Raw genomic sequence first — 57,671 nt, forward strand, 5'->3', positions numbered from 1 at the left:
AGCCACGCAGGCCACCGGCTGAGACCCTACGAAGGCCCCATGCCTCGGCCGGAATCGGAAAAGCTCCAAAACATCCTCAACACCTCCTGTAATCGGTAAATTACGTCGCCGCCAAGCCAGTTGCCACACAGACTCTAAAGCGCCACGGCGTTAAGTGCCAGCTCGTTCGCATCTCGGGTGGCGGACATATGTTCGACAATGCTGGAATGGGCGATCCGCATGTAAGCGCGGCCTTCGACCGCGTCATGGCGTTCCTGAAGGAAAACCTAAGTAAGTAACACCACTGAGAGCTTGGTAAGTGATCGGCATCGTGAGGTGACCGGATTTTGGTACCTTCGATAAGGACGAGGGCTGATGAGGAAAGATTTATCCCGACGCGATTTTCTTACTACTGCAAGTAGCCTTGCAACTGTAGCGTGTACAAGTTCTAGTTCGTTTGCCAAGGGCCCAGCGCCGGGCCCCCGCACCCTGCGGCTCGGGGGTCCTATTTTTCTGAAATCGGATGACCCTGCTGAGCTTGCCGAGGAGCATCGGCGGCTGGGGTATCGTGCCGCCTACGCTCCCGAGGTTGGAATAAATGACGCGAACAGGATTAAAGCGATTCTCAAAGAATTTGCTGCCCGCGATGTGGCACTTGCAGAGGTTGGGGCATGGGTTAACATGCTCGATCCCGATCCAGGGAAGCGGCGCCACAACCTTTCGTACGTGCAAGAGCGGCTGGCGCTGGCGGAAATGCTGGGCGCCCGATGTTGCGTTGACATTGCGGGTTCTTTCAATCCCAGTCAGTGGGACGGTCCCGATCCAGGAAACATCACTGACGAGTTCATCGATGCCACGGTGGAGAATTGCCGGCATGTCATCGACTCCGTTAAACCCACTCGCACCAGATTTTCAATCGAAATGATGCCTTTCACTTTCCCCACCGGACCGGATGACTACTTAAGGCTGATCCGGCAAGTGGACCGGAAAGGCTTCGCGGTCCATCTGGACGTATGCAACGTTATCAATAGCCCGGACCGAATGTACCGCAACAACGCGGTCATCGAGGAGTGCTTCCGCAAGCTTGGCCCCTGGATTGTTTCCTGCCACGCCAAAGACCTGGACTGGAAACGCTATTCCCAGGTGTGCTTGCTCGAAGTTGTTCCGGGCCGCGGGAAGATTGATTACCATGCCTATCTGCGGGGCATTTCGAGGCTTGCCGTCGACGCCCCGCTCATGCTTGAGCACTTGAAGGCGCCCGAAGAATACGACGAGGGTCGGCGATATATTCAGAGAGTTGCCCGAGATATGGGTCTTTCCTTCGGCCCTGAAGGTACCTGAATCGGCCATTTCGGAGCAGGACGGATCCGAGTTCAGCAGGCGAGTGGTCACTCATCCGGGGACAGGCTTCATCCCGTGAAATTATGGAGGCACTTGGTAAGGATAAACCGCGGCTCTGCTGACGGCATGAATTCGCGTGTGAGTTCGTTCAGCTCACAGTACAGTTTCTCGCTCAACTTGAACAGTGTTCCGCCGAGGACAATTCCTCTGAAAATCTTGAATCGATCCAAACCGATCTTTAAATGGATTGTTTGTGCCGTGAGGTCATTACGGATCGGCTTTGCATTTACACGACTCTATGAGTCCCCAAGGGAGGTTCAATAGCACCGATTGTGCTTTTGAAGTTCGCAATCAAATTGCCTCGGCGAACAACTCCCTGACAGTCTTCTAAGCCAATAGCTTTAGAATAAACGCATTGGAAGGATAACTCGCGCCCGGTGCTCGGACAGCCGGTGATCTTAGATTGGATCAGTATCGATGTCCGTGAGGTGAACTTGAGATAATATTCTTTTATTGTCAATATCATTTATTTTTATTTGACAGCATGAGGCGAACGGATTACTCTTTTCTCATTTGAAACGATTCACCGCGCCACATCTTGTGCTTTGTCGAGGTTTTTCGGACAGCCGCCAGACGGTGCGCCAGCGGTATGGCGCCTGAGCTCAGTGGCTGCAGGGGCGAGTGAGTTGATCGTCCGATGTGCCAGTGCAGGAACCGCTTTCAATTGACTCGTGAACTAATTGCGGCCGATTGAGGAGGCAAGTTATGAGCTTGCGACTATGCAGGTTGGCAGGGTTGTGGCTGATTTCACTGCTGGTCATATCGACTTGGAGTTGGAGTCAGAGTCTCAATTCGTCGATTGGCGGCGTTATTAAAGATCCCTCTGGTGCGACGATTCCCAATGCTGAATGCACACTCACCTCCGTGCAAACCAACTCAGTCGCGAAGTTTAAGTCAGGCTCAAGCGGGCTCTACCAGTTCGCTAACATTGGTGTAGGCGTGTACGTTCTGCAGGTGTCGGCTAGCGGGTTTCGGACTTACATCCAAAGAGGAATCATTGTAAATGTCAATGAAAAATTGACTCTTGACGTAACGCTGCAAGTTGGGGAGGCAAGACAACAAATAGAGGTCACGGGCGCAGCAGCCCCCATAAACACCGTAAACGGCACACATTCAGGCACTATCACGCCGCAGGTTTTGTCGAACCTTCCGCTCGTAGTCTCCGGGAATTCTCGCTCTGCGGCGTCGTTCATCGTACTAATGCCCGGCGTAAATACGGGCGGGGGTGGCAATCCCTTTGAGGCGCGGATCAACGGTGGCCTGAAGATGGGCAGCGAAGCCACACTGGATGGCGCCTCGGTGCAGGAAGGCTTAATGAGCCAGAGCGGGATGGTCGCCATCGACAACGATTACCCCATATCCCCGGAGGCTATCAGCGAAGTTAACGTCGTCACCTCGAATTACTCACCGCAATACGGGTCAACTACCGATGGAGTAATTAACCTGGTTACTAAAGCAGGGACAGATCACTTCCACGGGGACCTGCGTGAATTTATGGACAATACATCGCTGAACGCGCGTCAATGGGGCGCCCCCGAACGGCCAAAAGATATCGAGAACCAGTACGGCGGCAGCCTTGGCGGTCCGGCAAAGCTTCCTATATTGTGGTCGGGAAGGAACAAGACATACTTTTTCTTCAATTATGAACGCTGGACTGTCCGAGGGGGGAGCCGTTTTCCTGTACTGAGTATCCCCTCGATGAAAGAACGGCAGGGCGACTTCACTGATTGGCGCGATGCCAACGGAAATCTGATTCCGGTTTACGACCCGGACACGACTCGCGCCAACCCTAACTACGATCCCAACTCGGCAGTTGGGCCAAACAATTTGCCTTACCTCCGTGATCAGTTTATGGGGTGTGATGGAAACACTCCGAATGTGATCTGCCCGACCGATCCCCGCGTGCAAAGCTCGCTGGCCAGCGCATGGTTCAAATATCTTCCCACTCCCACCTTTTCGGGCCCGCTGAATAACTACGTTTCCCCGGTTCCGATCGCCGACATCAGCGGCGCGGGAGTTGACCATCGAACCATGATCGATGCTCGTATAGACGACTACCTGGGGAGCAAAGATCACTTTAACGTTGCCCTCCATTACCACAACACCGTTTTTGCAAATGTAACCAATTTGCCGGCTCAGATCAGTTCCGACGCCTATCTTCTTCCCGATGGCGGCGAAATCGGCCCCTGGTCCAATCGCTTCGGGTGGGACCATACCTTTACACCGAATCTGTTGAATTCCTTTCATTATGGTTACATGGACATGAGGGGCAGTGAAATCGCCGTTGATGCCTCTTACGCTGACCAATTGCCGCAAATTCCCGGCGTCGCTTCCCACGCCCAGCCGCCGTCCATTTCCTTCGGAAGCGGCTTTGAGACTATGGGTCTCTACGATCACCATCACGAAGACCGCCCAACCAACGTCTTCAACGACACGATGACCTGGATTCACGGCCGCCACACTTTCGTTTTCGGCGGAGAGTATCGGTCATTGACGAACAATCAATTGAATGATTTTGACGCCTCAGGGAATTTCTCCTTCGCAAGCATCACAACAGGGCTGCTTGGCGTGAACAGCGGCAACCCGATTGCGAGTTTCCTGTTGGGTGAAGTGGACAATGGCAGCGCAGCTTTTAATGTTGTGCAATCGACTTATGCCCGTGGAAAGTACTACTCACTTTTCGCCGGAGATACCTGGAAGTTAACTGACAAGCTCAGTTTGGACTACGGCGTGCGCTGGGACGTAGGAACGCCGGCCAGTGAAAAGCATAACCACTTGTCTTTCTTAGACCCGCTGGGGGCAAATCCTGGCGCTGGCAACCGTCCCGGTCGCCTGGCCTTTGCAGGGACTGGCGACGGCACAATAAATTATGGCAGCGCAGGCTACGGAAAGCCGTTTCCTGAAGACACATGGTACGGAGGATTTGGGCCGCGGTTGGGTTTTGCCTATGCATTGAGGCAAGGTACAGTCGTGCGAGGTGGATATGGCATCTTCTTGAACCAGGCGTATTATCCCGGCTGGGGCGGGGGTATCGCGCTCGATGGGTTCAATTCTACGCCGGGATTTTCCAGCACGAATGGAGGTTTGACTCCCGCATTCCTTCTTCAGCAAGGCCTGCCCCAGAACTTTCAGCCGCCGCCTTTCATCGACAGTTCATTTCTTAACGGCCAGGACGGTCCACTCTATCGCCCAGTTTCGGCAAACCATCGCGCGTATGCCCAACAGTGGAACTTTACAATCGAACACCAGTTTACCAACAATTCTTATGTGAGCCTGGCCTATGTGGCCAACAAGGGGACGCACCTGCCGTCGAGCGAGACGCCGCTTAACGCTCTAAATCCGAGCCTGCTCTCGATGGGGCAGTCGCTGTTTGATGAATTTCAGCCGGGACAGACTAGTCTGGATGGCGTGTCCGTTCCGTATAGTGGCTGGGCTGATCAGATGCAAAGCTGCGCGCCCTCCGTCGCCCAGGCGCTCACACCGTATCCTCAATATTGCGGCGGTCTCCAGGGTCTTAACGAGAACGCCGGCACGTCAATTTACCACTCCTTCCAGGTGAAGGCGGAACACCGTTTGTCGAGCGGGCTCTGGTTCCTGACCTCATATACCCTCTCGAAGTTGCTAACGACTTCCGATACCGTTCAGACCACCTCTCTTCAAGGGGGCATCCAGGGAGTCATCTCGCCTTACCAGCGGGATCGGAACAAGGTGCTTTCAGAGAACGACACTCCAAATATTCTTGCCGTTTCCCTCATATACGACCTTCCTTTTGGTCAGGGGAAGCGCTTTTTGAACGCGAGCGGGGCAGCAAATAAGGTCATAGGTGGCTGGCAATTTGTGACTCTCTTCCGAATCTCTTCGGGTCAGCCGTACTATTTCCGCTCTAGTCAATGCAACGTTCCCAGCCAGTTTCAGGCCGCGTGTATTCCGGCGGTGCTTCCGGGCGCTAACCCCTTCCTGCAGGATCCGGCCCATTTCAACCCGGACAAGGGGCCATTGTTCGACCAGGCTGCTTTCGAGAACCCGGCAAATTTCAATTTTTACCTTGGCCAGGGGCCACGCATCTCAAACCTGCGAGGTCCGGGTTACCATAATCAGGACATCAGTCTGGTGAAGAATACAAAAATAACAGAGCAGGTTGGATTACAGTTCCGAGCTTCTTTCTTTAACGCTTGGAATTGGCACATTTTCAACTGCACTACCCGATGTTTCGGAGACACTGCCTTTGACACGGACGTTGCGAGCCCGGCTTTCGGGCAGTGGGATGGTAGTGTGAGCGATCCCCGTCGCATCCAATTCGCAATGCAACTATTGTTCTGAGTGTCGGGGCTGATCAAGGAGGATCCTCCTCTCAGCGAGGGGGATCCTCCGTACCAGAAAAGCTCCAAGGCAGTACGCTTCCTCGCCTGCAGCACAGAGATGCACTGATCGGCAAAGCTTTAGATATTCAATATGGCAGGTCATTATCCTATTTGGATTACTCTGATCGGAGCGCGGACGAGCAGGCATGGATTGAGGGGGATAATCTCGAGGATGATGAAGCGCGTGCAAGCCGTAGCCAACTTAAGACTGCCAGGTAGCCATTTCTGCGTGAATATAACATTATGTCTTCTGCTGTTGCTGTCTGTTCACATGGAGCTAGGGGCGGCAGACTGGCCAACTTTTGGCCATGATCCGCAGCGGACTGGCTCGGCTTCCGGCGAGGATTCTATAACGTCTCAAAACGTGACCAAGCTTCAACTAAAGTGGTCTGCTCAGGTTGATAACCCTCCGCTTGCTCTGAACGCCCTGACGGCCCCGGTTGTAGCCAGCCATATCGTTACTCCCCAGGGGATAAAGGATCTGGTTTACGTGGCGGGAAGTTCAGACCACTTCTTCGCGCTGGATGCCGATTCGGGGAAAGTGGTCTGGCAACGGACGTTTGAGTCTGCTGTCACTTCAAAGGATGAGCCGTTCTATCTGTGTCCTGATGCCGTCAATGCAACACCCACAATTGATGTTGAACGAAACATCATTTACACCATCGCCCAGGACGGAAAATTATACGGTCTCGACTTAGGCAGTGGGGAAATCAGGTTCGGCCCCTATCAATTTGTTCCGGCCTTTGCCAAGCCTTGGAGCCTGAATTTTGAAGACGGGTTTGTTTATACCGCGACATCCCAGGGATGCGGCGGCGACCGGTCCGGAGTTTACTCCATGGACGTGCGCAATACGATGAGCCACGTCACTCATGAATTGCTTGTGGAAGCCGGGTATGGGGCGGGAATGTGGGGCAGAGGTGGTCCACTGATTGGCAAAAATGGCCGGATAATTCTCAGTACCGGCGACGGGAAGGTTGATCCTTCCGCTGGCGACTATGGCAGCAGTTTCATCGCAGCCTCCACGCGAAACCTGCACTTGCTTGACTACTATACTCCGTTGGACTGGAAGCTGATCAATCAGGATGACCTGGATATGGATTCCGGCGGGTACGCCTGGTTCGCTTATAAAGACTACAATCTTGTGGTGGGAGGGGGCAAACAAGCGGTTGTTTACCTTCTGAACGCCGATTCCCTGGGCAGCAAGGATCATCAAACGCCGTTATTCATCACTCCACCTCTTGGAAATGATGCCAGGGCTTTGGAGCAAAAAGGATTCTGGGGCGCGCCTGCAGTATGGAAAGATGAAACAGGCCAGCCATGGGTTTACGTCACACTCTGGGGAGAAATCTCAAAGGAAGCTCCCAAATTCCCGCTTACAAACGGACCAGTTCCTCACGGCTGCATTATGGCCTTCAAGGTGACGGTCAGCAAGACTTCAGGGAAGCCCGACCTGGAGCCTGCCTGGGTTTCTCCAGACTTTAATCTGCCGGACCCGCCGGTTGTTGCTAATGGGGTTCTCTTTGGTCTGGCCACGGGAGAAAATCCGAGACAGACCCACACCATGGGGATGATCCATTTTAAGAGCGTTGAAGAATGGAAGCACAACCTCTTGACAACTGCGCAGCGTTCGCAAGGGACGCATGCAGCCGTCTTGTATGCCCTCGATGCAAGAACGGGCAAGATGCTTTACCAGAGTGGGGGTTCCATGAAAAGCTGGGTTCATTTTAGCGGACTGGCAGTTGCTGACGGCAAAGTTTACGCAGTCGACCATGACTCAAATGTCTATTGCTTTGGACTACAGAAAGAAGAGAAGTGATCTCTCTCATTCCAACGTCAGACCCCTTGGCGAATTAGCGGCGTGTTCCCTCTCGTCTGCTTCCGGGTGTAGCATGCTTTGTCCAATGCTGCATTGGCTTTTCAGGGTGTTCACCGATATGACCACGAAATTCCATCGCTTTGTCATTGAAACAAGGGTATGGACGGCGATCGTTTCGGTTTTGGGCTTGTCGGCCATTGTCCTGTTCTGTCACGTCGCCCAGGGAGCTCCACCCGGCGCTGATGTGCGTGTTCTGATTGTGACCGGCGGGCACGACTTTAACGAAGCAGGCTTCTTTGGAATGTTCCGCGAAATGAAAGGAGTGGCCTTCGCCCATATTGCCTATGGGCAGGGTGCTGAGGAGAAGTTGAATCCGAAAGGTGCGAAAGATTACGACGCGATCGTGTTCTATGACATGCATCAGAAACGAGACCCACAATGGAAAGGCATTGAGCAGCTACTCGGCGAAGGAAAAGGTATGGTGTTCCTCCACCATTCGCTTTGGTCCTATGATGGCACCTGGCGCGAATACCGGCGTATTTTAGGGGGCCGGGCGTCATCGAAGGAGAAAGTAGTGCCGGGACCTGCTGCCACGTCGACCTATAAAGACAATCAGCATACCCATGTTCACGTGGCTGACCCGTCTAGCCCCGTCACCCGAGGTCTTCGCGATTTCGACATCGTCGACGAAGCCTACAATCATTATTGGGTTGATCCCAAAGTGCACGTCCTGTTGACCACAGACAACCCTGCAAGTGAGAAGGTGATAGCCTGGAGTCATCGTTACAAGAAATCTCGGATTGTCTATGTAGAACTTGGTCACGGTCCATCCGCGTATGAGAACAGCAATTACAGCACTTTTGTCAGGCAGGCGATCTTCTGGGTTGCAAGGAAGGCATTTTAACCGCAAGTTCCGCAAGCCGGAAAATAGACGGGTCGAATCCAACTTGCGCGAGTGAAAGTCCGCGCGTGCCAGGTTGGCCGAAAAGAGTTGCTGGACCAAATCAACTTTAGGGCAAGCACATGCGCGCTGGAGGAAGCTTGTTGTGTCTTCCAAACGCAGTCCCCGGAGTGCAGCAGCGACTAGATCTGGCAATCTCACTGTCGTGGGGCGAGCGGAGATAACATCAAGGGGATATTGATCGGAAATGCTTCAATTCCACGGCTTCAAAATGGCAGGTGAAAGGAACCAGATGCTCCCCAATCACACTTTACGCTCCCTTTGGCCTCGGGCACGGCGGATGGTTTACTCGCTCGGAATTGTCGTGGCGGGGGCCGTGTTGGTTATTGTGCCAGCTTCGCAAATGCTCAGGTCCAGCCAAGAAGGTTCCGTGCAGGATTGGAGATGGGTTGGGGGTGATGCGGGAGGGATGAAATACTCGCCGCTGACGAAGATTAACAAGAAGAATGTAGGAGAACTGAAGGTCGCCTGGATTTACGACACAAAAGACTTCAGTGACGGCACCGTCTATCCCACGCGATCGGGCTTTGAAGCGACTCCATTGGTTGTCAACGGCGCCATGTACATTACAACGCCATTCTGCCGTCTGATTGCTCTCGACCCAGAGACTGGAAGAAAACTGTGGGATTTCGATTCGCAGATCGACAAGACAATGCGAGTCAATCTCTTTGTGAACCGAGGCGCGGCTTATTGGAGCGACGGGAACAGGAAGAGGATCTTTCTTGCCGACTTGCAGGGGCGACTTTTCGCACTGGACGCGCTCAGCGGGAAGCTGGCGGCGGAATTTGGTGACAAAGGAGTATTAAACCTGAGGCAAGGAATGGCAGACAAATTTCCCAGGAGGGCATACGGTCTGACCTCGCCGGTCGCGGTTTGCAGAAACGTAGCGATTGCCGGAAGCTGGGTTAGTGATAGCGAGCCGCGAGGTCCAAATGGCGACGTGCGGGGGTTCGATGCTCGCACCGGGAGGCTTCTATGGCGCTTTCACACCGTGCCACAACCCGGCGAACAAGGCAACGATACCTGGGGAGGTGAATCCTGGAGGGGCAGAGGTGGCACAAACGTCTGGTCAACCATGAGCGTCGACGAAAACGAGGGGCTGGTGTTTCTCCCTTTGACGTCTCCTTCGGGCGACTTATATGGCGGTGATCGGAAAGGTAAAAACCTGTTTGGTGACAGCTTGGCCGCCTTGGATTGCCAGACGGGAAAGATGCGGTGGCAGTTCCAGACCATTCATCACGATCTCTGGGATTACGATTTGCCGGCGCAGCCCACCCTGGTGACAGTTCGACGAAATGGCCGTGAGGTCCCGGCGGTTGCACAGGTGACCAAAACAGGGTTCGTGTTCCTGTTCAATCGGTTAACGGGTGAGCCGTTGTTCAAAGTGGAGGAGCGGCCGGTACCGAAGAGTCAAATTCCCGGCGAAGCCAGTTGGCCAACCCAGCCGTTCCCAGTTGCCCCGCCGCCCTATGCCCGGCAGTCGATGACTCGTGATGAGATTACGAGCGTGACGCCGGAATCGCGGAGGGAATGTCTGGCAATGCTAAAGGGCGCGATTGTGGATGGGCCCATGTTCCGTCCTATCGGCGAGAAGCCAACGGTCTTGTTTCCTGGGTTGAATGGAGGAACCGATTGGGGCGGCGCCTCGGTTGATCCCGCAACCGATGTGCTATACGTCAACTCCATGGATGTTGGCGGCCTTTTCCAGATTGTCAAACGGCCACCGGGATCCACGGTTCCATACCGAGCCCGTTCGGTCAAATACGAGTTCTTCTGGGATGCCAATGCCTATCCATGCCAGAAACCGCCCTGGGGATCGCTAACGGCGATTGACCTGAACACGGGTAAATTTCGCTGGCGCGTGACCTTGGGAGAATTTGACGGACTGAAGGCTCGCGGGATTCCCCAAACGGGGACACCCAACATTGGCGGTTCCATCGTGACCGCGGGCGGTATCGTTTTTATTGGCGCGACCAACGATCGCCGTTTCCGGGCATTCGATAAAGACACAGGGAAGCTCTTGTGGGAGGCGAAACTGCCCGCCAGCGGAATGGCCACGCCGATGACGTTCATCGGCGAAAAAACCGGAAAACAATTTGTTGTGATCGCTGCAGGAGGAGGCAACAAATACGATAAAAAGTTCACGGGCAAGCTGGTGGCCTTTTCGTTGCCTTAAGTTAGTCGGCGTTGGAACCAACTCCAAATTGGATGAGGAAGGCTGACTTGACAAAGGCTGGATTGGGAATTGTTGTACTGGCTCTCGGCTTATCCGCTCCAGCAGGCAGGCCGAACAGCGATATGAAGGCGCAGCCGGAGAAGCCCGCCGTCGCTGTCCAACCACAACCCATATCTTTCAGCCATAAAAAACACGCATTCATTTTATGTTCCAATTGTCACAGTGGGGCAACCCAAAGGGAACAGGCTGGTTTTCCAGACACTGCCCTTTGCATGATGTGCCATGCGACGATCAAGACTGAGTCGAAACAGATCCAGGCCTTAAGCGAATATTACCCGGGCGGGAGAAAAGTGAAATGGGTCCGGATCTACACACTTCCGGATTTCGTGTTTTTCAGTCACGCGACTCACCACCAGGCAGGGATAACGTGCGTAGATTGCCATGGGCCTGTGAGCACACGTGATGTGCTGGCTAAGGAGAAATCAGTGGACATGGTCACCTGTATGAAGTGCCATGTGGCGAAGAAGGCCTCAACCGACTGCGCCTTGTGCCACGTGCTTGGACACTAGAAGTCATTTCAAAACCCCATGGAACCTATTGAAATGCTTGACCAGACGCGAGCAATTCCAAACTAGGGAGTAGACGTTCGGATTAAGTCTTTTATTTTCAGTACAGGCATGCCTCGTGGCTCCTCCAAATTGGGAATGGTCATGCCAACTAACCTCAGTTCAATGGACTTCAGGGGGTTTTGAAATGACTTCTAGGAAACCAGGTAGTGTTGAGTTTGGATCCAAACTGCAGCTCACAAAGGCAGGCTCAGTACGGCTCTCTGTTCGAAGCAGTTGATTTCAGTTTCTGGAAACTCCGGAGCGACGCCTCGGCTTTGTCTTTTTCACCGAGCCGCTGATAAACCTGGCCTAGAACATAATAGGGGTCCGCGTAAGACGGATTGGATTGAACAGCTTCTTGCAGTTCTTTGAGGGACTCCTCGTACTTGCCCTGCCTCTCTAAAATTAGGCCAAGCTGGAAGTGGGCGTTGGGAAACTTTGGATCAATCCGAAGGGCCTTCACGATGGATTTCCGGGCGTCGTCCAGACGATCCAGCCTGACCAGCAACGCTCCCAAATTCAAAGGTGGCCAAGGCGAGGGTGATGGGCTCTTCTCATCGAGCCTTATTGCGCTTTGGTAGGCGCCGATGGCTTTGTCGTATTGTCCCAGACCTTCATAGCACAAACCCAGGTTTCCATAGGCCTTGGTGAAAGACGAGTCAAGCTGAATTGCCCGGAGCGCCTCATCCACCGCCTGGTTGAAGCGCATGGCGTCGTAATCCAGGCGCGAGAGCCAATAAGGGTAGAGTGCATTATGAGGGTCCGATCGAGCCATCGCTTCCAACTCTGGGCGCGCCCAGTCAGGATGGCCCAGTATGATGTACGCCATCGAAAGGGTGTATCGGCTCGGTGGATCAAGCGGCGTGATTGCCTCTGCTTTCTTGTATGCAATGGCGCTGTTTAGGTACTTGCCGTCCAGAAAAAAGACACCGCCGAGTATTCTGAGCGTCTCAGAAGAATGAGGGGAACGGTCGATTTCAGCAAGCAGCAGTTCTTCCGCATGGGAATACTTGTGCGCTCGAATGGCCTTAATAATTTCCTCCTGTTGCTGCGAAGCGAGGGTTGTTTTGGAGAGTTCCGCGGTCAGCCCTTCAGGGGAATGGCGGCTTTCTCTCTGGGCATGAAGAATACCGCAATTAGCCAGGATTACTATCAATAAGAGCATTCCAATACGGCTGCCGCGCACGACCGTGGTGGCGACGCCGCTTTCAAGATAAGAACTGCATCTGGTTCTTTCTGTTTTTGCCATATCTCTTCACATCTGAACTTTATAACCCCGGTTCCATCCGTCGCGCAGCGTTCCATTAAAGCTTGTGCATTGGGTAGATCCTCAGCACAGCACGCATGTGATTTACCGTACAACTTCGACAGTGCGCAAGAACATCTTGGCCGTGATATCTCGTTTGTTCTTGATGGTTGCAAATTTCTGCTCTTGCTCTTGCGCTCTCGGGTCGTGTCTTCTTTGGTAAAGGATCATAAGATTTAAATTGGCCAGATAATTGTCAGGGTCCCGCGCCAAAGCCGCGTGAAATGCATTCTCTGCCTGAAGATATTGCTTTTGATTCATACGAACCAGTCCCAGCTGCGTATAGGCCTCTGGATATTCTGGTTGTTCCTTTAGCGCCAACTCGAGCTCTTTTGATGCGGTGTCGAAGTCTCCCTGCAAATTCGCGATTCGCCCGAGAAAATAGCGTGCTCCGGCACGCGTTTGAGGAAACTCTTCGATAGATTTGAATTCTCTGGATGCCGAAACTAGGTCATGGCTTAAGAAGTAGGCGGCGCCCAGACCGAACCTCCCGCGCGGGTCATTGGGCCGCAGTTTGCAGAACTTCTCGAAATACGGGATTGCCTCGCGGGTGTCCTGGCGGTCCAGTATCACCGCGCCGAGCGCATAGTTGTAATACGGATCATCCGGTTTGAGCGACACGGCCCGTTTTAATGAGGTATAGGCCTCCTGACTCAGGTTTTCCTGAACACAAACCATGCCAAATAAGTAATGGACGGAACTATTTCCAGGTTCGAGATCACGGGCTCGTGCCAGAAATCCCAGCGCTGAAATATAGTCCTTCTGCTGGTCGGCGATTCTGCCCAGCTCGAGAAGCACATAGGTCGGGCGCGCCTCGCGCACAGCGACCTCTTCGAGAGTCCTGCGCGCCTCCGGTAAGCGTCCCTGCCTGGCGTACAGCTTGCCGAGTCTCTGGAGTGCAGCGGAAGATGCCAGTCCTCTAGCGGCAAGCCCACTGAGGAGCTGTGCTTCCAGGACTTCCTGGTGACGAGCCTCGAGGACCGCGAGAACAGGAGCAATGTCCGCTTCGGTGAGGTCGGAAGCCGTCATCAGTTCTGTAGAAGTGGCTTCTGCCTGTTTATCATTGCCAATTCCGGCGTAGTCGGCCACGGACAGCGCGAGCGCACGCTTTTGTTTTCGAATGGCACCCGGCAATCGGTCAATATGTCGCAGCGAATCCTGAAACCGGCCGTGACCCTCAAGCAACAGGGCCAATTGAAAGTTAGCTTCGGCGTTGCTCGGCTCAATTTTTAGCAAACTCTCGTAGGTGGCTACAGATTTCTCCCAGACCTCAGGATCCGTTGATAATTGCTCCTGGTAAAGATGTCCCAAATTAAGGTACCCACTTAAAAACTTCGGATCGAGTTCAATGGATTTCCTGAAATCCAATTCCGCAGCTGAGAAATGTTTCTGCTGCGCTTCGATGATCCCAAGAAGAGTCCGGAAACCCGCTACTGTAGGATACGTCTTAATGCATTCATCCAACTGAGCGCGCGCTTCTGCCAGATTTCCTTGTTGAACGAGCATCCAAATCTTCTGGAGTAGCGGGCCCGGTTGCTGATCTGCTCCACCCGGCGAAGCGTTAAGGAAACAGCTCGCTAACAGCATTGAAAGAATCAGCAAGCCGTGGAGGAGTTCCTTCCATGGCATTTTGTGATCCCGGGTCATGCCGTCTTCCATGGCCGCCATATCTGATGGGATATCATCTGTACAAATCATTTCGTTCATTCAGTCTGATCTCAGAAAGCCAATTGCGACTCCCAATCGGAATTCTCTCTCAGGCCGTGCTGGACTTCTTTTCAAAAACATAATGGGCAAGCCCCCGGCCTAAACCGGAGATGCGGGCACGCGAGCGGCGAGGGAGGGAATGATGATCTACTTCCGTTCAGGAGCCAGACTGTGCAATCGGCAAAAGTAACATGCGCTTATTCTCGAGTGAGGCTCCCTAGCGGTCGAACGTATTTTGTGTGACTTCCATAGTCTTCGACCGCAGAAATCCCATGGTCGACTCTCGCACCTTGAGCTGGGTCGGTAGCCGAATGGCGACAGGCGATTCAGAGGCCCCTTTAGTCTCGATCCTTTGTATCAAAAGTTCTGCCCCAGCATAGCCAATGGAGAAAGCTGGTTGGGCGACGGCTGTGAGATGTGGGTGAAAAACCTCAGTCAAAGGCAGATCATCAAAGGTCGCGATGGCAATGTCCTTCGGGCATTGGAGTTCTAATTCTTCAATGGCTCTCAATGTGCCAATTGCCATCAGGCTGTTTGAAGTGAACAATGCCGACGGGCGATCAGTCTGGAGAAGCAGTTTCCTGCCCAGCTGATAACCTGTTTGCTCTCGGAAGTTGCCTTCGCAGATTAGCTCTTGTTCGATTTTGATCCCCGCATCTTCAAGAGCATTCTTGTACCCTTGAAGGCGCTGACGGGCTGTTTCTAGAAACAAGGAGCCGGTAATGATTCCAATTCTGCGATGTCCTCGGGCGATAAGGTGCCTGATGCATTCCTGTGTTCCCGCAACGTTGTCCACCGTGACTGAGTCCACCTTCATCCCGGGCGGCAAGCGATCCAGGCACACTACGGGTAATCCTGAACCAATAGTATCTGCGATATGCTCGGGACGTTCGTCACTTGGAGCAACAACAAGAAGAACTCCGTCCACGCGTCGTGACCGGAGAACCGAGAGGACTTTTTTCTCTCGTTCGAAATGATCGTCAGTGTTGAAGGTCAAAAGAAGATAGTTCCGCTTTAGAGCAGCATCTTCCGCCCCCCGCACCATCTGTGAAAAGAAGGGATTGGTGATGTCTGAGACGATCATTCCGAGCATTTTTGTAGCCTTGAGTTTCAGGCTTCGGGCTACGTGATTCGGGTGGTACTCCAATTCCCTTATGGCTGTTGTAACACGCACTCGAACCGATTCACTGACTCGGGCGGTTCGATTCAGCACGTTGGAAACCGTGCCCACGGATACATTGGCTCTTCTAGCGACTTCTTTGAGTGTAGCCATTGTTCATGCGCTTGCGCTCTATGAGTCTCTTTAATTGGTGGATTTCATCCAGTAGATCTGAAACGATTCACTGCCCTTTCCCGCGGCAGCAGTTGGCTCCTGTTAACATACCCGAAAACACCAAGCCGTGCAATGATTCGGTTCATTCGACCGGATTCCCTTCGAGGTCTGTAACAAACCAGCTTACTACAACAGGCGTTGAATGGTTGATGATTTCTCTCCGCCGGCCGGCGGCACTTGGCCAGCAAAACAGACTTCTATACCCAAAATCATATCGTCAGATTCCGCGGGGTAGCCTGGAGGTCTTTACTGTTCCGATAGCCCAGCCGCCTGACGGGCAAAATCGTTTGAAGTAGGCTAGCTGATAAAAATGGTTTATGAAGGTGAAAAAGAATATTTATTGGACAGTCCGCCTGCTGAGAATTAGCATCGGGCCAGTTTGAAACGATTCATCTTGGGTTGGGCTCCTGGCAGCTATTAGCCTTATCGCTCCGCAGCTGTGGGTCGTTCTTGCGGGAGGACTTCGGCGGGATTACGCCGGGCAAGAACGCGATCATAACCTTTACTTCAGCGCGGACTCGCCGGGCGGACCCATTCGGGCTACCACTCGGGGGAAGAATCTCCGACACCCATTTCCATTATTATGGTTTGGGCGATTCTTTTCACGTCTCGACCACTTCAGATCGCGGAGGGTTTAACGATGAACCGGCGCGCCTTCATGAATTATCTCAGGGCTGGTGGGATTGGATCGCTGAGCACGGTTGCTGGTGCGCCGGATCTCTTCGGCGCACAGTCCACGCACCCCGTGAACACGCCACGCGCGAGGCTTGCGATACCACCCGATGATAGCAAGCCCGAATTCCGCCGCATCTCACTGGCTGATTACAACGATCATGTGTACGGTGCCTGGTTGGGCAAGATCGTGGGAGCTTTTTTCGGCATGCCGTTCGAGGGGAAGCCCGAAAATGTGGACCCAAGTCTCGACCGGTTCCTGAAGGACTATACATATGCTCCGATTGATGATGATTTTTATTATGAGATGGTGGCGATCTATGGATTCGAACGCTATGGAATCCATATGACGATTGAGCAGTTGGGGGAGATGTGGAAGGAGTACAAGGCGGGGGCGTGGGGATCAAGCGAACAGGCTCGGCTTGCCTTAGACAAAGGGATCAAGCCACCAAAGACGGGAGAACCCCGTTACAACAAGTGGTTCCACACAATCGGACCGCAGTTTTCATCCGGGACTTATGGCATGCTGGCTGCCGGCATGGTAAATCTGGCAGGCAAGGTGGCCCGATATTATTCCCACATCAATGGCTACGCTGAAGGATGCGATGGCGCGGTCTTTGTGGCGGCCTGTACAAGTGAGGCATTTTTTGAGACCGATGCGGAAAAGCTCGTACGCCAGGCCGCGCAGATCATCTCTCCCGAATCAAATTACCGCAAGGCCCTCGACCAGGTGCTGGCAGGTTACGCTCGGGGCGAAACCTGGCGCAAAATAGCCGTTGAGATTGAAAACCGCTGGCGCCCGGAATATCCGCAATTTAACAACGCCGTTGCCAATGGGGCACTGTGCGCGCTGGCCCTGCTTTATGGCAGAGGGGACTGGCTGAACTCCATCAATATAATTTCGGCTGCGGATGACTATACCGACGCCGACTGCAATAGCGATGTTGTAAGCTCGATTGTTGGGGCCATGCACGGATCGAAGGCGATTCCTGAGGGCCTCGTGAGAACTCTGAACAACCGGATCTACGGAACCGGGATGGGGCCGCTTAGGTTTGGCAGGGTGATTGATGAACGCATTTCTGACTTCGCCGCCAGAATTGGGGCCCTCGGGCGGACGTTGCTCGTGGCAAATGGAGCTCGAAGAGAAAACGACTACATGCTGGTTCCTCGGCACTCCGTACAGCGGCAACCTCTCGAATGGTTCGACATCAACGATTATGGTCAGCTATGGAACAGCGATTGGCGGCTGGCGCATGCCTCACGCGGAGGAGCCGGTGCGACCTATCTCGCGTGGGAGACGAACACGTTGGTAACCTTCCCGCGAGACACGCGGCCCTGCCGGTTGGAACGTGAAGTCCGCATACCAGCCGGATCTGCAAAACTGGATTTGAAAGTAGGATCAGTGTCGGGTCAGCCTTGGCGCTTGCAGGTCCTCGTCAACAACGATTCCGTAATGGCACAGGATATCGAGTCGGATTCCGCGAGCAAGGAGCCCCAATACCGCACCCTGGAAATCGACCTCCATAAATACGCCGGGCAAAGGGTCACGATTCGACTCTATCACTGGCTTCTCGATGACCGGCCAGCAGGGTCCGCCTATTGGAACAGCGCAGAAGTTCGCCCCAGTTAGGACAAGCTTGACTCTTCTGCGCCTGCACCAGCTTTTCCAACTTTCCGTCTTGTCCGTACGCCTCGACGGCTTCGAAGGTCTGGCCTTTCAGTCGGCTTGCTGGCGGAGAGGGTGGGATTCGAACCCACGTGCCCGCTTTTGGCAGGCAAGACGCTTTCGAGGCGCCCCCGTTATGACCACTTCGGTACCTCTCCGCAAAGCCTGATCCTGGCGATGGCGTCTAAAATTATTATTCTGGCATGATTCCGGCTGTTTTCAAATTCCCCGCCGGCCCGTTTTGCGGCGTTCGCGGAAGAACTGCTGAAGAATGGCCGAGCAATCTGTCTGGAGGATTCCGCTTTCCAACACGACCGCATGGTTCAGTTTCTCGCTGTTCAGCACTGGCAGGACCGAGCCGCAAGCGCCGGCTTTGGGGTCTATGGCTCCCACAACCAGCCTTTGAATACGGGCCTGGACGATGGCTCCAACACACATGACGCAAGGCTCGATTGTAACATACAGGGTGCATCCGGACAGGCGATAGTTCCCCAGCCTGCGGCCCGCGCGGCGCAGCGCCAGCACCTCCGCGTGCGCTGAGGGATCGCTCAGATGTATAGGACGATTATGAGCCCTCGCAATGATTTCTCCGATGCGGACAATCACGGCTCCAATCGGAACTTCGCCCTCGCGATAGCCGCGACGGGCCTGCCGCAGTGCCTCGCGCATGAACCGTTCGTCCAGATCTTGCAGATGCTCACCTTTCCGGGCGCGCATCCCTGTATCGTAGCACCTTTACACGTGGTATGATCTGCGCTGCAAGCGGGGAAGTCCAGAGATTACAAAGGCCTGCGAACGAGACCGGGCTCGCACTCTGTTCGTCTCCGGCTGCTTGTTCAGTGGCTGTATTTGCCGGGTTTTAAGTCGATCTACATCCGAAGGAGGAACTGTTCTCAATGGGCTCATTTAATCGACGCGATTTTCTCCGGACAGGCCTTGGAGCTTCTGCTGTTCTCATGGCAGCAGGCGTGGGCCTGGACTTATACGCCGACCCGTATGGAATTCCGGTTGGTTTGCAGCTTTACACGGTGCGGAAGCAGCTTGACGACGATTTTGCAGGGACCCTGCGCAAGGTGGCTTCCGTTGGTTACACGCAGGTGCAGTTTTCCGGCTTTCACAACCAGCCGGTCCCAAAGATCAAACAGCTTATCGACGAGATTGGGCTGAAGACCGCAGCCGGTCATTTTGACTATAAGCTGCTCCAGTCGAATCTGTCCCAAGTTACCGACGACGCGCATACGCTTGATATGAGTTATGTTGTGCTCTCGTCCGTCCCGGAAACTTACCGCCACTCGCTCGACAATTACAAACGCGCGGCCGAATTTTTCAACAAGACAGGCGAGGGGTGCAGGAAAGCAGGTCTTCATTTCGGATACCACAACCACAATCGCGACTTCGAGAAATTTGGCGATACCATCGCGTTTGATCTGATGCTGCAAAACACGGACCCGGCCTCCGTTTGTTTTGAGATGGATTGCTTCTGGGTCACGCGCGCCGGTTACGATCCTGTCGCTTACATGAACAAGTACCCGGGCCGCTTCCCGGTTCTGCACATCAAGGATGAAAGGAAGCACTATCCGCCAACCGTTTCTGGCCGCACGCCTTCCGAGGCCTTTGCGCCCGTTGGCAAGGGCATCATTGACTGGAAGCGGATTTTCAAGGCGGCGCCCAAGGGCGGCCTGAAGTATTACTTTGTCGAGCAGGACGAGACCGAACTCCCGGTCTTCGAAGCGATCAAAATCAGTTACGATTATCTTCACGCCCTCAAAGTTTAGGGCGTGGAAGGTGGTGGCATCCAATGCCGGTGAATATCCAGCGGGCCTATGACAAGCCGGGCGCCCGTGACGGCGTTCGCATCTTGGTGGACGGCCTGTGGCCCCGCGGAGTGAGCAAAGCTGATCTCAAAATCAGCGCCTGAGAAAAATCCATTTCGCCGTCCAGGGAACTGCGAAACAGGTATGGGCACGACCCTGAAAAGTGGCCGGAATTCCGCAAGCGCTATCGCAAGGGGCTCAAGGAACCGCCGCGCAAGGAAGTGCTCGACCGGCTCATTTCCATGGCGGGAAAGGGAACCCTCACGCTGGTCTTTGGCGCCCGCGACGCCGAACATTGCAATGCCGCGGTCATCGCCGAGGAGATCCGGGCAAAGCTGAAAGTTTGCTAAGCGAGCCCAGCAAGAAACGCGCATGCAGTGTATATTTCTGATCGTAACGCGGCCAGGCCGGGCTTCGTTGGACGCACATCCATGAAGCGAAACAAGGGCCTCTCGCTTCTTGAGATTGTAGACGCTACAAAGCAAGTGCCGGAGCCACCCGCCCTTGGACCAGCCGAGGAAGAGTTATCCCATCCCTATCTAAGTGGGCTTCATTTCACATTCGTCCAAGTCAGTCTCAGGCGGGCGCGAATCGATTAGTTCTTCACTGGGGCTGAACGGGCGGTTGCATGATTCTGAGCACTGGACGGCCCTGGACGCTCTCAAGTGGGAAGTAGACCAAATGAGTTTTTGGATCGACAGACACCGTGTGGGCGTGCGGCATGTTGAATTGGCCAAGCAGTTTCAGGTCGCGCTTGGACTCCTGAAACACACTGACAGTCCCCGATTCAGCAGATACATACAGGAGCCTCAAGGCTGGATCGAAGGCCAGAACGTCGGGGTCATCACCTACCTGGTGAATCGATAGCAGCTTCATCCTGCTCAAATCGAAGACGGCCAGCGAGTGGTTCTCCTCTCCCGCAATGAAGGCGAGACGATTTGCGACGTCCAGCGAAACACCGTGAGGGTTCTGGATGCCGGGTAGAGGATAACGGCCAACGATCTTCAACGTTGCCGTATCGATTGCCACGAGTTCGTTGATTCCGTGGACGGCCACGAAGATCCTGCCGGAGCCTGGGTCGTAGATGGTATTGCCGGCGCCGCCTCCAAGCGGAATCTTCGCGATCAGTTTGTTGGTATTGGCGTCAATTACCGCATCCACTCCGCCATGCTCGTCAGAGACAAAGACTCTTTTGGTGGTTGGCGAATACGCGAGGCCATCAGGATAGTTGATCGGCCCCACGGTTGCGATTGTCTTCAAAGTGGCCTCATCGACCACGGCCACCTGGTGGTTACCAGTCACAGAAGCGTAGACCCGTCCAATTTCGGGAACTGCAATGACGCCGTGTACTCGACTGAACCCGTCGAGGTTGGAGACGACCTGACGCTTTCTTATATCGAAGACCACGAGTTGATTGGCGTTCATGTGCGATATGTAAAGCCGGCCACGTTCCACATCGAGGCTTTGATAGTCGAAGCGGACTGCGGGTCCAGGCATGGGAATATCCGCGACTGTCGCGAGCACTTGATTACCCGCCGCTGCTTGTGACCGAACTGCGCTCGCGCTAAGGAGCAGCAGTGCGGCCGAAACCCTGTACATCCATTTCAGGTTAGGAATCTGACCGTTCATCGAGATCTCCTCATCGTATTGGAACCATTCGGGCCAGTCGTCAGAACTGCATCCTGGGTACCGATGCATTCCTCGCTGCGGAGATCGTTCAAAAGCTCAGGGAAGCGCCGACGTTGATGAGACGATTGGCTACAGGGTTCCCGACCTGGGCCGAGAATGGACCACTCGCAAGTGAGACAGACTGACCGAACAGTGGTGAGCCAAGAACATTGACCGGCGAGCCGAGGTTGACGTTGTTGAGTGCATTAAGGACAGACAGGCTTAGCGTGAGCGCGTAACGGCGCTCCGTTGCCCCTCCCAGGCTCGCGCCACCGCCATTGCTCAGCCCGCGGCCGCCAAGCCCTCGACTATCTCCTCCACGCCCTTCACGTCCTTCCGGTCCTGGTGCAGAATCTTCACCGCCGTGTTTCTCCCGGCCTTTACCGCCAAAGCCGAATGTGCGGCTGAGGCGGAAATTCAACATGAAGTTTGCTGGAGCTGTTTCGGTGTTTGGGGGGATTGGGGCATTCTCGGGCCCAGGGGCGATATTGAAGGCGCCGTACTTCGTTACGACAACATTGGCTGAGGGCGTCGAGGCCGTTGCCAGTGCCGGCCGGGCATCGTGAACGCCGGTGCCGTAGAGATCTTGCGGGAGCTGGATGCTGAACGGCTGCCCGGAGTTCGCCATCAGCATCGGACTCAAACGGATGCCCAACGGCATGGCCAGGCTGCCGGCAATTACCACGCGCTGACGAATGCCGAAGTAGGCGCGCCCGTAGTCCTCGGAAAGGTTCCAGGGGTTCGTCTGGAAGCTGAATTCTCCGGCGGGGCTGGTCTGCACGTTTAATCCCGAGTCGCTGTGGGCATCATCAAAGACATAGTAGCCGAAGAGCGAGATGCTGTGGGCATTCACGCGGATGTTGGCGATCAATTCCGTCTGCCGGTAAATACCAGGCGACCCGTAATCGTAAATATTTCCGGCCGGGTTGCCGAGGGGCCGCAAGCCGCTCGCAGGATTGTTGGGATCGAAGGTTCCCGGGAGAGGCGCGTTGATATTGTTGGTTACGAACTGGTGAACGCCGCGGGAATTCACATATGTGAACGAGACCGTTGTGCGGCGCGACAATTGACGTTCCAGGCTAACCGCCGTGTCCATGTCGTAAGGCAACAGTAAATTTGGGGCGATTCGAAAGATCGTAGGCGTTGGAGTTGCGACTGCGGTGAGGGCAGTAAGGGAAGGCACATCCGGGAAAAAGGCCGGATTGTTGACGATGTAGGTCCGTTGGTTTTGTCCGTTCAGGCGCCCTGCGATCATCATCGGGTCATCATCAAGATCCTCGTAGAAGATACCCCAGCCCGCTCGAAGCACTGTCTTCACATTCGAGCCATGGCCCAGGCCCCATGCAATTCCCACCCGAGGCGCCCAAAAGGGCTGGCCGCTGACATAATTTTCGGAGTCAAACCGCAGGCCATAACTCAGAGTGAAGTGCGGCCGGACATTCCAATCATCGTTGACGAAGAGCCACCCATTAACACGGTCGATGGAAGCCGGCAGGTTGCCCGCCGTGACGTTGAACTGGCTGGGACCGTAACCCCCAGTTTGAATCTGGCTCATCGTCAGGCCATTTTGCAGACCCCGCTGAGTCTTCTGATAGTCAGACAGCGAATTGAAAGTGAAAGTCCCGTTGAAGCCGCCATTGGTGGATTCGCTACGAGGCAGAACGAGCATTGTGCCCCCGAAGCGAACCAGATGGCGGCCCAGGGTCATGGTCGTATAGTTCTGGAAGGTGTAGTGGGTTTCGTAGCGGTTGAACGTGCCAGAGCTGTCACCGCCGCCCGTGAACGCTCCAAGAACGTTGATCGTGGGAGAAAAGTTTTGCGGCGTCTCTACGTTGTTGAAGTGGAGGTATTGGAAGCTCGTTTGATTGACGACTCGGGAACCTAAAACCTGAGTGTCGATGATCTGAAGATTGTGGTGATGGAACGACCGGTCGAAGGCCTGGGAGGGAAGCGACTGGGTGTCCACGCCGTCGTTGTGCTCTCCGATTTGAAAATAGCGGTAACTTATGCTGAGCGTATTGTTCGGACTGAGCTGGAAATCCGCCCGAGGGCTGAGGTTGGTCAGGACGCGAGGGTTGGGAACGGAAGCAACATAAGGCACGATATTCAGGCCGGGATCGAGCACAACCGTGTTCACCAGGCTGGCGCGGTTGATGTTGCGACGCTGGAAATCGAAGAAAAAGGACGCCTTCTTACCCAGCGGGCCGCCGAGATCTGCGTCCCAGAGCCAGGTGTGATACGAAGGAGGCTTTTCTTCAGAGGCAGCGAGAAACGGGCTGAGTGCATTCATACTGGAATCGTTGTATTCGCTCGAAACGTCTCCGTGGTAGGCGGCGCTTCCAGGTTTCGTTGTAATGTCAACGCGGCCATAACCGAACCGATTGTTTTCAGCCGAGAAAGGATTGCCATTGAAGCGAATCTCGCGAATGGCGGATTTGGGAGGCATATCGCCGCCGGTGAAGCCGTTAATGTAAATCTCGGCACCGCCGGGTCCGACCGAAGGGCCCGCCAGAGCGCCAATCTGGCTCTGGAACTCGTCCGGGTCGTTCGACAGCGCATTCAGGTTATTGCCAGAAACAGCCACGGCGCTGGCATTACTTTCGGGGGCAATTTGCAGGTGAGCGGCCTGGCCGCGAACCTCCACCTGCTGTGCCGGCAAGGCGATCGTCAGGTGTATATCGAGCGTGAGCGTTTGGCCCGCCGCCAACGGAAGGCTTTTGCTGGAGGGTGCAAACCCTTGAGCCGTGGCCGTGGCCGTATAGCGGCCTGGCACGAGCCCGCTAATCTTATAGAAGCCCTGCCCGTTCGAGGTTGTCACCCGCACCGGCCCATTCGGCTGGGCCATCACACGCACGGTTGCATGGGGTACGACGGCGCCTGAGGGATCAATCACCCGTACTTGCAGGCTAGCCAGGCCCTGCCCCCACAAAGCGCTCAACGGAGACAGCAGTATCCAGGTCAGCGAGAGAATTTTTGGTGTTTGAAAACGCCGGTACATCGTGGCGCGCCCCACATTCTACGGAGCAACTGCGGACTTCCAGGAAATCCAAAAGACTATTATAAACATCCGGCCAGAAAGTTACAGTGAAGATATCGGCCTGCGCTGCCCGCTGTGGTTCTCTTGCGGGTTGTGAAGGTTGGTGATATACATATAACGTCTGGATATGGATGATACTGATTCCATAAAAGGGGACAAAAACCCTTCCTGGCTGCTGTACATGTTCCAACTGCCGGCGCGAATGGCCAGCAAGCGCGTGAGTGTTTGGCGGAAGCTCCAGAAGTACGGAGCTCTGAGCTGGAAGAATTGCGCCTACATTTTGCCGCTGGATCCAACCAACCTTGAAAGGTTCCAGTGGCTTGCGGCCGAGGTACAGAAGTATCAAGGCGAGGCATCCGTGGTGGAAGTGCCGCTGATTCACGGGTACACACACAGGCAGGTAATGGTATTGTTTAACAACGCACGAGCCACCCAATATCAGAGCTTCATCCGGGATTCACGGCTTGCGTTGCGCGCGTCGGCAAGTCGAAGCCATGCGCAACAGCTCCTGGATTTCAGCAGGCTGAACCGCCGCATGAACGACTTAACCGCTATCGATTTTTTCGGTTGCGGCAAGAGGAGGGATGCTGAGCGATTAATCAAGGAACTTGAAATCCGCGCCAGCGGGAAAAGGCCGAACAGGCCAGGAAACAAAGCAAAGACTAAAGAATACAGGGCGCGCGTGTGGCAGACTCGACCGCGGCCTGAAGTAGACCGGGTCGGCTCCGCGTGGCTGATCCGCCACTTTATCGATCCCCGGGCCAAATTCGTTTTTGCACGCGATCCCGAAGCTTACCCTGGGGCTCTGAGATTCGACATGTTCGGAGGCGAATTCACCCACGCGGGTGACGACTGCACGTTTGAGGTGCTCATGAAGCATTTCAAGCTGCACGACCGGAGCCTGAAGCAAATTGGCCAACTGGTTCATGACGCTGATCTGAGGGACGGGAAGTTTGGGAGACCCGAAGGCATCGCAATCGAAATAATCACAAAGGGCTGGGGAAAGATGGATTTAAGTGATGAAGAGATCCTACACAGAGGTTTTGAACTCTTTGATGCTCTGTACTTAATGGCGGGAGCATAACGCCGGCGGCTGGTCCGAACACTCCGCAACAGGAACTCTAGAAAAGGAGGAACAACATGCTTCCTACGAAACGAATTATCGTCGGTCTTGTCTTATTGGGTCTTCCCACTTTCGCGGTCGCACAGGGGCTCGACACAGCCAAGCTTGACCAGGTATTCGGCCGGTCGGGCCAGAAACTCGGACAAGTTTACAAGTTCAGCTTTCCTCGCACCGATCTCCATGTGACGGTGCATGGTGTGGCAATCAGACCCGGGCTTGCCCTGGGTTCGTGGGCCGCGTTCTCGGGAAAGGACAATAGCGCGACGGTCATGGGCGATCTGGTCCTACTCCAGGACGAAGTGAACCCCGTGATGACAAGGCTTCGCCATGCCGGGATGGAAATCACCGCGGTGCATAACCACTTGCTCGGTGAAACGCCGCGCCTGATGTACCTGCACTACATGGGTCGCGGTAACCCGGTGGAGCTTGCGAAGTCTCTCCGGTCAGCGCTAAGGGAATCAAAGACTCCTTTCGGAAAGCCCGCAACCGCCACGAAGGCGGGAGATCCCCCTGCATTTGTCAATCAAGTTGAAGCTGCGCTTGGGCGCAAAGGAAACTTCGCCGGTGGAGTCCTGGCATTCAGCATTCCGCGAGCGGACGCCGTCACCATCACGGAAGGTGAAACCGTTCTTCCCTCACAGGGGGTCGCAGAGAGTATCAATTTTCAGCAAGCGGGCGAGGGAAAAGTTGCGACAACCGGAGACTTTGTTTTGACCGCCGACGAAGTGAATCCGGCGATCTCGGCGCTCGAGGCGCACCATATTCAGGTGACGGCGCTGCATTCACATATGCTCATTGAGCAGCCGCGGTTGTTCTTCATGCACTTCTGGGGTTACGGGCCGGCAGCTCAGGCGGCGGATGGCACCAAAGCCGCGCTCGAAAAGGTTCACACCAAGTGAGCTCTGGTTGCCGAAACCAGGGCTGGGTCTTCCCAGGCATGTTGGTGCGCATCGAAGGAGGACTTATGCGGACCATTTTGCTCGCTTTATTCATCGCCATTTTCGCAGCCAAATCGGCGTCCGGATTTCTCGCGGAAACCCAATCGATTTAAGGAAGGATTTTCGGCCGTGTTGAGAAAAACGACCAACCGTTTGCTAATCCTGCTGCTTTGTCTTTCCTCGCTGCTGGGTATGGCAGGGAAGCTCAGATCTGCTCCTCCTCAGACTGCTAACCCGAAGACGTTTACCCTGGAGGACGCGGTCAATTACGCCCTTGCGCATTATCCTGCCGTGCAGGCCGGCCGCGAGCAGATCGAGGCGGCGCGCGGCGGCGTGGATTTGGCCCGCACAAACTATCTGCCGCGCCTTGACTCGCTGTGGCAAGCTAATCGCGCAACCTCGAACAACGTGATGGGCATCATGTTCCCACAGTCCGTGGTTCCAAGCGTTCGCGGTCCCGTCCTGCCTTCTTCAACGGATACCGCGTGGGGAAGCATGGGTGGGTTGTTGTTTTCATGGCAGCCCTATGCCTTCGGCTATCGCCATGCGCAAGTTAGTCTCGCACGCGCCGGGGTTGACGTGGCTTCATCCAATTTTGCTGTAACCCGCCTGAGTACGGCTACAAATGCAGCGAACGCATTTTTCAATGTTTTGGCGGCGAAACAGGGCGTCACTGTAGCCGAGGCGAACCTGAAGCGATGGGAAGCGGTGGCCAGATCCATTCACGCGCTGGTGGACAATGAACTGCGCCCTGGCGCGGATGCCTCGCGCGCGGATGCGCAAATGGCGCAGGCCAAAATCCAATTGATCCAGGCGGAGCAACAAGTAGCCATTAGCCGGGCGGCGCTGGCTGACGCTTTGGGTCTTGAAACAAGCGCTGTGGAGGTTTCCGCAGGGCCGCTTTTGGGCACGCCGCCGCAAGCGACGCCTCCTAAGCCCACGTCTGCTTCACATCCGGCTGCCGTGGAACAACAAAACAGTGTGCGCCAAGCGCAGGCTCAGCTTCAGATCCTGCATCACTCCTACTATCCTGACCTTTACGTTCAATCCTTCGTCTCCGGAATGGGCTCGGGTTTTTCGCCGACCGGAGTCCCTCAGGGCGGCGCAAATGGATTGGGCCTCGGAACGGAAAATTACGGAGCGGCGCTAACCGTGACATTCCCGATCTTCAGCATTTTTGGAATCCACGCCCAGGAGAGGACCGCCAAGGCGAACGTGCAAGCCGAGACAAGTTATTACCGCCAGACGCTGCTCGGGATAAATGAGCAGGTCGAGCAGGCCCGGGCTATGCTGGATGGCGCTCGCCGCGTGGCTGAAAACACGCCAATCGAGCTTAATGCTGCCCTTACGGGAGAGGTCCAATCACAGGCACGGTATAAGAGCGGGCTGGCAACGATCGTCGAGCTGGCCGACGCGGAGAGCCTGCTCGCGCAGGCCGAGATCAATGATGCTCTGGCGCGGCTGGCAGTCTGGCGTAACCTGGCAAATCTTGCTGCCGCCGAAGGGAATCTGGACCCGTTCTTTGGGCTGGTCCGGGCAGGAGGTCATTGAGCATGTGGCTGATCCGCACGGCGCTGCGCCGCCCCATCACGATTCTAATAGCCGTCATTGGGGTCGCCCTCTGCTCCATTCTGGCAATTTCGCGGATGCGCATCGATATCTTTCCGAATCTCAACCTGCCGATCATTTACGTGGCACAGCCTTACGGCGGTATGAGTCCGAGACAAATGGAGGGATACCTCGTCTATTACTACGAATACCATTTTCTTTACATCAATGGTATTCAGACCGTCGAGGACAAGTCGATTCAGAGCAATGGCCTCCTTAAGCTTACATTCCACCCTGGCACAGACATGAGCCAGGCTCTGGCGCAAACCATCTCCTACGTGAGCCGCGCACATGCCTTTATGCCATACGGAACGGTTTCACCTTTTGTCATTCGGTTCGACGCCGGGACCGTGCCCGTGGGCGACGTTGTCTTTTCCAGCCCGACCATGACCGTCGGGGAGATCCAGGACCTGGCCCTGAACCGGGTGCGGCCAGTCTTTGCAACCTTGCCCGGCGTTTCCGCGCCGCCTCCGTTCGGTGGAAACCAGCGGACAATCGTTATCACCGTCAACCCTGGACGGTTGCGATCCTACCACCTGACACCCGATCAGGTGGCGAAAGCCGTCAGTTCCGGGAACCAATTGACGCCGGCCGGCAACGTGCGTACCGGCAATCTGCTGCGCATTGTCACCAGCAATTCGATTGTTTCCGATATTACCCGCCAACTCGACGATCTGCCGATTCGCACGGGGTCCGGCCCTTCAGTCTACTTGCGGGACATCGGATCCGTGACTGACAGCACCGATATCCCCACAGGGTACGCCCTGGTGAACGGTAGGCGGGCCGTTTATGAGCCGGTCACCAAGCGCCCGGACTCTTCGACGCTTTCCGTTGTAAACGAAGTGAAGAAGAGCCTGCCGTTTTTCCGGTCTCTCGTTCCTTCGGGCATTCAAATCAGTTACGAATTCGATCAATCCGGCTATGTCAAAAACTCTCTGTTCGCTGTTGTGCGGGAAGGCCTGCTGGGGGCGATCCTGACCGGACTCGTGATTTTCCTGTTTCTGCGCGACGCGAGGAGTTCTTTGATCGTCTTGACGACCATTCCTTTTGCCCTCCTGACGGCACTGGTGGCGCTTTGGATCAGCGGCCAGACGATTAATATCATGACGCTCGGCGGCCTGGCGTTGGCAGTGGGAATCCTGGTGGACGAGGGCGTGGTGGCGATTGAAAACATCGATGCCACACTCGAACGTGAGCCGGATGTTCCGCTCGCCCGCGCCGTGCTTCGCGCCGTACAACAGACGGTCGGGCCGCGGTTCCTCGCCATGCTGGCGGTGGTGGCGGTCTTCGTTCCTTCCTTTTTCATGACCGGCGTGAGCCAGGCCTTGTTTGTTCCGCTTTCGCTCGCGGTCGCATTCTCAATGATTGCTTCTTTCCTGCTCTCAAGCACCTTACTGCCGGTGATGTTTCTGTGGATGCACAAAAGGCTCGGGACGGACCGTTCCGCTCGCCCCGAAAGCCGCGGGAGATTCGACGCTTTTAGAGAGAAGTGGAAGAGAGGCCTTCATCGTGTTGCTGGACTGCGATGGCTGATTGTGGGAGCGTATGCCGCGGTGGTGCTGCTCATCATCCTGGCCTTAGGTCCTCGCCTGGGCCAGGAGCTTTTCCCACAGGCAGCCAACAATCAGTTCCGCCTGCGCATTGAGGCGCCAGTCGGCACGCGAGCCGAAGATACGGCCAGTTTGACAACGGAAGCCCTGCGCCAGATCCAGGACGCGGCGGGGCCAGGCAATGTCGCTACAACGCTGGGGTATGTAGGGACGCAAGCCGCATCTTATCCGATCAATACCGTGTTCCTGTGGACCAGCGGCCCCCATGAGGCCGTCATCAACGTAGCCCTTCGGCCCGAAGCCCACATCGACGTGGCTTCCTTTGAAGAAAAACTGCGTCGCGTATTACCTCCCAAATTTCCTGAGTGTTCCTTTTCCTTCGAGCAGGGGGACATTATCAGCCAGATTATGAACTTTGGCGCTCCGACGCCCGTGGACGTTGCGGTGATGGGGCCCGACTTTGGCCAGCTTCGCGCGTACGTCGCAAAATTGCAGCGCCAAATGGGCGAGATCAAAGGCATGCGCGACCTGCGAATCGAACAGCCTCTTGACTATCCCAGCGTGAACGTGGAAATCCACCGCGAACTGGCTGGCCAGCTCGGCGTCACGGCGGGGCAGGTTGCCACTTCGTTGTCTCACGCTACATCCTCCAGCCGCTTTACGGTTCCAAACTACTGGGCGGACCCGAGGACCGGCGTTGCCTATCAGGTACAGGTGCAATATCCACAGCCGCAGATGACTTCCGTTCAGGATGTGAAAAACGTCCCCGTCATGCCAGGCGATACTGAACATCCGCTGCTGGGGGACCTGGCGACCGTCACCGATGGCACAACGGTAGGCGAATACGACCGGGAGAACGGCCGGTGGAAATTGGACCTCGTAGGCAACGTAGCAGGCCAGGATTTGGGGAGTATTGGCAACAGCATCAACACTGCCATCCAGCGGACAGGCGCTCTTCCAAAGGGAGCAAATGTGAGCGTGCGGGGGCAGATTGCCCCTATGCAGGAGGCTTTTACCAATCTCGCCGTCGGACTGCTTCTGGCTATTTTGGTGATCTTCCTTCTTCTCGCCGCCAACTTCCAGTCGATGCGCCTTTCATTCGTCGTATTCACGACCGCGCCCGCCGCCGTCTGTGGCATGATCCTGATGCTCCTCATTACCCATACCACGCTCAACATCGAGTCCTATATGGGAGGCATTATGGCGATCGGCGTGGGCACGGCCAATGCTATCTTGCTGGTAACCTTTGCCGAAGAATATCGAAAACGAGGCGCCTCCTCTCTCGACGCAGGCGTCGAGGGAGCGAGGGAGCGAATGCGTCCGATCATCATGACTAGCGTCGCCATGATTGCCGGAATGGTCCCCATGGCGGTGGCGCTTGGGGCGGGCGCCGAGGAAACGGCTCCGCTGGGAAGGGCCGTTATTGGAGGATTGCTGGCGGCTACTTTCGTTAATCTGGCCGTGCTGCCGTTTGTCTTCTCTCTGGTGCAGCAACGGGCGGGCGCCGCTTCGCCTTCGCTCGATCCGGATGACCCCGCTAGCCGATTTGCAGGGGCGTAAACGAGTGAAATTTGGGACCGAAAGAGGAGGCACTATGAAATCCAGAGTGGGCTTCAGCGTGATCGCGTTTCTGGCTTTCAGCGCACTGTCCACATCCTGCGCCAGGCAGAGCCATGGGACGACCGAGGCCGCAACGACAACCTCAGGCTCTACCCCCAAAGTGGAGGTTACGCGTGTCATCGCTCGGAAGCTTACTGCTCTGGTGGAGCTTCCCGGCCAACTGGTGCCCTATGAGGTCGTGGACGTCTATGCAAAAGAAACCGGGTTTGTAAAGCGGTTGGGGGTTGACCGCGGCTCCCGGGTCAGGCAGGGCGAACAGATTGCGCTATTGGAAGCTCCGGAGCTGATGGCTCAACGATCGGAAGCGGAATCCAAGTATCAGGGAGCCGAATCACAAATGCTGGCGGCAGAAGCCAGGTTAGCCGCCGACGAAGCGACCTATAAACGGATGGAGGCGGCTTCGAAAGTCCCGGGAGTTGTTGCCGGTAATGATCTTGATGTCGCTCAAAAAACGGCCCTCGCTGGCAGGCAAAATGTCGCGGCGCTTCAAAAGAACGTCAAAGCGGCACAGGATGCCCTGCAGGCCGTTTCCCAGCTCGAGTCCTACCTGAAGATCACGGCCCCTTTTGATGGGCAGATCACCACGCGCTACGTGCATCCTGGAGCGCTGGTTGGTCCGCAGGGAGGAGCGGGCGCTTCAACTCCGATCGTCCGCATCGAAACGCTGACTCGTTTGCGGCTTGTCGTACCGGTGCCAGAATACGATGCCGGAGACGTCCCGGAGGGGACGCAGGTGACTTTCACGGTGCCGTCCTTTCCTGGCAAAACCTTCCGGGCTCCCATCGCCAGAATTTCGCATGACGTCGACCTCAACACTCGCACGATGCCGGTTGAACTGGACGTGAGAGATCCCCGCGCGCAATTGATTCCCGGCACCTTTTGCGAGGTTGAATGGCCCGTGCGCCGCTCGTACCCTACCCTCTTCGTGCCGGCTTCCGCCGTCACCAATGACCTCGAGCGAACATTTGTCATTCGCGTACAAAACGATCGTGCCGAATGGGTGGACGTCAAGACAGGATCCACAACCGGCAAGCTCATCGAAGTCTTTGGGGGCTTACGGGAAGGAGATGAAGTGATGACACGGGGGACAGATACGGTCGGCCCCGGCACTCGTGTCATATCGCAGTTGGTTGCCGCAAAATAGCAGTGTTGCTAGTGGATTCAAGTGACACTCCGAAAGCGAGCATCGGCGCTAGCCGCCCGGATAACTTCACGTGCTAGCATCAGGGAAGAAGGTAGATGACGATCGTGGAGGACAAAGCAGTGAGGGCAGTTCACATCAGCGGAGAGGAAAAGTTAAAACAACCCGGGTTGCGGCGCGCCTGGGGGTCTCAGGTTTGGCTGGCACACCGTGCATTAACGGGAAGCTCTTTAAGCTTGACACGCATGATCCTCGCTCCTGGGCTTTCCGGTGAGGCGCATCATCACCCCAATGCGGACGAAGTAATTTACCTGATCAGGGGAAGAGTGGAAGTTCGTGCGGGCGCGAAACATTTCCGCTCAATGCCACGGACGCGCTGGCCATTCCTGGCGGTTTGTCGCACCAGATCCACAATCCTGGCACTGAGGATGCCGAGTTAATCATCGCTTACTCGACCGGTGAGCGAGAATACGCGCCAGTATCAACCGATGAAAAGGTGTAGGCTGACTCGTGCGGCTGGTGCATACATCGCGCAGTTTGCGATGTGTGCGATCTGCGACGATCCACAACGCCTGCGCGGGATCAAAGCTGCATGGTCTCCCGGAGGCGAGACTCTGCCCCCTGCTGCGCCGTCCGCCGGCGTACAAATCCAAACGAGGCGAGGAAACAAGGTATGCAAACGCGTCGCGATTTCCTCAAAATGGCGGCACTGATCTCTGGCGCCGGCCTCACTGGCCTGTTTCCCGAATCGATTGGACGGGCTTATGCAATCGTGCCGGATTCCGGATCCACCTGGCGGGATGCGGAGCACGTCGTCATCCTCATGCAGGAGAACCGCTCGTTCGATCACGCTTTTGGCACTTTGCGCGGCGTGCGAGGCTTCAACGATCCACGGGCGCTGCGACTGCCCAACGGCAATTCGGTCTTCGTGCAGACGGACGCAGCCGGGAACTCTTACGCCCCGTGGCGTCTGGATATTCGCGATACGCGTATTACCTGGATGGGCTCACTGCCGCATTCACGCGACAGCCAGGTCGATGCATGGAACGAAGGACGTTACGACCAGTGGCTCACTGCCAAGCGCTCAGACGAGGAGGAGTACGTCCATATCCCAATGACCATGGGACATTACACGCGCGAAGACCTGCCGTTTTACTATGCTCTGGCTGACGCCTTCACCATTTGCGACCAGAACTACTGCTCGGTGCTGAGCAGCACGTCTCCCAACCGCTGTTATCTTTGGACCGGGACCATCCGCGACCGGCAGGCCGCCGATTCAAAGGTTTTCATCCGCAATGAACAGATCGACTACGGGGGTCTGGTGTGGAAGACCTTCTGCGAACGCCTGCAGGAGGCCGGTATTCACTGGAAGTCTTACCAGAATGAATTGACGCGCTCGCCGCTCACAGGTGATCAGGACGCCTGGCTCTCTAACTTTGGAGACAACAGCCTCGAATGTTTCGGCGCGTACAATGTTGAGGCGTATCCGGGCTTTGCCGCTGCGGCAAGCCGCTGGAAAGACCAGTGGACCGAAGAGGCGCAGAAGCTTGAATCCGCTATCTCAACCGCCGAAAATGCGGCCGAGGCGGCGCAGATGCGCGCGGAGCTCAAGCAGGCGCACGAAAGTATCAGGAAAGCTGAGACCGCGCTCGCCAACTGCGGGGAGAAACGGTGGGGCCAACTCACCAATGAACAGAAGGCCCTGTTTCATGCGGCGTTTGTGACCAACGCGGGCGACCCCGACTATCATGCGCTGGCGCCGCTGCCGTTCACGGATAACGGTCAGCAGATGTCGATGCAAATACCCAAGGGCGACGTCCTCTATCAGTTTCGCAAGGACGTACGCGAAGGCAGGCTGCCGGCGATTTCCTGGTTGACCGCTCCAGAAAACTTCTCCGACCATCCAACCTCGCCGTGGTATGGCGCCTGGTACCTCTCGGAGGTCATAGACATTCTCACGAGCAATCCCGCGGTGTGGAAGAAGACGATCTTTATACTCACCTACGATGAGAACGATGGGTACTTCGACCATGTGCCGCCGTTTGTGGCTGCCGATCCCAGGCGCCCGGAAACCGGCGGAGCCTCGAACGGAGTGGACACCAGTCTGGAATACACTTATCAGGAAGACGAGATGGCGATGGGCGTAACGCCGACGGACGCGCGCACCGGCCCCATCGGCCTCGGCTTTCGCGTGCCGATGATCGTTGCCTCGCCGTGGACGCGCGGGGGATGGGTAAACTCGCAGGTTTTCGACCACACTTCCACGCTGCAGTTTCTGGAGCGCTTTGTGCAGGCCAGGTTTGGCAGGGCCGTGCAGGAGACCAACCTCAGCACCTGGCGCCGGACCGTGACCGGCGACCTCACCTCGGTCTTCCGCCCGTACGATCCCAAAGGACCGGATCTCGACTTCCTGCGGCGTGACCCGTATGTCGTGGGCATTGAGAAGGCGCGCTACAAAGAGGTTCCCTCGAACTATCAAAAACTCACCGAAGAGCAGATTGCGCAGATTAATCGAGCGCCGATGCATTCCGAGTACACTGCGCAGGAAAAAGGCATTCGCCCGGCGTGCGCACTGCCCTACGAGCTTTACGCCGACGGAAACCGGACCAGCGATGGCGAGCACTGGGAGCTTCGCTTGACAGCGGGTGACCAGGCGCACGCGCAGCAAGCGGCGGGTGCGCCGTTCAACGTGTACCTGCGCCATCTGAACAATGGCAGCGAAATGTTGGCAGCCAGTTTCGCCGTCAAAGCAGGAGACACACTGACGCGGCAGTTTCCGCTTGCGATGTTTGCTGATGGCAAATACTTCCTGGAAGTGTACGGGCCTAACGGCTTCTACCGCGCCTTCAGCGGACGCACGGCTTCACCGGAAATGGTGGAGGTGCGCGCCGCCTATGAGCTGAATGCTACCAGGCTGACCGGCAACGTAGAAGTACACCTGCGTAACACCGCCGGGAGTCCTGCCTCCGTCACGATTACCGATCGTGCGTACGGTACGGCGGCAGTGCGGGCCGAACTCTCTTCCGGCCAGGCAACGGCGGTTGTGCTGCCTTCCCAGTCCAGCCATGGATGGTACGACTTCACGGTCAAGGCGGACGGATCAGATGCCGAATCCCGCTATGCAGGCCGCGTAGAGACGGGCCGTCCCAGCGCCAGTGATCCCGTAATGGGCGGGCTGGACGACGCGACATAGAATCGGTCTGCTCCTATTCACAGCCAATGTCCCCGCCGTAAAGCGCCAACCCGATGGTCCGCTCCGGGAGTTGTCCGGGCTGGCGGACCGGCAAAATTCCTGAGCGCCACTTCCCGCCGGACCTCCCACAAGTTGACCACCAGGACGCTGCGTGCTCTTGCTTGTAGAAGGGGATTAGAATTATCCTCTAGGAGGATCCAGGACCTTATTTGTGTCGTTCGGCCGGAGAGGGAGTAGTGTTTCCTTAAATGACTGATCGTGGGAGCACGGTAGCTGCTTACACGCAGGCTTTCGCCCTGCATTCCGCACGAAGCGGTCTGATGAGCGCCCAACTTAATGAGGATTGCATAATAGAGTGACGGACTTCCGCAGCGCCGGGACGGCGGCGCTACAAACGGCCTTGTCACCATATTTTGTAATCCTCAGTAGATCTCCCAGGATCGCCACAGTTCCCCGGCAGGGCACAGTCCGCACAAAATGAGCAAGCTCAATCGCGCATCCAAGCCCAAGCGAAGAGTTCGAAATCCCGTGGCGTCGGCTTCCAGCAGTGCGCCCCCCAGCACCTTCCGCTCCGTCGTGAACAGCAGTTCCAACATCATCTTCGTCAAGGATGCTGAAGGACGTTACCTGTATGTGAATCCCGAATTTCAAAAGCTCTGCCACCTGGCCCCGGCGGAAGTGGCCGGCAAAACGGACTATGAAATTTTTCCAAAAGAACAGGCGGCGGCTTTCCGGAAAAACGATTTGGAAGTCCTTCGGTCGGGCGAGCCGCAGACGTTTGAAGAAACTGCTCTTCACGAAGACGGGCTCCACGCCAGCGTCGTGAACAAGTTCCCTTTGCGGGATTCCAAAGGGAAAATTTATGCGATCTGCGGAATCGTCGCGGACATCACCGAACGCAAGACGGCAGAAGAGCACGCGCGCGAGCTATCTTTGCGGCGAATCCAGGCGCAGGACGAGGAGCGGAGCAGAATATCGCGAGAGCTTCATGACAACATCGGGTCAACACTCGCGGCGCTGCTGCTGAATCTGAGCGTGATGAAGCGGTTGGAATCGAAGTGTGATCCGGCGGTACGCAAGCCGCTCGGCGAAAGCCTGGCGCTGGCCAGGCAATGCACCGAGGACGTCCGAACGCTGGCGTATCTGCTTCACCCGACGATGCTGGATGAGTTGGGTCTCCTGGCCGGCTTGGAATGGTATCTGGGCAAGTACCGGCAGCTCACTGGCGTGGAAGTCCGACGCCGCTTCCCCGCCCGGCTGAGCCGGCTGCCGAGAGAACTGGAGATTTCACTTTTCAATATCGTGCAACAGGCGCTGCTCAATATTCATTTTCATTCCGGGAGCCCCGAGGCGGATGTCAGCATCGAGCTGAACGGCGAGATGCTTACCCTCAAAATTCAGGACCGTGGAAAAGGTATGCCGAAGGGCGCCCGGCCAGGGCTGGGTATTGGCGGAATGCAGGAAAGGGCGAGACAGTTCGGCGGCAAATTGAACATAACCTCGAACTCTGCGGGTACCACCGTGACCGTGACGGTCCCCCTGTCCACTACTGAAGACGGCGGCCTGAACGCTCCAATCCCCGGTAAAAAGAACTTCAAAGGGCGTCTCCCAGCCAGTTGATCCCGGGCGTGTCCACCCGCGGCTGTACCCGGTCTCCTCTCTGTAGAGTCCGGCACCAAAGACGCCCATCGTACCTCCGTTCTACCGATCCAATAATGTAGCATCACGATCAGAAAGCGTGCGGCAATTCCGGGCGTATCGCCGAAGCAGAGTATGAAACAGTCAGTCCTCAAACTGAGGGCATCTTGCCGGCCCTGAAAATTGCCGCCGGGACGGCGGCGCTACAAACGATCTTGTCACCATATTTTGCAGTCCTTATTTGTTCGCACTATTGCGCGTCTTTCATGAACGCCTCAGCAGCAGGGCGTGGTGAACCGGCGTATCGAAACAGCCCGTAATCCACCGGATTTCCCACACCCGGGCCGCACGCCGAAGGCGGCGACGGCGTCACCGGCGTCGAGGGATTGCTATAGTCCTTCAGGTTGTACCAATAGACGCGCTGAACAAAGTTCAGATCGTACAGAATCGTGAACGCCCGGCTCAGGTAATCCGCCTGCTGCGCTTCGGAGACCGCGTTACCCCCTGTACCTGCGTACCAGCCGATCTCCGTGATCCAGACCGGTTTGTTTCCATCCGCATTTTCCGTCATGACCTCGTGGACGCTGTTGACATAGTCGGCCAGATAGGAGTCCGGCGACGCGCCATCGTTATAAGGATGAAATCCGACCGCATCAAAGTAGCTCTTTCCGCCGTCCCGGTAAACAGACTCGAGGAAGGACACAGCGGTCGTAGTATTCACCTGACCGTTCCCAGTGCCGGGAGACAGGCCGCCCAGAACGACGACAGCGTTGGGGTTGGCAGCCTTGATGGCAGCATAGGAAAGCTGGAGCAGTTCGACATAGCGGGCCGGATCAGGCGAAGGCCGCCAGAAATAGGTGGTGTTGGGCTCATTCCAGATTTCCCAATACTGCACCTGGGGATAGCGGGCGGCCACCATGCCCGCGAAGGTGGCGAATTGCCCGATATCGTCCGGCGGGCAAAATGAGAGCGCCCAGGGATCGCCCTGCATGTTCGCTGCGGCGGCCGACACCCGTTTCATGGCGTAAGCCACAATTCCCAGCAGGGGGATCTTGGCGTCTGTGGCGCGCTTCACCAGATCGTCATATGTCGCAAACTGCCAATTGCCGTCGGTGGGTTCGATATCACTCCAGTAGAACGTCACCCGAGCACTCACGCTGCCTGAACTGCCCAGCGAGTCAATGAGGCCGGCGTCCTGGGCATCATACAGAATCGCATTCGTACCCAGAAGTAAGGGGCTGTTCCGCGGCGTCGAGTTGGGCAGGCTGGCTCGACAGGAGAACAACAGGAACGCGCCGAAAGCGATGAAAACGTGAACACTCCGAACAGCGAAATGGCTTTTCGGGAGATCCACTTCGGCGATTGGCAAGAGACGCTTCAAAACGCCACTTCCCGCTATCAATGATCCAGCAAGGGGCGAGCCCGAGGGGAGGGAACTCGCGCCCGGTTGGCGTCCGCAATCTGCGTGCAGACCGCGCCGCGAACGTGTTGAACTCTGATCAAGGACTCAGGCTCGTTGGAACCCACCACTCTGAATCCACAATGAAACGTTAGCACCCATTTCAGGGTGGGCGCAACGCTCCGGTCAATACGGTCCCGGGATCGAGTTGGCCCTATTGCCGCCTGCTACGGTGCAGGTCCTGGAGGGCACGTGGGTCCACCTGACCGGCCCGGATTTCTGGGGTGGCACCCCCATTGATCAGGACGATCAGCGAAGTTGAGTGGGGTTAGAGTGCGCTGAGCGAACCGGTTTTATTACCAGTTCCAGGGTGAGTTTTTCCGGTTCTTAGAAGCCTCTCAGGTCGCGGTTGACCGCGCGCCATCACGCTCCCTTGCGGTACCGATGGACGCGTGACAGTTCGCCGTCCGCATAGACCGCACAAGGGCGCGGGCACCCGCGCGCCTTACTTCTACCCCGCAACTTCATTACAAAGACTTCAGAAAGTTGACCAGGTCTGCCATCTCGTTGGCGGTGAGGTCGGCCTGAAAGCGTTCGTTGTAGAAGTTGACCACCTGCTCGAGCGAGTCCCCGGCGCCATTGTGAAAGTACGGTGCGCGCGCCGCCAGTCCTCGAAGAATGGGACCTTTCACCTTACCGATGTCTGCACAGTGCCCCGTGATCATGGCGCGTCCCGGGTCGATGGTTTGTATAGTAACGTTGGAGGCCGCTCCCAGACTGGTTGAGCAACGAAGCGCGAAGACCGGCACCTGAGGCTCGTTAAGCTGTGCGAGCGCGGCGGCCAATGGATCACGCGAACTTGCCGGGACATCGCTGATCCCAATGTCGAGCGGAACGGACAGAGAATGATCGCCGACATTTGGGGTGTCATGGCAAGTGGTGCAGGTACCGGTAATGGTGGCAAGGCCAAGCGCGTCATTCAGCCCTTTCACGTTCTGGATGGCGAGCGGAGCGGTATTAAAGATGGCCTCGCCGCGCGCAATTGATTCTCGTGCAAGGGTATAGGGATTGCTGCTTGTCAGGTTTTGCCACACGGAGAAGAGTGTGAAGGCGCTGGGATTGAACGGCGCACCGGTGGGATTGCCTCCCAGCGGGTCATTGATTCCCGGATAATAGGGCACGGCGGACAAATATGACGCGCCGCCCGTTGCGCCCTGGGCTGTCAGGGTTCCGGCAGAATTATCTGAGTGCTGGGCAGTAAAGGTGGTCAGCTCTAACGTGACCATTTGCTGGAGTTGGTCGGTCGTAGGGGCTGCCGCGGCCTGGGCATGACCGAGCGTGGCGTCCAGTGCCTGGTGTGCAAGGTCAAAATTCAGGTTTGAGTGGAATGTTGAAGAGTTATTGAGCGGCTTCAGTGACTCCCTACCGTCAAACATCACGGCGCTCAGAAAATCCAGGTTGGTCGCGGGCAGGGGCCGGCGGTACATCGAAAGATATTGTACGCCGGAGGCGTCAGTCGTTAGCGCGCAGCCGTAAGGGTCAGAAACCACCTTAACGGAAAATTGCGCGTTGGCCGGAATGGGCAAAGAGATGCGGATCAAGCCCTTGGTGAGAAGCAAGCTGTAAGCAGACTGCGCCGGAGACGAATTGTTCAAGCCGGGCGAGTTCGGGCAGTTTGAGCCGTCAACCGGCCGGAAGAGCGGGTCGGTTCCCTTGCTAGCAGTGAAACGCGACTGGGCGCTCGACGCCGAGAAACTCCAGGCATTAGCCATCTCGTGACAGGTGGCACAGGATCGTCCGTTCGTGCCGAGGCTTTGGAAAAAAGGATTGGTCGTATCAATCGAACCCGTCGTGGACAGCGTGCCGACGACCCCTGTGGGATCGCTGAATAGAAGCAATCCGGAGCCTTCGGCGAAAATCTTCCATGTTGCCGGAGAAATCGACAGCCCAAGGGCGCAGATGGCCGTGCCAAGCGCAATCGCCAACCCAGCCTTTGTGAAATGCTGTCTCATATGAACCCTCCTGTCTTCTCTTGGACCTTACAACGTACCGGCAGTGGATGTTCGAGTCCAGTTTCCACACAAGATTCGGCGAATTCGGCAGGCGTGTCAATGCTCTGTGGCGGGTCTGAGACCGAACTCTGGATGACTTGAAAAGTCTTTTGCTGGCAAAGGATTGCCAGCGCATATGATTTGCTTTCTCATTGGTTCTCCTGGACTGCGGCCGCCGATCTTAGTCGCTTCTGCACAATAGGATGTTGTCGCAAGTGTCCCGTCCATGGTAACCTCGCTCAAAAGAGGATCTCTCTAATCTACGCACCATGGACTCGAAACCGACCACCCGAACTAGCGTCGTCCGCTTTGGGGTTTTTCGCGTCGAGGTGAAGTCACAAGAACTGTACAAGAATGGCTTCCGGGTCAAGCTGCAAAATCAGGCCTTTCAAGCATTAACCCTGCTGCTTGAGCGGGCCGGGGAAGTTGTTACACGGGAGGAATTGCGCCGACGGCTTTGGCCCGGGGACACCTTCGTGGACTTCGACGAAGGGCTGAATGCGGTGATGAAGAAGCTCCGCTATGCCCTGGGCGATTCTGCTGGTAACCCGCGCTTCATCGAGACCTTGCCGCGTGTGGGCTATCGATTCATAGCCCCGGTCATTCCAGACTCGGCACCGGCGGAACAGCAGGAGGCCCAAGACGCAATCCCACAAGTGGCAAGCGCAAGCAGAAGGAAAGCTGTGCTATTGGCGGGAGTAAGTCTGGCAGCCGCGCTTTCGCTTGCTGCCGGATATTTCGTCTGGCGGCATTTCCACAGCGCCGCTGGCCTGGCGACTGGGACAGTGCGCGTGGCGGTCCTGCCTCTTGAAAACCTTTCTCACGACCCTGAACAGGAATACTTTGCTGACGGCATCACCGATGAGCTGATTACCAAGCTGGCGCGATTCACTTCGCTCGAGGTCAGATCGCGCACGTCAGTGATGGGCTACAAGGGAGTTCGGAAGAGTCTTTCGGAGATTGCCAGCGAATTGCGGGTGGATGCCGTAATGGAAGGCACGGTGGCGCGCTCGGGCAACACAGTGCGGATTACCGCGCAACTGATTGACGCTCGAACCGACCGCCTCATCTGGGCCGACGATTTCGAGGGCCAACTCACTGACATGCTCCGTGTGCAAAACGACCTGGCGCGAAGCATTGCCGATGGTGTGCGGGTCCAGCTTACCAACCCGGAGAGAGACCTGCTGACTCACGCTCCCGCCATCGACGCGGAGGCATACGAATTCTTCCTTCGGGGGCTATACTTCTATAATCGGTACACATCACAAGACCAGCAGCGGGCGATTGAATTTTATCAAAAGGCTCTCAGCCTCAGTCCGAAGTATGCCCCTGCCCATTTGGGGCTTGCGTCAAGCTATTTCCTACAGGCCGGATTCGGCACCATGCCGGCCCGCGACTTCGCCCCCAAGGCTGAGGCGGAAGCGATGGAAGCAGTTCGAGAAGACCGCAGTTTGGGTGACGCGTTGTGCCTGATTGCCATCATTCGTGCAGTCTATGACAATAAATGGGCGGAAGCAGAAAGCGAATTCAAACGCGGCCTGGAACTGAGCCCCAATTCCTCCGGCTGCCATCAGCCCTATAGTTTTTACCTGGCGGGTGTGGGCCGCCGCGAAGAGGCCGTCGCGGAGGCGATCCGCGCCCGCGAACTCGATCCGCTCTCCCCCATCCAGAACACCGACCTGGCTGTGATATACTCGATCACCCGCGAGAATGCCCAGGCGATCGAGCAGTTTCAGCGCACCACGCAAATGTTCCCGAGCTTCAAGTACGCCTATGAAGAATTCGCACGAGCTTATTTTCGGCAGGGCATGCCGGCCGAAGCAATAACAGAAATGCAGGCAGCCGCCGAGAGCGCGGCGGAAGCCCGCGACATCGCACGAGCTTACAAGGCTTCGGGGTACCGAGGCTTTTTGCAGTGGGACCTGAAACGTCTGCTGCGAAAAGGCCGGAGCCAGTACATCAGGCCAACCTCCATCGTGTGGCACTACGCCCTGCTGAACGACCGCGATAACGCTTTCAGGTGGCTTGAGCGGGCCTGCGCAGAGCACGACTTTGGAGTATTCTTCGTTAACTTTTTTCCCGAGTTTGATACGCTCCGTTCGGACCCGCGCTACCAATCTCTGATCCGCCGCACAGGCCTGCCAAATTAGGGCTTGGGGTTTACCCTGTCGCCGGCTTAGCGCCAACGCCGAACCAGCGCCTCTTCAGCGGAGCGGCAGTCAGGCGGTCAAAGGCCAGCTTCTCCTCAGCCCATCGCGCCAATCGAACAAAGGGCAGGCCCAGCAGGAAATAGATTGCGGCCGTCAGGAGCCCGACGCCGATGTAGTCATAGTAGGTTGACGCCAGCTCGCCGTAGACTTTGGTGAGCTCGACCATGGTGATGACGGAGACGATGGAGGAATCCTTGAAGAGCGAGATAAAGTCATTGGTCACCGGCGGGATGGCCAGCCGCATGGCCTGAGGCAGAATGACGTGTCGTAGCGCCTGGGCGCGCGTCATTCCGAGTGAGAGCGCCGCCTCCATCTGGCCGCGCGGGATGGCCTGGATCGCTCCGCGGTAGTTCTCAGCTTCATAGGCCGCATAATTCAGACCCAGCCCAACAATCGCAGCAACGAACGGACTCAGCCGGATGCCCACCGAGGGCAAGCCGTAAAAAATCAGGTAAAGCTGAATCAGCAGAGGAGTTCCTCGCATCACTTCGATAAAAGCGCGCGCCGAACGGGCCGGGAAAAACGAGCCATAGAGATTCGTCAGGGCCAAAAGCAAGCCGACCGACACGGCCACCGCCATTCCAAGCAGGGAAATCGCCAGTGTCATGGGAGCGCCCCGGCCGAGCAACAGGGGCAGGTAGCCGGCATACTGGCGCAACCGCTGGCTCCAGCCAAGCTGCCGGGTGACGCTTTTCGTGTAATCCTCGTAAGCCTGCGGATTCGAGCCAACCTGGGCGAACAGCGTTTGCGTCGCGCCGTTCCACAAGCCCCACTTCTCGTAAATGCGCTGGAGCTCTCCCGACTCGATCAGGCTTGCGAGGGCGGCATTCAACTGCTTGAGCAGTGCCGGGTCCTGCTTGCGAATGCCGATCCCGTACCTGATCTCGCTGATGGGGCCGCCGGCAAATTTCAGTTTTGGGTTGGGCTTGCTGTAATAGACGGCTATGGGCCAGTCCATCAGGACGGCATCCAGCCGTCCGTTGGCCAGGTCCTCGTAAGCGTTGATTTGTCCATCGTAGGTGCGAAGCTTGATGCCTCCTTCGCGCTCCAGCACTCGCTCGGCAAAGGAGAACTTGAGCGTGCCGACGGTTTTTCCTTTGAGATCGGCCAGCGAGCTGATCGAATGGTCATCAGCCCGCACGCTCAGTTGTTCGGAGGTGGCATAGTAGGGGATTGTAAAATTGATTTCGCGCTCGCGGTCGGCGGTAATTTCGAGTCCATTGAGGGCAATATCATAATCGCCGCGCTCGAGACCTGAGATCAGCCCGTCCCACTGGTTCTGCACGAAGACGGCGCGACGATGGAGCTTTTGCCCCAGCGCCTTGGCCAGGTCCACCTCAAATCCGATGGTCTCCCGCGGATTTCTGGGATTGGCGAAGACATAGGGCGCGCCGCCCTCCGCGTCGCCGCCCCATCGAAGCTCAGGTGCGCCGCCCAGGGCGAGGGGCGCCGTTGCCAGGGCCAGTAAGCTGATCGCCAGCACTGCCGGAATACGTCTCATTTTGATGGACCTCATTAAAAGAAATTGCGGAGAAACTGGCGGGTGCGCGCGTCGCGCGGCGACCTGAACAGAGCTTCCGCGGGGCCGGATTCGACGATCTCGCCCTCATCCAGAAACAGGATGTTGTCCGCCGCCTCCCGCGCGAAGCGCATCTCGTGAGTGACAACCACCTGCGTCATTCCCTCGTCGTCAAGCCTGCGCATGATCTGCAGCACTTCGTTCACGAGGCTTGGATCGAGGGCGGAGGTCGGCTCGTCATAGAGCATCACCTTGGGAGACATGGCAAGGGCGCGGGCGATGGCCGCCCGCTGCTGCTGCCCGCCGGAAAGTTGCGATGGATAATAATGGGCGCGGTCCTCGAGGCCGACCTTCGCCAGCAATTCCGCCGCCCTTGCCTCCGCTTCTTTGCGGCCAAGCCCCTTTACCACCATCGGCGACTTGACGGCGTTTTCCAGCACAGTCAGGTGCGGAAACAGATTAAATCCCTGGAAGACGAGGCCGACTTCCTTCCGCAGTTCCCGAAGGGCATTTCGGTTTCCGTCCTGCGCCTGATTTTGCCGTTCGAGAGTGATGTTTCCAATCCGCACGCGCCCGCTGTCAAATGTCTCGAGGCCGTTCAAACAGCGCAGGAGCGTTGACTTTCCGCAACCCGAAGGACCGATGATGACCGTCAACTGCGATTGTGAAACCGTAAAGCTGACGCCCCGCAGCGCCGCAACGGTCCCAAAACTCTTGTGAAGACGGCCTACCTCAATGATTTCATCCATTGCGTCTCGGCGCCTGCGATGCCCCGGCAAGCGCAGGCCGAGCTTATTGTAGCGCATTGCCTCCGGGCATCAAATTTTCTTCATGGCCCTCCTTGGACCGCAACCGTCGCCGCGAGCGATCCCTCCTGCTTTCGATTGACCCCGGTGTGTACACAAGGTGGAAAGACCGGAGGAGAGGAAGACATTTTCTACGGCGCGCGCGGCAGGGGCCTTGACGACCCGGCCCATATTCAACTATGCTATTGAATACTGTTATGGGCGCTTCGATGGGTGTCAAAAAAGCGATCTACGAACAGCTCGCCAGAATCGGCAAGGCCGTGGCAAGCCCGCCCCGCCTTGAACTGCTCGACCTGTTGTGCCAGGGCCCGCGCACGGTGGAAGGCCTGGCGAGGGAGGCTGGCCAGAGCGTTGCCAACGCTTCGCAGCACCTTCAGGTGCTTCGCGGCGCGCGCCTGGTGGAAGCTGACAAGCAGGGATTGTACGTCACCTATCGTCTGGCGGATTCAGCGGTCTGCGATTTTTTTCAGAAGCTGAGATCTCTTGCGGAACTGCGCCTCGCGGAAGTGGAATCCATGATGAGGCAGCTCCGGGAAGACCCGGAGCAGCTTGAACCTGTCGAAAAGAAGGCGCTGCTGCGGCGCGTGCGCAGAGGGGAAGTTGTAGTCCTCGACGTGCGGCCGCCCGAAGAGTACCGGGCTGGACACATCCCCGGCGCCCTTTCGTTGCCCCTCAAAAACCTGAAAGCGCGCCTGTCTGCGCTCCCGAAAAACCAGGAGATCGTGGCGTACTGCCGCGGCCCTTACTGCGTTCTGGCAAGGGAGGCCGTGGAAATTCTGAAGGCGAAAGGCTTCCGCGCTTTCCGGCTGGAAGATGGCATCCCGGAGTGGCGGGCGCAAGGATTTCCCGTGGCGGCTGGGAGCGGCCCGGAATAAAGGGTGTTCGATAGGCTTGACACGCCAGCGCCCGAAACTGGCGAGCGGCGCGAGTCGCTAATGCATTACAAAATTTATAACCCGATTCTGGACTATTACGGCGGGCCGGCGCTGCTGGTGTTGGTTTGCGTGCTGCTGGCCCTGGAGTATCGGCGGCCTCTGCGCAGATGGGTGCAGAAGACCTTGCCCCGCTCGGTCACTAACGTCGGCGTGTCGGTGCCGGCCTTCCTGGTGTTGCGCCTGGGGCTCATCCCCGCGGAACTGGCGGCGGCCTATTGGGCAAGCGAGGCGCACTTCGGCTTGCTGAACGCGGTCACGATGCCCTCGTGGTTGCACGGCGCGCTCACGTTCCTGTTGATGGACTATGTGCTCTATGCCTGGCACGTGCTCAGCCACAAGGCGCCGCTGCTCTGGCGGTTCCACAACGTTCATCACACAGACCTGGACCTCAGCGTTCTGACCGCGGTCCGGTTCCACTTTGGAGAGATGGTCCTGAGTGGCCTGTTCCGCGTGGCCGGAGTGTTGCTGTTCGGGGCGGGCGCGGTAGCCGTGCTCGTCTACGAAGTGGTCTTCGAGGCATCGGTTGCGTTCCAGCACAGCAACTGGAGGCTGCCTTACCGGCTGGAGCGGCTGCTGGTCTGGGTCATCATCACGCCGCGGATGCACGGGATACACCACTCCATTGTCCGTGGCGAGACCGACTCGAATTTCACCAACCTGTTCAGCGTCTGGGACCGGCTTCACGGCACGCTGCGCCTGGACGTTCCGCAGGACCAGATCACCATCGGCGTACCCGCGTTCCGGGACACAAACGAACTGCGGCTGTTCCAACTCCTCCTCCTGCCCTTCCTCCCCCAGAGAGAGCACTGGCGCTTGCCAGACGGTACACGCCCAATGCGTGAGCAGCACTTAGGCCGTGCCCGCCTGGCCGAGTAAGGCCGGTTTGCGTCTGACCCGGGCGGTGGGGAACACAGAGCAGTTCAGACCATAATTCGAGGTCCCTGAATGCGAAAGAGGGCCGCGAAGTCGCAGGCGCCGAAACGGGGACAATCAACGCCGCTCGCCCGCCGGCCGCGTCAGTGTGCCGGCATGCCGCCGCGGGATTTGGGTTTTCGCATCAGCAGAACGGCGGGCATGACGATGATGAACAGCACGGCGAGGAACAAGTAGGTGTGGTTGAACGAGAGCATCGACGCCTGCCGCTGCACCATGCCAAACAGCGCCGCGTAGGCACGGCTGGTCGCAGTGACGGCGTCCGCGCCGGAGCTCATGAAATAGCTGCGAAGGCCTTCGAACATTGACTGGGTTTGCGGGCTGTAGGGATTAACGTTCCGCCCCAGGAAATTTGTGTAGCGCTGGGTGCTCCGCGCAACGATGGTGGTGGAGAGCGCGATTCCCATGCTCCCGCCGATGTTCCGCATCAGGTTAAAGATGCTGGTGGCATTGCCCATTTTCTCATTCGGAATGGGATCCATGGTGACGGTAGTGAGCGGCACAAACAGGAACCCCAGAGACAATCCTTGCAGGAACTGCGCCCAAAAGATTTGCCAGTAACCCACGTTCAGGTTCAGCGTGCCCAACATCACCAGCGATAAAGAACAGGCGATCAGTCCGATCACCAACAGCTTTCGCGGGTCAAAGCGGGACATGATGGCGCCGACGAAAGGCATGGCAATAAAAGACCCTAAGCCTCTCGGAAACATGGCGATCCCCGCCTGCAGCGCCGGGTAGCCCAGAATGACCTGCAGGAAAATGGGCAGAATCACCAGGCTCCCATACAGCACAAAGCCCAGAATAGTCATGAGAAATACGCCCGCGCTGTAGGTGCGTTCTTTGAAGGCCCGAAGGTCTACCACGGGGTGGGAAATCACAAGTTCATAAATCACGAAGACGACAAGGGCGACGACGGCGATGAGGGCCAGCCGCGCGATAAAGTCAGACGAGAACCAGTCTTTTTCCTGGCCCTTGTCCAGAACGACCTGCAATGCGGCGATCCCCACGGCCAGCATTCCCATGCCCCAGTAATCGATTTTGCCCGCGGTCCGCCGGATGTAGGACGGATCGAAAATAAAGAGCTGGGTCATGATAAGCGCCAGAATCCCCACCGGAATATTGATGTAAAACACCCAGCGCCAACTGTAGCTGTCGGTCAGCCAGCCTCCGAGCACCGGGCCCAGCATGGGCGCCACCACAATTCCAAGGCCCCAGAAGCCCATGGCCTTGCCGCGATCTTCGGGAGGAAAGGACTCCAGCAGGACGGCCTGCGAAATGGGCTGCAGCCCGCCGCCGCATGCTCCCTGAACGATCCTGAAGATGACCAGCAGCGGCAGGTTAGGCGCCAGACCGCACAGAAAAGAAGCGATGGTGAATCCGGTGACGGACGTCATCAACATTCGCTTGCGCCCGAAGTGATTGGAGAGCCAGCCCGTCATCGGGAGGATGATGGCGTTGGCCACCAGGTAGGAGGTCAGCGTCCAGGTGGCTTCATCCACTGAGGCTGACATGCTGCCAGCGATGTGCGGCAGGGAGACGTTCACCACGGTGGTGTCGAGCACTTCCATAAAGGTGCTCAGCATCACGGCGGTGGCGATGATCCAGGGGTTGATTTTAGGCGCTTCGAATTCTGTTGCCATGGTCAGGAAGTCCTGGCTGTGAGTCCCGCGGCGCAGAGGATGGTGGCTGTCACGGTTTCAACTTTCTGCAAGGGTGGCGCCGCCGCTGCCGTACTCGCGGCTGATTGTGATAACGTGGACCATTGTGTTCTTCTAGTTTTTTGTAACAACCGTGGGTTCCACAGACATGCCCACGCGCAGCAGGTGGTCGCGGTCCTGCCCGGCATCGAAAACAATCCTGACCGGAATCCGTTGCACGACCTTGACATAGTTTCCTGTGGCGTTTTCCGGAGGGAGCAGGCTGAACGTCTCACCGGTGGCGCCGGCGATGTTCAGCACGTGGCCTTTATAGTCGTGGTCATAGGCGTCCACGTGAATGGTGGCCGGATCGCCCGGCCGCATGTCCTTTAAGTCAGTTTCCTTGAAATTGGCCGTTATGTAGAGCCCTTCCACCGGAACAATGGCCATCAAGGCCTGACCGATTCCAATGTTCTGGCCCACCTCCACCGCCTTTTTGCCCACAATGCCGTCCGCCGGTGCGCGAATCACGCAGTAGTCCACACTCAGTTGGGCTTGGTCCAGCGCGGCTTTGGCGGTCTTGACGGCGGCCTGGGCGGCCTCAGCTTCCGCGCGGCTCACACGCACCCGCTGCGGCCCGGTCTCGGACGCCAGGAGGTCCGATTGAACCTGCGCCAACTGGGCTTGCGCGAGAGCGACATTCTGCTGGACCGCTGCGGCGGCTGACTGCGTAGCGTCAACCGCGGCAGAAGCGGCCTCCGCCGTCTGCAAAGCGTGCTCGTACTCCTGCTGAGATACCTCGTCTTTTTTCACCAGTTGCGCATACCGCGCCAGGTCCGATTTGGCCTTGGCGTAATCAGCCTGCGACTGCTTAACCTTTGCCTCCGCCGCCTGCGATTGTTTTTCCGCGGCGTTGACGGCGGCCTGGGCCGCCTCTACACGGGCCTGGGCGGATGAGATGCCGGTCGAGGAATTGATGGAACTGATCGGCACACTTGCCTGCGATGCCTGGGCGCGAGCCAGGGCCATGGCGTATCCGGCCTGGGCGTGCTCAAGGGCCACCTGGTAATCCGTGGGATCTATCCGCACCAGGACCGTCCCTTTTTTGACGAACTCGTTGTTTCGCACTTCCACCCCCCGCACGTGGCCGTTCACGCGCGAACTGATGGGATACAGGTCGCCATCGATCTGCGCGTCATCTGTGGACACGTGCGTGGAGTAGTACCTCCAGAGGAAAATTCCACCTGCAATCGCGAGCACGCCGATCACGATCAAGACCCACTTGGCCCAGGGATGAAGTTGAAAAAACGAACGGTGAGGCCCGGGCTCGGACCCGTTTGCCGTAAGACTGCTGTTGAGCTCCTCAACTTGCGTAGCTTCTGCCATTACCTGCTCCCTCCCGTCATTTGCTTGAAGGCCTCTTCCGCCAGACCCAGGGCGCGGGCCAGCGACGCCTTGGCAACGTTATAGCGGTAGAGGCTGGAGATGTAGTTCTCTTCAGCCGTGGCAACAGCTTCCTGCGCCTGCACAACTTCAAGGCTGTTCACCACTCCGGCCGTAAACCGGTCGCTTGCCTGTGCCAATTGTTCATGTGCGAGGTCCTGGGCGCTCTTGGCCACCTGCACCTGTTCCTGCGACGATTTCAAGTCCAGGAAGGCCGTTCGCACCTGATATTCAATCTTGCTCTGCAGGTCCGAGAGCTGAGACTGGCGCTGTTTAAGCAGCGCGTCCGCCTGCATGACATCTCCGCGAACTTTCCCTCCCTGAAACAGCGGTATCTTGACACTGGCTGCCACGGTGTAGGTGCCGTGGGAATTTCCCGGAGCGGGTCCGATGTCGCCATAGTCCGCATGAAAATTCAGGCTGGGCAGCGCTTCGCTATGCGCAGCTTTCTTCAGCGATTCGGCCGCGCGCACCTGCGCCTCCAGGCCTTTGTAATCGGCGCGGGCCGCAAGCGCTCGGGTGAGCGCCTGCTCCAGGCTGATCGGCGGCGGCGGGGAATACGGGACCGTGTCCGTAAGACTGAACTGCTGCGCCACGGGCAACCCGATGGCCCGGGCCAGGTTCAGCTTTTCCTTCTGGAACAGGTTCTCCAGATAAATCAGCCGCTGCTGCTGCCCCTCGAGTTCCACCTGGCTGCGCAGGACGTCAATACCGGGAACCATGCCGGCTTTTTTCATGTCCGCCGCGCGGTCGTAAACCGCCTGCGCCGTTTTAACCTCCGCGCGCGCGGAGTCCACCCGACTGGATCCCGCCACTGCTTCGAGGTACAGATTGGCGGAAACCAGCACCACGAGGTCGCGCGCATTCTGATAGGTGTACTGCGCCGCTTTGACGTTCTGTGATTCAGCCTTCTCCTTATGGAGGTTTTCAAGGTCCAGGACGGGCTGGTCCAGATATCCGCGGACGTCGAACACGCTAAACGGCCCGATAATGTCAGGCACTCCGGGAAAATTCGGAAAGCCGAGGGCCTTGAGGTTTATCTGTTCGCTGGTTTCGGACGCCCCCGCCGAAACTTGAGGCAGCAGTTTGCTGAGGGCGTGGATCTTTGCACCGCGCGCCTGCTGCGTGGCCTGGTCGCTCATCAGGATGCCCAGGTTGTACTTCAGGCCGCGATTGATGGCGTCACTCAGGGAAAGCGGCATCACACCCGGCTGGGCAGCCCCAGGCGGGGCGCTCCCCAGGAATGGGTCCTCTCCCGGCGCCTGTTGCAGCGTAACGGTGGAGGCACTCGAGTCCGACTCTGTTGCGCCGGCGGAGTAAGTGTTCATGGCTGGACCGGTTTGTGCCGCTGCGCACGTCCAGGCGAAGATGAGTGCGGCTAGCAGAAGGCTGGCGGTCCGTGCGTTGGTTGTCACGCTGCTACTCCTCTCCATACAAGATCGAAAACAAACTCGATGTCGGATTCGACGTCCTTGGTTGACCAGCCCAGCAGCCGCTGGACGATGATGCCCCGGATCAGATCACTAATGGCCACTGCTGCCGTGTCCGCGCGGATTTCACGTATGATCTTGGACTGGATGCCCTGCTGAAGAACGGCTTCAAGGATGTGCGCTTGTTGCAGATACATTTGCTCAATTTGTGGGGGCATTTGGGCCGGATGGGAGAGACCGCTGCCGAGCTCGGAAAAATAAATTCGGAAGAAGTCCCTGTTCATTTCGAAGTAGCGGATTTTGATGCTGATGAAGGCACGAACCTTGTCTTCCGGCGTCTCTTCAGCTTCTAGCCGGGTTTGGATCTCGTTCTGTAGCTCTGTGATGCCGCGCTCGAGCGCCGCCCAGTACACATCTTGCTTGGACTTGTAATAGAGATAGACCGTGCCTTTCGCAACTCCGGCGGCGACGGCGATATTCTCGACCGTTGTGACGTGGAAACCCTTTTCTGCAAACAACTTGCGGGCAGCTTCCAGCAACTCAGCGGTGCGGAACTCTTTGATTACATCCTTGCGTGTTTTACCGAAGACGGGCATAATGACTTGCAAGACCAGTAAAATGACTTACCAGTCATTTTACTTAACTTCCTGTTGTTTGTCCAGTAGAATTTCTGCCCGTTGCGGAAAGTGCAAAAGAGCCACTGATTCAAAAAGCGGGGAAGCACCGCCGCTGTTCCGGCGCTGCCCGCCTCTTTGCCCCTCCCACAATCTGATGCCTGGATCTTAATTTCGGTTCGACTGGGATTTTGTGGTAGGCGGACTTTGCTGGGATGCCGGGGGAATGGCACTTGCCGATTTGGCCATCTGCAGGTATGGTTGATGGCTCAAGGAGAAAAGAATGGATTTGAAGAGGGCCTGGCTCTCATGGAGTACGGGAAAGGACAGCGCCTGGTGTCTCGAAATGGTACACCGGCAGGGCGAGTATAGCGTAGAGGCTCTGATGACCACAGTAAATGCCGAATACAACCGCGTCGCCATGCACGCTGTCCGCGAACCGCTCCTGCGGGCGCAGGCGGAAAGCGCCGGCCTGCCCCTGGTTACCATTCCCATCCCCAGCCCTTGCCCGAATGCTACCTACGAAGAAGCCATGTCCGCGGCCGTCGAAAGGGCACGCGGCGAGGGCATTAGCCACATGATTTTTGGCGATCTCTTCCTGGAAGATATCCGCCGCTACCGGGAGAATCAACTGGCTGGTACGGGAATCACGCCGGTCTTTCCCTTGTGGAGGCTCGAAACCGGCCAGCTTGCCAGCCAGATGGTGCATGCTGGTCTGCAGGCGGTCCTCACTTGCGTTGATCCCAGAAAGCTCGATCGATCATTTGCAGGGCGCCAGTTTGACGCCGAACTCCTGGCTGATCTGCCTAAAAACGTCGATCCCTGCGGCGAGAATGGCGAATTTCATACCTTTGCTTGGCGGGGTCCTATGTTCAGGGCGCCTATCGAGATTGGTCGCGGCGTCGTGTTGGAGCGCGACGGGTTCATCTTCGCCGATATCCTTCCTAGCCATCAGGTTCAGAATCTTTAGACTACGGGCTGATTCAGGCTTTTCTTTCATGTCATGGGCGCTAGTTTCGTTGTTTGTTCGCCTTCGGTAACCAATCCCTGCCCTTTTCAGAGCGGGTTCAGAGCACATGTAATTCTTGCCCGGAAGTGTGCAAATTATTCTCGAACAGTATACAACTTACATAATTGATTGATGAGTAACCAAAGGTGCGACTGGATTTTTATTTGGAATTTCTCATGCTAACTGAAAGCTTCAGAGGACGCAAGGGGCCAGCCGACGGGAGCGCGCCAACACCTCGTGGAACTCTTGCCCAAGTGGTGAGGCGGCAGCCCTTTATACCTGCCATTGCAGCGGCTTCGGCGGCCCCAGGCATCGCGTGAGGCGAAGACGGTTTCGCCCCCGTCCGAAAATTCTGCAAGGGCGCCAACCCCCCGAACCCGAAGGCGGCGTCTGGGAAGCATTCAGAATTATGAGGCGCCTTGTCCCCCAATTGGAACACCGTTTGCTTAATGTTCAAGCGTGGCAAGTTGGCTGTGAAGCGCCTTACAACAGCCAGGCCGTCGCGAGTGAATGACGGCGCAAGAAGATCAGAAATTGGCATTGTTTCCCTACTCGGGGCGCCGCGAACGCGATAAAGAAGCGTTCGGCAAATGAATCAGGCACCGCCGCGATGATTACGGGAAGCGACGAATGACCCGAGGCCAGCGTCCCCCTCCCCACGGCACTCGGGGCTCAGCCTGGGTTGCAAAAGCAACCCAGGCTACTTTTTTTGTGAAACCTTTCTTCCTTCCTTCGCGACCTCCGACTCGCTGAGCAACGGACTGCATGACGCCACCTGCACGCGAAGCTGCCGTGGCAGCAGGGTGACTTCCAGCGGGAGCGTCCCCACCGGCTCGCCGTCGATCTCGATTTCGGTGACGCCGCCGGCTTCTGCAAGGATGTGCGCGGCTTGGAAGTGGCGGACATTCGGATGGGAATAAACCTCGCCTGAATAGAGCATGGAAAAGCTGCTCAGCAGCTTCAGGGCCCCGGCGTAGCTGATAACTGTTACATCCAGGACTCCGTCATTGGGGACAGCCGCCGGGCAGGGCCGCATGCCCCCGCCGTGGAACTGGCCGTTGCCAACAGCGACGTTGGTGATGAAGAACGGCAGGCGGGTTGAGCTTCCATCCAAAACAAGGCTCACGTGCTGGCCGCGATAGCTGAGGAACGTTTTTAGGGTTGCCCAGAAGAAAGCCGATTTTCCTCCGAACCGGCCCATAAAATTCTTTGACTGAGCGGCCACCTGCCCGCCCATTCCAAAGCTGATCAGATTAACAAAATACCGGCTGGCCTTGCCGCCGCTGCCGGCGCGAAATGTGGCCTTGCCGACATCGATCAAAGTGGGAACACCGGTAGCCAGGATTTCGATCGCTCGGACGGCGTCGGCAGGAATTTCCAGTGTGCGGCGGAAGTCACCGCCGGTACCGAGCGGCAGAATTCCGAGCACGGCTTCCGGCCAGACCATCTGGTCCTTGTCAAAAAAACCGTTGGCAACTTCATTGACAGTCCCGTCGCCGCCCACTGCGATTATCAGATCGCAGCCTTCGCGCAGCAGGGCACGCGCGATGGCGATTCCCGCGCCCGGTTCGCTCGTGAAGCGGGTGATGACGTGGCCCAGGCGGCTTTCGAGCATGGCGGCAAGCTGCGGCCAATGCCGGGCCGTCCTTCCGCCGGCGGAATGCGGATTGACAACGGCAGCTATTTTTGACGGCGTGCTCATACGACGGGAGGGAGTCGGCCGCTTCGATAGAGGCGCAGGTGAACATCCTCGACGGTTTCCTTGAGCGTTTCTTCCGGGTCGCGCGTCTGGAAGCCGAGCTCCGTGCGGGCTTTGGTGGAATCGCAATACCAGTAATGCGCTGACATTTTGACGGAGGCGTCGTCCAGCTCGATTTTCTTTCCCAGCAGCGGATAGATTACCCGCATCGCGCGCGCGCCCCACAGTGAAACCTCGAAGGGCGGCTCCATCGAGGGCGGGGCTTTGCCGGAGATTTCCGCCACCTTTTCAATCAACTGCCGGAAAGTCCAGTTGACGTTGCCCATCAGGTATCGCTCGCCGGGCTTTCCTTTGTCCATGGCCAGCATCAATCCGCGGGCAACGTCGCGGACATCCACAAAATTGAGCCCGCCTTTGGGAATCGCCTTGATTTCGCCCTGGAGAAAAAGCGCCACGTCGCGGGTGGAAGAATTGCGCTCATCGCCAACACCAAGTAGCAGGCTGGGGTTGGCGATGACCACGTTCAGTCCGCTGCGGGCATGGTAATCAAGCGCCAGCTTTTCGGAAAAAATCTTGCTCAGATAGTATGGCCATTCGGCGAGCACTTCATTCTTATAGCCGGATGTTTCATCATAGACCGCCGGAGTTGTGCCGACGGCGATGGTGCCTGAACTGGATACCATCACGATCTTGCTTACCTGATATTCCAGGGCGGCCTCGCAGACGTTTCGGGTTCCTTCAATATGCGTCTCATAAAGGAGTTCCTGGTCCTTCGAGTCGCGCGAGACGATTCCCGCCAGGTGATAGATCTCGGAGACGCCCTTCGCCGCATGCTGTACCTGCTGGCGATTTACGATGTCGCCGTGGACCACTTCCACGGCCGGATCCTGTTCCCAGGGTGACAGGCCGCGGCAAAACACCCGCAGCCGCAGGGAGTCTGGTTCTGCCCTCAGTCGCTCCACCAGATGCTTGCCGAGAAATCCTGTCGCTCCGGTGATGAGAACGGTTTTCGGCGCCATCAGATGCTCCCGGGCGTTCCCTGCACATCGGCCATCAGGATGGGCGCAAAGTGCATCATGGTGGTGCTGGGTTTGCGGCCCACATGGCTCTGTGCCATATCGAGCGCCTCTTTCATGTTCTGGGCGGTGTCCCATCCCATGATTTTGGCCGCCCGTCTCGATTCCGCTCCCACCACGATTACCTTACCCGTGTGCGCGCGCCCGTTTTCTCCCCAGTACCACATGTAGAACGGATGCACGCCGTGGTAGGCGTGGCCGGTGCGGTACATGCGGATGTAGTCCGGATCGCGGGCAAACTGTTCTTCGTATTTCCGCTGCAATTCCATTGAATTTCGCGTCTCCGGCAGAATTCGATTGAAGAACTCGATGTAAGAAGGATGGTGCAGCGGGTCAAATTCATTGTAGAGCGGATGAGTGATGATCAGCACGCCGTTCTTCTTTACCACCGGCATGCCGCGGTACATGTTGTGGAAGTATCCAAGCGCCATCACCTGCACCAGCAGAGGATTCAGAATCGAATTCACGTTATATGGAGAAACGAAAGGAATGCCGTAGACCACCACGTCCGACTGCCCATCGAGCGGCGTGCAATACTGCGCGTAACAGTAGGCCAGGGTTTTCGCATGAGTGGGCAGCGTGGCGCCGGCATGGACGGCGATCATCTGATAGGGCGCCGGAATGGCAAACAGGGTTTTCCGCTTGGCCGCCCGGGGAAGCATGCCCAGGCCCTTGCGCGTGGCTTCAAACATGGCGCGATCGACGCCCGTCCAGGAGTCTTCGTTCTTCGTGAAAAACGCCATAGCAGGCTCGAACATGCGGTTGTTGAGCACCGTCTCAATATGGAAGACCTTCAGGTGGCGATTGATCACTTCCATGATGCGATCACAGGAGGGGTTCATGGCAGACCGCGTATGATCAAAATAGGAATTGCTGGCCAGGATGGTCTGCGGCGTGTGATGGGCCTGCAGTGTAGCGTAGTCGCACAGCCCCACGCTGACGGACTTGCTTCCGCCATCCATGGGAACGAGGTTGATGTTGGAGTAAATCAGCAGGTCGGATTCCGCCGCCCGGCGGTTGATGCGGACTCTTTCGCCGATTTCAGTGGTCCCCAGGTCCACCATGCCGTCCGGAGCGTCGCCGTCGTGGTTGTAGAGCCGGTCGGGGTAAAAGCTTGAAAAGATCCGGTTGCCGACAGCGCGACGGATTTCGGCAGCCGTCATGCGCCGGTGGTAGGAAGTTGCCACGATAATGTGGATGTCCTCGACACCTTTCTGGGCAAGCAGTTTCAGCACGACGGTCAGGACGGATTCGCGGACGTCCGGCCGCTTCATTTTCGGCAGGGGCAGGGAAATGTCATCGATGGCGATGGTAACTTTCATCCCCGGCCGCAGCAGCGCCGAGAGAGGCTCCATCTGCTCAGGATGGTCAATGGCATATTGGATGGCGGCGTGGCGGTCCTTAAGGCCGGCAATAGTGGGATTGGGGTAGAGGACCCTTGTGCCCGCCGGCATCCTGACGGACAGAAGGTCCTCGCCATACCACATCAGGCGCTCAGCCGAGCGGCCCTCGAGTTGCACGACGCAGTCCTCGTGCGAAACCACCGCATTGCGCCCTACCGCGTTGGGTGTGGGATCGCCGAACTCAAACGCCG

The 57,671-nt window shown here is 57.0% G+C and carries 36 protein-coding genes, 1 tRNA gene and 1 pseudogene (2 of these 38 only partly in view); 19 read left to right on the forward strand and 19 right to left on the reverse strand.

Annotated elements, in window-relative coordinates:
- Nucleotides 1-354 precede the first annotated feature (354 nt).
- The 5 genes from VFQ24_08610 (at nt 355) to VFQ24_08630 (ending at nt 10,694) form a co-directional block, all read left to right on the forward strand.
- Entirely contained in the window at nt 355-1,320 is a 966-nt protein-coding gene (locus VFQ24_08610; protein ID HET9178403.1) for a sugar phosphate isomerase/epimerase, read from the forward strand.
- Nucleotides 1,321-2,085: 765 nt separating this feature from the next.
- The gene (locus tag VFQ24_08615; GenBank protein ID HET9178404.1) at nt 2,086-5,700 is read left to right on the forward strand and encodes a carboxypeptidase regulatory-like domain-containing protein; all 3,615 of its coding nucleotides are present in this window, start codon (nt 2,086-2,088) and stop codon (nt 5,698-5,700) included.
- A 312-nt stretch (nt 5,701-6,012) separates the two neighbouring features.
- Nucleotides 6,013-7,557 (forward strand): PQQ-binding-like beta-propeller repeat protein, encoded by a 1,545-nt coding sequence (locus tag VFQ24_08620; GenBank protein ID HET9178405.1) that lies wholly within the window; start codon nt 6,013-6,015, stop codon nt 7,555-7,557.
- 118 nt (nt 7,558-7,675) lie between these two features.
- Entirely contained in the window at nt 7,676-8,461 is a 786-nt protein-coding gene (locus tag VFQ24_08625) for a ThuA domain-containing protein (protein ID HET9178406.1), read from the forward strand.
- A 427-nt stretch (nt 8,462-8,888) separates the two neighbouring features.
- Nucleotides 8,889-10,694 carry a pyrroloquinoline quinone-dependent dehydrogenase gene (locus VFQ24_08630; protein HET9178407.1) on the forward strand — a complete coding sequence of 602 codons (1,806 nt, stop codon included), beginning with the start codon at nt 8,889-8,891 and terminating at the stop codon, nt 10,692-10,694.
- An 816-nt stretch (nt 10,695-11,510) separates the two neighbouring features.
- Here VFQ24_08630 and VFQ24_08635 read toward each other — a convergent pair.
- The 3 genes from VFQ24_08635 to VFQ24_08645 all read right to left on the reverse strand — a co-directional run bounded on the left by VFQ24_08635 (nt 11,511) and on the right by VFQ24_08645 (nt 15,588).
- On the reverse strand, nt 11,511-12,551 hold the full coding sequence (locus VFQ24_08635) for a tetratricopeptide repeat protein (protein HET9178408.1): 1,041 nt from the start codon (nt 12,549-12,551) through the stop codon (nt 11,511-11,513).
- A gap of 102 nt (nt 12,552-12,653) precedes the next feature.
- Entirely contained in the window at nt 12,654-14,315 is a 1,662-nt protein-coding gene (locus VFQ24_08640; protein ID HET9178409.1) for a tetratricopeptide repeat protein, read from the reverse strand.
- Between the two features lie 217 nt (nt 14,316-14,532).
- Entirely contained in the window at nt 14,533-15,588 is a 1,056-nt protein-coding gene (locus tag VFQ24_08645; GenBank protein HET9178410.1) for a LacI family DNA-binding transcriptional regulator, read from the reverse strand.
- Nucleotides 15,589-16,288: 700 nt separating this feature from the next.
- Here VFQ24_08645 and VFQ24_08650 point away from each other — a divergent pair.
- Nucleotides 16,289-17,950: an ADP-ribosylglycohydrolase family protein gene (locus VFQ24_08650; GenBank protein HET9178411.1), complete on the forward strand. Its 1,662-nt coding sequence runs from the start codon at nt 16,289-16,291 to the stop codon at nt 17,948-17,950.
- A 100-nt stretch (nt 17,951-18,050) separates the two neighbouring features.
- Here VFQ24_08650 and VFQ24_08655 read toward each other — a convergent pair.
- Both VFQ24_08655 and tadA read right to left on the reverse strand, forming a co-directional pair.
- Nucleotides 18,051-18,144 (reverse strand) — tRNA-Ser (locus tag VFQ24_08655).
- 61 nt (nt 18,145-18,205) lie between these two features.
- Nucleotides 18,206-18,703 (reverse strand): tRNA adenosine(34) deaminase TadA, encoded by a 498-nt coding sequence (gene tadA, locus VFQ24_08660; GenBank protein HET9178412.1) that lies wholly within the window; start codon nt 18,701-18,703, stop codon nt 18,206-18,208.
- Between the two features lie 239 nt (nt 18,704-18,942).
- On the opposite strand from tadA, the gene VFQ24_08665 reads away from it, so the two are divergent.
- Nucleotides 18,943-19,761: a sugar phosphate isomerase/epimerase gene (locus tag VFQ24_08665; protein ID HET9178413.1), complete on the forward strand. Its 819-nt coding sequence runs from the start codon at nt 18,943-18,945 to the stop codon at nt 19,759-19,761.
- Nucleotides 19,762-19,784: 23 nt separating this feature from the next.
- A pseudogene (locus tag VFQ24_08670) lies at nt 19,785-20,150 on the forward strand (DUF488 family protein).
- A 253-nt stretch (nt 20,151-20,403) separates the two neighbouring features.
- Here the strand turns inward: VFQ24_08670 and VFQ24_08675 are convergent.
- Together VFQ24_08675 and VFQ24_08680 are read right to left on the reverse strand one after the other, a co-directional pair.
- Nucleotides 20,404-21,429 carry a YncE family protein gene (locus VFQ24_08675; protein ID HET9178414.1) on the reverse strand — a complete coding sequence of 342 codons (1,026 nt, stop codon included), beginning with the start codon at nt 21,427-21,429 and terminating at the stop codon, nt 20,404-20,406.
- 88 nt (nt 21,430-21,517) lie between these two features.
- Nucleotides 21,518-24,466, reverse strand: coding sequence for a TonB-dependent receptor (locus tag VFQ24_08680; GenBank protein ID HET9178415.1), 2,949 nt, complete (start codon nt 24,464-24,466; stop codon nt 21,518-21,520).
- Nucleotides 24,467-24,686: 220 nt separating this feature from the next.
- On the opposite strand from VFQ24_08680, the gene VFQ24_08685 reads away from it, so the two are divergent.
- The 7 genes from VFQ24_08685 (at nt 24,687) to VFQ24_08715 (ending at nt 37,298) form a co-directional block, all read left to right on the forward strand.
- Entirely contained in the window at nt 24,687-25,589 is a 903-nt protein-coding gene (locus tag VFQ24_08685) for a chromate resistance protein ChrB domain-containing protein (GenBank protein ID HET9178416.1), read from the forward strand.
- Between the two features lie 56 nt (nt 25,590-25,645).
- Complete coding sequence (locus tag VFQ24_08690; protein ID HET9178417.1) at nt 25,646-26,527, forward strand: DUF1259 domain-containing protein; 882 nt, start codon at nt 25,646-25,648, stop codon at nt 26,525-26,527.
- A gap of 168 nt (nt 26,528-26,695) precedes the next feature.
- Entirely contained in the window at nt 26,696-28,117 is a 1,422-nt protein-coding gene (locus VFQ24_08695; GenBank protein HET9178418.1) for a TolC family protein, read from the forward strand.
- Nucleotides 28,118-28,119: 2 nt separating this feature from the next.
- The gene (locus VFQ24_08700) at nt 28,120-31,284 is read left to right on the forward strand and encodes an efflux RND transporter permease subunit (protein ID HET9178419.1); all 3,165 of its coding nucleotides are present in this window, start codon (nt 28,120-28,122) and stop codon (nt 31,282-31,284) included.
- Nucleotides 31,285-31,318: 34 nt separating this feature from the next.
- On the forward strand, nt 31,319-32,488 hold the full coding sequence (locus VFQ24_08705; GenBank protein ID HET9178420.1) for an efflux RND transporter periplasmic adaptor subunit: 1,170 nt from the start codon (nt 31,319-31,321) through the stop codon (nt 32,486-32,488).
- Nucleotides 32,489-33,158: 670 nt separating this feature from the next.
- Nucleotides 33,159-35,678 (forward strand): phospholipase C, phosphocholine-specific, encoded by a 2,520-nt coding sequence (locus VFQ24_08710; GenBank protein HET9178421.1) that lies wholly within the window; start codon nt 33,159-33,161, stop codon nt 35,676-35,678.
- A gap of 477 nt (nt 35,679-36,155) precedes the next feature.
- Nucleotides 36,156-37,298 carry a PAS domain-containing protein gene (locus tag VFQ24_08715; GenBank protein HET9178422.1) on the forward strand — a complete coding sequence of 381 codons (1,143 nt, stop codon included), beginning with the start codon at nt 36,156-36,158 and terminating at the stop codon, nt 37,296-37,298.
- Between the two features lie 268 nt (nt 37,299-37,566).
- On the opposite strand, the gene VFQ24_08720 is transcribed toward VFQ24_08715, so the two are convergent.
- Complete coding sequence (locus VFQ24_08720; GenBank protein HET9178423.1) at nt 37,567-38,697, reverse strand: glycosyl hydrolase; 1,131 nt, start codon at nt 38,695-38,697, stop codon at nt 37,567-37,569.
- 545 nt (nt 38,698-39,242) lie between these two features.
- Nucleotides 39,243-40,727, reverse strand: coding sequence for a hypothetical protein (locus tag VFQ24_08725; GenBank protein ID HET9178424.1), 1,485 nt, complete (start codon nt 40,725-40,727; stop codon nt 39,243-39,245).
- 308 nt (nt 40,728-41,035) lie between these two features.
- Between VFQ24_08725 and VFQ24_08730 the strand changes: the two genes are divergently transcribed.
- Nucleotides 41,036-42,916 carry a winged helix-turn-helix domain-containing protein gene (locus VFQ24_08730; protein ID HET9178425.1) on the forward strand — a complete coding sequence of 627 codons (1,881 nt, stop codon included), beginning with the start codon at nt 41,036-41,038 and terminating at the stop codon, nt 42,914-42,916.
- 10 nt (nt 42,917-42,926) lie between these two features.
- Here the strand turns inward: VFQ24_08730 and VFQ24_08735 are convergent, their stop codons facing one another.
- Both VFQ24_08735 and VFQ24_08740 read right to left on the reverse strand, forming a co-directional pair.
- Complete coding sequence (locus VFQ24_08735; GenBank protein ID HET9178426.1) at nt 42,927-44,477, reverse strand: ABC transporter substrate-binding protein/permease; 1,551 nt, start codon at nt 44,475-44,477, stop codon at nt 42,927-42,929.
- Nucleotides 44,478-44,491: 14 nt separating this feature from the next.
- Complete coding sequence (locus VFQ24_08740; protein HET9178427.1) at nt 44,492-45,244, reverse strand: amino acid ABC transporter ATP-binding protein; 753 nt, start codon at nt 45,242-45,244, stop codon at nt 44,492-44,494.
- A 266-nt stretch (nt 45,245-45,510) separates the two neighbouring features.
- Between VFQ24_08740 and VFQ24_08745 the strand changes: the two genes are divergently transcribed.
- Both VFQ24_08745 and VFQ24_08750 read left to right on the forward strand, forming a co-directional pair.
- Nucleotides 45,511-46,176: a metalloregulator ArsR/SmtB family transcription factor gene (locus tag VFQ24_08745; GenBank protein ID HET9178428.1), complete on the forward strand. Its 666-nt coding sequence runs from the start codon at nt 45,511-45,513 to the stop codon at nt 46,174-46,176.
- A gap of 60 nt (nt 46,177-46,236) precedes the next feature.
- Complete coding sequence (locus VFQ24_08750) at nt 46,237-47,112, forward strand: sterol desaturase family protein (protein ID HET9178429.1); 876 nt, start codon at nt 46,237-46,239, stop codon at nt 47,110-47,112.
- A gap of 140 nt (nt 47,113-47,252) precedes the next feature.
- On the opposite strand, the gene VFQ24_08755 is transcribed toward VFQ24_08750, so the two are convergent.
- From VFQ24_08755 to VFQ24_08770, 4 genes are all read right to left on the reverse strand, one after another.
- Complete coding sequence (locus tag VFQ24_08755) at nt 47,253-48,809, reverse strand: DHA2 family efflux MFS transporter permease subunit (protein HET9178430.1); 1,557 nt, start codon at nt 48,807-48,809, stop codon at nt 47,253-47,255.
- Nucleotides 48,810-48,941: 132 nt separating this feature from the next.
- Entirely contained in the window at nt 48,942-50,192 is a 1,251-nt protein-coding gene (locus tag VFQ24_08760) for an HlyD family secretion protein (GenBank protein HET9178431.1), read from the reverse strand.
- Entirely contained in the window at nt 50,192-51,664 is a 1,473-nt protein-coding gene (locus tag VFQ24_08765) for a TolC family protein (GenBank protein HET9178432.1), read from the reverse strand. Before VFQ24_08765 ends, VFQ24_08760 begins: the two co-directional genes overlap by 1 nt.
- The gene (locus VFQ24_08770) at nt 51,661-52,275 is read right to left on the reverse strand and encodes a TetR/AcrR family transcriptional regulator (GenBank protein HET9178433.1); all 615 of its coding nucleotides are present in this window, start codon (nt 52,273-52,275) and stop codon (nt 51,661-51,663) included. The genes VFQ24_08765 and VFQ24_08770 overlap by 4 nt, the downstream gene beginning before the upstream one ends.
- 301 nt (nt 52,276-52,576) lie before the next feature.
- On the opposite strand from VFQ24_08770, the gene VFQ24_08775 reads away from it, so the two are divergent.
- Nucleotides 52,577-53,263: an ATP-binding protein gene (locus tag VFQ24_08775; GenBank protein ID HET9178434.1), complete on the forward strand. Its 687-nt coding sequence runs from the start codon at nt 52,577-52,579 to the stop codon at nt 53,261-53,263.
- 739 nt (nt 53,264-54,002) lie between these two features.
- On the opposite strand, the gene VFQ24_08780 is transcribed toward VFQ24_08775, so the two are convergent.
- Nucleotides 54,003-55,004: a diacylglycerol kinase family protein gene (locus VFQ24_08780; protein HET9178435.1), complete on the reverse strand. Its 1,002-nt coding sequence runs from the start codon at nt 55,002-55,004 to the stop codon at nt 54,003-54,005.
- Nucleotides 55,001-56,020 carry an NAD-dependent epimerase/dehydratase family protein gene (locus VFQ24_08785; GenBank protein ID HET9178436.1) on the reverse strand — a complete coding sequence of 340 codons (1,020 nt, stop codon included), beginning with the start codon at nt 56,018-56,020 and terminating at the stop codon, nt 55,001-55,003. Before VFQ24_08785 ends, VFQ24_08780 begins: the two co-directional genes overlap by 4 nt.
- Nucleotides 56,020-57,671: the 3' portion of a lactate racemase domain-containing protein gene (locus VFQ24_08790; GenBank protein HET9178437.1), read on the reverse strand. 40 nt of this gene lie beyond the right edge of the window; 1,652 of the gene's 1,692 nt are visible here — the last part of the coding sequence; its start codon lies off the right edge, out of view; the stop codon is at nt 56,020-56,022. The genes VFQ24_08785 and VFQ24_08790 overlap by 1 nt, the downstream gene beginning before the upstream one ends.
- Nucleotides 57,662-57,671, reverse strand: partial view of an HAD family phosphatase gene (locus VFQ24_08795; GenBank protein ID HET9178438.1) — the final stretch only. 719 nt of this gene lie beyond the right edge of the window; 10 of the gene's 729 nt are visible here — the last part of the coding sequence; the start codon falls outside the window, past its right edge; the stop codon is at nt 57,662-57,664. Before VFQ24_08795 ends, VFQ24_08790 begins: the two co-directional genes overlap by 50 nt.

It is taken from the genome of Terriglobia bacterium, from assembly GCA_035712365.1.
GTDB lineage: Bacteria > Acidobacteriota > Terriglobia > UBA7540 > UBA7540 > SCRD01.

Excerpts from the sequence above, each read along its gene's own strand:
- VFQ24_08610 (HET9178403.1), top strand. The coding sequence starts at position 355 with ATGAGGAAAGATTTATCCCGACGCGATTTTCTTACTACTGCAAGTAGC.
- VFQ24_08615 (HET9178404.1), top strand. The coding sequence starts at position 2,086 with ATGAGCTTGCGACTATGCAGGTTGGCAGGGTTGTGGCTGATTTCACTG.
- VFQ24_08620 (HET9178405.1), top strand. The coding sequence starts at position 6,013 with ATGGAGCTAGGGGCGGCAGACTGGCCAACTTTTGGCCATGATCCGCAG.
- VFQ24_08625 (HET9178406.1), top strand. The coding sequence starts at position 7,676 with ATGACCACGAAATTCCATCGCTTTGTCATTGAAACAAGGGTATGGACG.
- VFQ24_08635 (HET9178408.1), bottom strand. The coding sequence starts at position 12,551 with ATGGCAAAAACAGAAAGAACCAGATGCAGTTCTTATCTTGAAAGCGGC.
- VFQ24_08640 (HET9178409.1), bottom strand. The coding sequence starts at position 14,315 with ATGAACGAAATGATTTGTACAGATGATATCCCATCAGATATGGCGGCC.
- VFQ24_08645 (HET9178410.1), bottom strand. The coding sequence starts at position 15,588 with ATGGCTACACTCAAAGAAGTCGCTAGAAGAGCCAATGTATCCGTGGGC.
- VFQ24_08650 (HET9178411.1), top strand. The coding sequence starts at position 16,289 with ATGAACCGGCGCGCCTTCATGAATTATCTCAGGGCTGGTGGGATTGGA.
- tadA (HET9178412.1), bottom strand. The coding sequence starts at position 18,703 with ATGCGCGCCCGGAAAGGTGAGCATCTGCAAGATCTGGACGAACGGTTC.
- VFQ24_08665 (HET9178413.1), top strand. The coding sequence starts at position 18,943 with ATGGCAGCAGGCGTGGGCCTGGACTTATACGCCGACCCGTATGGAATT.
- VFQ24_08675 (HET9178414.1), bottom strand. The coding sequence starts at position 21,429 with ATGAACGGTCAGATTCCTAACCTGAAATGGATGTACAGGGTTTCGGCC.
- VFQ24_08680 (HET9178415.1), bottom strand. The coding sequence starts at position 24,466 with ATGTACCGGCGTTTTCAAACACCAAAAATTCTCTCGCTGACCTGGATA.
- VFQ24_08685 (HET9178416.1), top strand. The coding sequence starts at position 24,687 with ATGTTCCAACTGCCGGCGCGAATGGCCAGCAAGCGCGTGAGTGTTTGG.
- VFQ24_08690 (HET9178417.1), top strand. The coding sequence starts at position 25,646 with ATGCTTCCTACGAAACGAATTATCGTCGGTCTTGTCTTATTGGGTCTT.
- VFQ24_08700 (HET9178419.1), top strand. The coding sequence starts at position 28,120 with ATGTGGCTGATCCGCACGGCGCTGCGCCGCCCCATCACGATTCTAATA.
- VFQ24_08705 (HET9178420.1), top strand. The coding sequence starts at position 31,319 with ATGAAATCCAGAGTGGGCTTCAGCGTGATCGCGTTTCTGGCTTTCAGC.
- VFQ24_08710 (HET9178421.1), top strand. The coding sequence starts at position 33,159 with ATGCAAACGCGTCGCGATTTCCTCAAAATGGCGGCACTGATCTCTGGC.
- VFQ24_08715 (HET9178422.1), top strand. The coding sequence starts at position 36,156 with ATGAGCAAGCTCAATCGCGCATCCAAGCCCAAGCGAAGAGTTCGAAAT.
- VFQ24_08725 (HET9178424.1), bottom strand. The coding sequence starts at position 40,727 with ATGAGACAGCATTTCACAAAGGCTGGGTTGGCGATTGCGCTTGGCACG.
- VFQ24_08730 (HET9178425.1), top strand. The coding sequence starts at position 41,036 with ATGGACTCGAAACCGACCACCCGAACTAGCGTCGTCCGCTTTGGGGTT.
- VFQ24_08735 (HET9178426.1), bottom strand. The coding sequence starts at position 44,477 with ATGAGACGTATTCCGGCAGTGCTGGCGATCAGCTTACTGGCCCTGGCA.
- VFQ24_08740 (HET9178427.1), bottom strand. The coding sequence starts at position 45,244 with ATGGATGAAATCATTGAGGTAGGCCGTCTTCACAAGAGTTTTGGGACC.
- VFQ24_08745 (HET9178428.1), top strand. The coding sequence starts at position 45,511 with ATGGGTGTCAAAAAAGCGATCTACGAACAGCTCGCCAGAATCGGCAAG.
- VFQ24_08750 (HET9178429.1), top strand. The coding sequence starts at position 46,237 with ATGCATTACAAAATTTATAACCCGATTCTGGACTATTACGGCGGGCCG.
- VFQ24_08755 (HET9178430.1), bottom strand. The coding sequence starts at position 48,809 with ATGGCAACAGAATTCGAAGCGCCTAAAATCAACCCCTGGATCATCGCC.
- VFQ24_08760 (HET9178431.1), bottom strand. The coding sequence starts at position 50,192 with ATGGCAGAAGCTACGCAAGTTGAGGAGCTCAACAGCAGTCTTACGGCA.
- VFQ24_08770 (HET9178433.1), bottom strand. The coding sequence starts at position 52,275 with ATGCCCGTCTTCGGTAAAACACGCAAGGATGTAATCAAAGAGTTCCGC.
- VFQ24_08775 (HET9178434.1), top strand. The coding sequence starts at position 52,577 with ATGGATTTGAAGAGGGCCTGGCTCTCATGGAGTACGGGAAAGGACAGC.
- VFQ24_08780 (HET9178435.1), bottom strand. The coding sequence starts at position 55,004 with ATGAGCACGCCGTCAAAAATAGCTGCCGTTGTCAATCCGCATTCCGCC.
- VFQ24_08785 (HET9178436.1), bottom strand. The coding sequence starts at position 56,020 with ATGGCGCCGAAAACCGTTCTCATCACCGGAGCGACAGGATTTCTCGGC.